The organism is Pseudomonas sp. GM17, from assembly GCF_000282175.2.
Lineage (GTDB): Bacteria > Pseudomonadota > Gammaproteobacteria > Pseudomonadales > Pseudomonadaceae > Aquipseudomonas > Aquipseudomonas chlororaphis.
Genome location: NZ_CP124732.1, coordinates 2,285,360 through 2,343,030, shown reverse-complemented (window position 1 = coordinate 2,343,030; position 57,671 = coordinate 2,285,360). Strand labels below are relative to the sequence as shown.

Genomic DNA, 57,671 nt, shown 5'->3' with positions numbered 1-57,671 from the left:
TGGAGCGAACAGGACGCCGGCCTGCTGCTGGGATTTCTCACCGCCATGGAAGTGGTCTCGGGCCTGGTGACACCGGCCATCGCCAACCGCAGCCAAGACCGCCGCCAGGTGCTGGTGGCCTTGCTGGTACTGATCATCGCCGGCTTCTGCGGGCTGATCCTCAGCCCCCGGCACCTGAGCCTGCTCTGGCCGTGCCTGCTCGGCCTGGGTATCGGCGGGTTGTTTCCCATGAGCCTGATCGCGTCCCTCGACCATCTGGACCATCCGCGGCGTGCCGGTGGCCTGACGGCCTTCGTGCAAGGCATCGGCTACCTGATCGCCAGCCTGTCGCCGCTGCTCGCCGGGATCATCCGCGACCGCCTGGGCAGTTTCGAGTGGGCCTGGTGGTCGCTGACCGCGGTCATGGCGCTGATGATCCTGATGGTCCTGCGCTTCGATCCGCGGCACTACCACCGCCACTTCCAATGACCCGGGGAGCGCACCGATGAAACCCGCCAGCTTGCTCAACGCCCATCTCGGCATGCTGCTGTGGGCGGTGCTGATCGCCGCCTCGTTTTTTGCCGCGGCCCGGGTCAGCCAGGCCGTCGACCCGCTGTTGCTGACAGGTCTGCGCCTGCTGCTGTCGGCCTTGATGTTCGTGCCGGCGCTGTGGCTCAACGGCGCGTTCCGGATCAACCGCGCCGGGCTGCGGGCGCATGGGATGCTGGGCCTGTTGCTGGCGATCTATTTCGCTTCGCTGTTCGAGGCGCTGCGGCATACCTCGGCGGTCAATACCGGCATCCTGTTCGCCCTGGTACCGCTGCTGACCCTGCTGTTCGAGGGCCTCCTGCTGAGCGACAACCCAGCAAAAAACCGCCTGTTGCCGGTGCTGCTGGCGGCCACCGGGGCCACGCTGCTGACCTTCAGGGGCTCGGGCCCCGAGGGCATGCCGTCGCTCTACGCGGTCGGCGTGTATGGGGTCGGTTGCCTGGCCATGGCCGGTTATTCGCCGCTGAGCCAACGGCTGAAAACCACCAGCCTGAAAGATCGCAGCCCGGCCGCCATGACCTTCTGGAACATGTTGTTCGGCGCGCTGTTCCTGTTCGCCTTCTGCCTGCCGGGCGGTGGTTGGCGCAGCGCCGTCCTGCTCACTCTCAACGACGGCCTGTGGCTGCTGTACCTGGCCTTGTTCGCCACCCTGGCGACTTTTTGGCTGCTGCACCGGGCCATCGGGGTGATCGCACCGGCCACGGTCATTTCCTACATCTACCTGAGCACCCTGTTCATCACCCTCTTCCACTGGTTCGTGCTGGGCCGGCCTCCCTTGCCGGGCGAGCTGCTCGGCGCGCTGCTGGTGGGCCTGGGCATGCTCGCCCTGATCCTCGGCAGCCGCCGGCCAGTCCCGGTGCCCGGTTGAAGGCTCAACACCAAGGGACAAGCCGCTACGCGCCGCGCCATACCGCACAGGTCGTGTTCTCGGAATTAATTGTCCCTTCGCTATCCGTGAAACCCCGGGGCAAGGATTCAATTAGGACGATCGTTCCGTTAGCATCAGGCAGGTTTGCGCACGACCGCGCGAGGTGCTCAACGAGACGGAACTGATGCTGAACAGTAACTTGCTTAGAAAGCTCGATATGCAGGACCTGATGGTGTTCGTCGCCGTGTACGAGCAAAGCAGCGTGACCGGGGTCTCGGAAACCCTGTGCGTGAGTCAGTCGACCGTCAGCTACTGCCTGAAAAAACTGCGCACCGGCTTCGAGGACGAACTGTTCATCAATACCCGCACCGGCATGCGTCCGACCTACAAAGCCAGCACCATGTACAGTCATGTGCTGAAGATTCTCGAGAGCATCAACCTGTGCCATTCCGGGGTCCAGGCTTTCGACCCGACCCGCCAGGCCGTCACCTTCAATGTCTGCGCGCCGGAATATTTCGAACTGCTGATCCTGCCGCGGCTGCTCAAGGGATTCGACTTCGCCGACCTGCCGGTGACGGTCAACGTGCACAAGCTGGAAACCGATATCCCCGCCGAGGAACTGCGCGACGGCAGCCTGGATCTGGTGGTCTGCTTCGGTCCGAACTTTCACCACAACCACCCCGACCTCAAGTCGCAGGTGCTGCTCGAGGATGACCTGGTGTGTGTCTTCGACAAGCGCGCGACGCCGCCGCTGGAGCCGCGCTTCAGCCTGCAGTCGTTCGTCGAGCGCCGGCACGTCTACCCCACGCCCTGGACCTCGACCACCAACATGGTCGATGGCTGGCTGGCCCGCCAGGCCCACCGGCGGCAGATCGTCGCGCGCTCCAACAGCTACAGCGCGGCGCTGAAAATGATCACCGGCACCGACTTCATCCTGACCCTGCCACGGCGCATCCAGGCGCTGCTGACCAACGACGCGGTGTTCAGCCATTGCGAAGCGCCCAACGGCTTGCCGGGCTTTACCCTGGACATGCAATGGAGCGCGCACACCGACCAGGACAGCGCCAACACCTGGTTCCGCGAGCAAGTGGTCAAGGTCTGCGCGCAACAGGGCCTATTGTAGGGCCAGGCCCTGTGGCATTCCGGCTCAGTGGCCGATGCTGAGCTTGCCGTAGGACTCGCGGTCGATATCCAGGATCTCCACCGCCAGTTGCAACTCGACGCCAGCCGGCCATTCACAGAGTTCCTGCAGCACCGCCAGCAGGCTTTGCGAAAGCTGCTTCTTGATCTCTGGCGAACGCCCGCTGAGCAACGACAGCTTCACATGCACGAACGCCCGCTCGCCGAGGCCGGTGCCGACGCGAAACGTCTCGACCTTGCGCGCGCGGCTCTTGATGTCGTATTCAGCGAACTGCCCGGACGCCACCAACGCGTTGTTGAACCGCAGCAAGGCCTTGTCGGCATCCAGTTGCGGCAGGTTGGCGGTGTATTCCATATGCAGATGAGGCATGGCGGATCTCCCTGAAAGGTGGGGGTGAAAAGGCGCTCCATACTACACGCCTCGCGACCGCCTGCCTGAGTCCTCTACAAAGGGATAAGAGATTCAACGCGCCTTGAGCGGCGCCAGGTCGCGGTCGCTCATGAACGCCTCCAGCCGCGAACGCAGCCAGCGTTCGGCCGGGTCGGTGTCGACATGGCTGAGCCAGACCATGGACAGGTCCAGGGTCGGGGTCTTGAACGGAAACGGCTCTTGGAACAACTGCCCCGACGCCGCCATGGCCGCCGCCGTGTAGTCCGGCAGGCTGGCGATCATGTCGGTCCCCGCCAGCAACGCCGGCAGCGAACTGTACTGCGGCACCGACAACACCACATGGCGCTGTCGACCGATCTCGGCCAGCCATTCATCGGCAAAGCCGCTGACATTGGCCGTGTGCGACACCAGCACATGCGGACGGGAACAGTATTCGTCGAGGGTCAGTGGCGTGTCGCTGGCATCGGCGCGCAGCACGCTGGGTTGGATATGCCGCAGCAGCTTGCGCTTGGCATTGGCCGGCAGCCCGCGGGTCTGGCTGATGCCCACGGTGATGTCGCCGGCGGCCAGCAGGTCCGGGATCCGCCAGTAGTCCGCGTGCTGCACCACGAACACCACCTTCGGCGCTTCCTGGCGCAAGGTCCGCAGCAGCGGCGGCAACAGGCCGAACTCGACGTCGTCGGACAAGCCGATGCGAAAGGTCATGGTGCTGCTGGCGGGATCGAAATCGTGGGTCAGGCTCAAGGCCGAGGACAAGGCATCCAGCGCCGGCGACAGGTGCTGGATCAGCTCCTCGGCGCGGGCGGTCGGCTCCATCCTGTGGCCCACACGAATGAACAGCGGATCGTTGAAGATCGCGCGCAAGCGATTGAGCGCCGAACTGATGGTCGGCTGGCCGAGAAACAGCTTCTCCGCCGCCCGGGTCACATTGCGCTCGAGCATCAGGGTTTCGAACACCACCATCAGGTTGATATCGGCCTTGCGCAGTTCGTTGCGATTCATCCGCGTGCTCCATCCCAAGGTCGGAGCCCAGTGTAGAAAGGCCCCGCAACGGCGTCTATCGCCATCGAAGGGGCTTGGTTCAACCCTGAATGACTCAGGGGAAGGTAAAGGTGAACTCCGCCGCGCCATCGGCGTCGCCGACCTTGACCTCGGCATCGCTGCCGGTGCGGATGTAGCCGGCCCGCAGCGGGATGATCGCGCTGTCGCCCACCCGTTGCATGTCGTAGCGGGTGCCGTCGTATTTGACCCGCTGCCCGTTCAGGTCGTTGATCATGATGATGCCGAAGCCCTTGGCGCTGTTGGGCGAAGCCGCCAGGTTGAGTACCGACGGGTCGGTGTGAGCGGCAACTTTGTCGGTGAAGGTGATCTGCGGCCTGGCATTCAATGCGCACTGGCTCAGCTCGATGCGAAACGGTACCGGCGACGAGGTCGAACCCACCTTGGGAAAATTGGCCAGGGAGAAACGCCCGAGCTTCACCGGGATGGTCCTGTACGACTCCACCACGCAGGTGTTGGGAACAGTGATCCCACCTCCCCCGCCCATATTGATGATGGCGGGGCCCATCAACGAGTAGGGCTTGCGGCAGATGCCGATGGGCATGTTGTCGCTCGGGATGGTGACCTCCCCTCCCAGGCTGGCCACCCCCTTGAGCAGGTCGACCGCATACAGCATCAGCCCCGAGCTGCCGGCGACACGGTCGATCACCAGCTCGCCGCTGGGCAACTGGCTGGGGGGCACCGTGAGGATCAGCGATTGCAGATAGTTGGTCACCATCAGCGAGCGCTGGTTCTGGCCTGCGCTGGGGTCATAGATAACCTGGTTCTTTTCCAGCGCTACGGGTTTGGACACCTGGGTGATATTCCTGAGGACGCCGTCGGAGGAGTTCACCGCGATCTTGAAACCGATGCCGTCGATGTTGGTCGGGGCGATGGCGTCGGGCAGCGGTGTACCCGCGGTCCAGTATCCGGCAGAGACCAGCTCATGGGCCTTGTTACCCGTAGCCCCGCCATATCGGTAGTTGGTGATCAGGGCCACCGGTCGTTGCCACAGGACGGAGCCTACCGGCGTGGTGCTGGTCAACGGCGTCACTTCCACCCAGGGCCGGCCGGCACCGTTACTGAACGAGCAGTCGATCGCCTGGCTTTCCACCAAGGCGGCCTGGGCCGTCGCGCCGATCAAGCCCGGGAGCAGACAAGCCAATACCTGGGCACTGCGGTAGAACCGACGTACGTGGCCGGCGGGCCTCAACGCCAATAGGTGGGTCATGGGGCCATTCTCCATGCTCTGCTTGAGCCCGGCCGTGTTGGCCGACCGGGTTTCGTTGCTCATGGAAGACCCGCATCGCGGGTCATCCTGAAAGAGGTGATGAATCCTGAAAAACCGATACGCCATGCCTCGGCATGACGTATCGGGAACCCGCGATACCTGGGTATCAGCGGGTGGTGCCGAGGGTTACTGGATGATTCCCAGGTTCATGCCGGAAAGCGGTACCTGGGCAGCCTCGCCCAGTGCCGAGTTGTATTTCATCTCGCCATAGTTGACGCCGACCAGGCCGCCGTAAGTCTGGTAGCTCGGGTAATTGGCGTTGATCTTGCCACTGGCCACCGATTGACGAACTTTGCCCATGTTCAGCCCCACCAGGCCGCCGAGCCTTGTGTAGTAACCGCCGCTCACCGAGCCCAGGGCCAGGGAGTTGGAGATCTGGCCATGGTTCTGCCCCACCAACCCACCGATGTTACTGTCCCGATCACCGTAGACAGTGCCCTTGGCCGTAGCGGTTTCGATAGTCGAGCCCAGGGTGCGACCGTTGGTACCCACCAGGCCACCCACGAAGCTGTTGCTCCCGGCCCGGACTTCACCACTGGCTTCGACCGAACTCAGGTCACCGTCGTTGTTGCCGATCAACCCGCCGACATTGCTGTTGCTGCCTGCCACGACCTTGCCGCGGGCCACGACGTGGCTGACGGTACCGCCGTAGTTGCTGCCGATCAGCCCGCCGGTATTGCTGTTGGCGCCCGCGGTGACATTGGCCAAGGCCTCGGCGGTGTCTATTTTGCCGTAGAAGTTCTGGCCGACCAGGCCACCGACATTGGTGCCCGAAGTGTCGTAGACCGTACCGCTGGTCTTGACGTCGTTCAGCGTGCTGTTCTGGTTGTAACCGATCAGCCCGCCTGCCGAGGCACTGCCGTAACCGTTGACCTTACCGCTGAAGCTGGACTCTCTGACCGCACTGTTGGTGTTGAACCCGATCAGGCCGCCAATGTTGCTGGCGCTGTGACCCTGCACCGTTGCCGAGGAGCTGGACCGCTCGACCGTGCCTGCCTGGTTGTAACCGATCAGCCCGCCTATATTCGTACCCACATAACTGTACGAGTAGTTACCGACTGAACCGCTGCTGGAAGAGTCGGCGATATAACCGCCCCTGTTGGTACCGACCAGGCCGCCCGCACCACCAGCGAAGTTGCGCGCCAGGTACCCGCCGATGGCGACATTCGCCAAACTGTTGGTAATACTCGCGGAACCCGCCCCCCCTGAAACGTTTTCACCGACCAGGCCACCCACCGACGTGGTATAGCTGTTGCCATTCACGTAGGAGTTGCCCCCCACCGATGCGCGATCGATCGCACCGCCAGCATTGAGCCCGACCAAACCACCCACGACGTTGGTGTTCGAGGCGTTGGCGTTGACGCGCAGGCCAGTGGCGCTGACGTTGGTCAGGGTCCCGGTGTTCACCCCCACCAGGCCGCCGATATAGCTGAAGCCCACTCCGGAGGTAGTGCCATTGACGGTCATGTTGGCCAGTTTCAGGTTACTGATACTGCCCGAGTTGCCGGCGAACAGACCAACCATAGGCCCGGTATTGGTCACCGTGAAACCGCTGACGGTATTGCCCAGGCCATCGAAGACGCCAGAGAAGGTGCCATTGCCACCAATGGACTTGAAGTTGCCGTACCCCTTGATGTCGGTCCCCAGGACATACAAGCCATTGAGGTTGTTATTGACCGCCTGCAACTGGGCGGTGTTTTGAATGACATCGTAAAGCGCGCCGTTCGAATCGAACGAGGCCCCGGTACCGGACAGAGTGACCTTCGCGTCCTGCCCCAGGGCATAGCCGCTGCCATGGTTCATCCCGAGGCTGGCATTGGCACCACTGAGGGTCACGTTGCCGTTGAGCCGGATGGCTTTATCAGCATTCATCTCGACCCGGGCCTTGATACCGGTGCTGGCCAGTCCGCCATTGACCTCAATGTCGCGCTTGGAAGACAGCTTCAGCTGATTGCCACTGTTCCAGGTGACGGGACCACCCACCACCACATCGCCGGCACTGCTGGCCAGTTCGATATTGGTGGTCGCCAGGTTGTTCGACAAGGTATCGGCGTAGGCGGTGTCGCTGCCCGATGCCGCTGTCGGATTGACCTTGACCTCGCGCGAGGTGATCTTCCAGCTGCCGGTCTGGCCGTTGCTGGCCTGGGTATTGACCCGGGTCGCCAGTTGCACCTCGGTATTCGCGCCTTTGGTCTCGATCACACCGCCGTTACCCACGGCGCCGATGGCACTGGCGGTCATCGCCCCGCCTACCAGCACCTTGCCCATATCGCCGCCATCGAGGGTGATCTTGCCGGCTGTGCCACGCAGGGTATTGGCCTCGATGGTGCCCTGGTTGTTGACCACGGTCCGCAACATGTCGCCGGCACTCTTGGCGGTCATCAGCACCTGGCCGCCGTCAGCCTTGAGCAGGCCACCGTTTTTCACCAGGGCATCCACTGCGGCACCATCGACTTGCAGGTTGAGCAGGTTGTTGCCGTCGAAGTTCACGGTGAACTTGTCCCCCGCCCCCAGTACCACCCGCCCCATTTGCGCCTGGATCACCCCATCGTTGCGAACGTTGGTCCCCAGCAGCGCCACGTTGCCGCCCTGGTCGGCAATGATGTCGCCGTTGTTGATGATCTCCGCCGACGAGTTGCCCGAGAAATTGTATTTGCCGGCCTTGAAGTCATCGTCGCTGATGCTTCGGGTCGAAGCCACCAGACCACCCACGTTGACCTGGGCGCCCTGGCCGAACACTACGCCGTTGGGGTTGACCAGAAACACCTGGCCATTGGCATTGATCCGGCCCTGGATGTTACTGGCATTGGTTCCGATGACGCGGTTCAGCGCAACCGAGCTTTTACCGGGCTGGTTGAAGGTAACCCTCTCGCCCTTTGCGACGCTGAAGTCGTTCCAGTTGGTGATCAGCTTGTCGGTATGCTGGTTGATCGACATTTCCTTGTTATTGTCGAAGACCAGAATATCGCCCGTACCGTGCACCACGGTTCCCCCCGTCGGCAGGGCGAATGCCGAGGACATGGCGCCCGCTCCCAGCAGGCTGACAGCCGCCACGACCATCCCCTTGCGCGCACCCGACTTGCGCCGGCGACGTGCCCCTTCATGAGCCACATTCCAGCATGCCAGGGCCTGGTTCCAAACCAGTGCATACATTTTGTTCACGGTAACGCCCTCTTCACTAAAGAACGTTCTGCAAACCATTTGCAGAACGACACCACTCCTGCTACGAGCAGGTACTAGAAATATTGCGTCGCGTTCATCCAGACCTGGGGGCGGCGCTCCGGCTTGTCCCGGGTCTTGCCGTTGTCATGCAGCGGCCAGGCGAGCGTCAGGTTGACTTGCTGCGAAGGCCCCGCCCAGCTGGCACCGATACCAGTCGCCGTGATCCGGCGGGTATTGTTTTCGGAGGTCCAGGGTTGGCGGTTGACCTTGACCGTGCCGGTGTCGGCGAAAGCGCTGAGCTGCCAGCGTGGGGCCAGGGCGTAGCGCAGTTCGGTACTGGCCTGCCAGCCCTGGTCGCCGCTGCCGGCACCCAATGGATAGCCACGCACACCGTAGGGACCGCCAAGGCCGAGCTTTTCCGAGCTGTCCAGGTTGCTGTTGGTCCATTGCGCACTCAGCCGGGTATAGAGCTGGAAGCGGTCGCTCAGGCGCTGCAGGCGCGCAGCATTGAGATTGAGCTTGGCGAACCCGCCCGAAGTACCCGCGGTACGCCTGTCCCCGACCTCTTTCTCGCGGTCGCCGAAACGCAGGCGTCCGCTGCCGTAGGACAGATCGAAGAAGTTCTGGCCTCCCCCGAAAACGCGATCCTGGCCGTTGCCATTGAGGCTCAGGGTCCACAGGCCGATCCGTTTGCGGTTGCTGTCCTCGTAGAGGTCGATGTCGTCGCGCAGTCGTTTGTCTTCGTATTGCAGTTGCGCAGTGAGGTCGAAGGTGCGGCTGCGCACTAGCGGCTGGGCGACAAAGAGACTGCGGAAGCTGGCGGTACCGTGGTAGTCGAGGACCTCGAAGTCCCGGCCCACGTGGTAGCTCATTTGCGAGTACGCACCGCCGACGCGGGTCGACCAGGGACCGACCGGTAACTGGTAGGCCGCACGGTAATAACGCTGCGACTCGTCGCTGCGCATCGCCCGCAGGCTGAGCTGGTCGCCGAGGCGCAAGGGGTTGTTGAGGTTGAGGCTGCCGCCCAGGCGGTATTCTCCGGTGTAGTAGCCACCGAAGTTGTCCGCCTCCAGGGTGCCGTTCAGCAGCGGCCCGGGCTCGGCGTCGATCACCAGGTCGGTGGTCCCGTACTCCTGGCCAGGACGCAAGGTGCCGCGGGCCTGGACCCCGGGCAGGTCGCTCAACAGCAAGAGGCTGCGCTCCAGGTCCGCGTCGTATACCGCCTCGCCGCTGTTCAGCGCCGACAACGGCGCATGCACCACCTGATCCAGGGCGCGCGAACGGTTCTGCACTTCGATGCGTCCGTAACGCCCCTCCACCACGGCGATCCGCACCAGGCCGTTTTCAATGTCCTGGGGCGGCAGGAAAGCGCGGGCCAGTACATAACCCCGCTTCTGGTAGTAGTCGGTAATACGCTGCGCGGCTGCGCGCAAACCGTTCAGGTCCAGCTCCTGGCCCTGCAGGTCGGCCAGCAGCGGCTGCAGGCGCTCGGTGGCGAAAACCTGGTTGCCCTCGATGGCAAACGCCTGGACCTGTACCCGGATCCCAGAGGTGTCCGGGGCTGCTGGCGCGGTGGGTGTCTCGGCCTTGGGCAGATCCAACTCCAGTTCCGAAGGGACTGGCTGGACCGGCTGGACCGACTCGATGTCACGCATCGCCTGACCGGCGTTAGGTACCTGCAAGGCCAAGGCGATATCGGGCACCGCCAGGGGCAGCAGCGTCGCCAGCACGAAACACGACCCACGCCGCCCCAGACTCATGCCCACCGGTCGCGCACCCTCGGGCGCTCGACCGCAACCGCATGACGATGCACTCGCCGCGAATCTGTCCATCGCAAAACTACTGTTGTAACCGCGCACTTCCACTCAGCGTCTCCCCGCTGTCTATCGCCACCTGGTAACGAACGACCGTCGCATTGGCGACGGCTGCCTTTTTTGTTGCGGGCAGGGCGATACGTGTCGTGCCGAAAGGCTCGAGCGTGATCCCCTGCCAACTGATCGATTGAGCCCCGCTGCCCAGTTCCAACTGCGGGATGGACACGTAGTAAGGCGCCCGGCTGGTGGCCAGCAACGCCATCTGCCCGTCCGCTCCGGGTGCCTTGTCGAGGCTCCAGACCACTTGCCCGATTGCCTCGTCCGCCTTGCCGGCAAGGCCCGAAGGGCGGTACAGCAGCTTCATGCGCATGCGATAGGCCAGGCGCAGCACATTGCTGTCGCTGGTCGTCACCGGTGGCACTTCAAGGAAGTTGATCCAGAACACCGACTCGCGATCGCCGGGCAAGGGTTCGCCGGTGTAACGCACCACCAGGGCGCTACGCTGTTGCGGGTCAAGCCGTGAAATAGGCGGCGACAGTACGAACGGCACCGTCAAACGACTCGGGTCGGCGCGCGTATCCCCCCGGTCCAGCCAGGCTTGCAGGAGGATCGGCGCATCGCCGGTGTTGCCGACCCTGACCGTCAACGCCGGGGTATTGCCCGGGTAAATGAAGCGTGTACCGGTAATGGCCAGCGCCGCCTGGACGTCGGCGCAAAGCGACATCAGCAGCCAGGCCGCCATCAGGCCCTCACAGATTCGCCGAGCCATGGCCGAGGGGCAGCACCAGCCGCCTGCCTGTCGCATCAGCCGTTCCTCGCCTGAGCGGGCGCGCCGGCAGTGTCGGGAGGCAGCGGTCGGCATGGCAGGTCGAACACCTCATAGCCCTTCGCCTCAGCCGCCTTGGCAGACGCTGCATCGCGTTTGGACAAGCGGTAGTCGATCAGGCATTGCTGCCCAGGCTGATCACCCCATTCGACGCGGATCGAGCCCTGGTCCTTTTCGCTGCGCAGCACCAGGCGACTGCCCTGGCCGACCGCGCCCATTTCCACCCCGCTCTCGGCGTCGGTCGCGCTCGCGGCAAACGGCAGGAGCGCGCCATTGGGTTGCAGGCTGTTGATCAGGAAAGAGCGCGCCTTGCGGGTCGGGTAAGACAGCATCACCACGGCTCCCGCCACCGGCGCGGTGTTGCGCGAACTGACCTGCAGCTCGACGTCGTCGGGCATGCCTTGCGGGTCGATATCCACGGTATTGAGCTGGAAAGGCGTGAGGCTGGGCACCACCGCGTAACCGCTGCCATTCACCCGCGCGCCGCTGTAGCCGACACCTGCGCCCTTGGCATGAGGCGCGTAGACCAGGCCGCTGGTCTCGCTCAGGGTCTGGGCAAACGTCAGGCCGCCGGGGTGCAGGATCATGCCGCCGGACGCACCGATGGAGCCCTGGCGGTAATCGCTGCCCTGGGAAAAACTGGAACTTAAGGCCACCTGGGGCAAGGAATAATTGAGACTAGCGTTGTGGCTGGTTTCCCGTTGCTTGTCATCACGGGAAACGGACACGGCATAGGATGCTTTGCCCGCGTCGTCCACTGTCCCGGAAACGCCGCTGGTCAGATGAGTTCCCGTGCTCTGGTCGTGACTGACGAAGTTATTGAGCACCGTTGCGCCCCGGGTCTCACGGCCCAGCGGGATCGTAAGGGTCAAACTCAAGGTCGTATTGCTACTGACTGCCCGACGCCCTGAATACCGGTTCTGACCCAGCGTGCGCTGTACGGCGAAGGAATAGCTATTGCCCCGCCACTGATTGCTGTAACCCGTGGAAAAGCTCAGGGCCTTGCCTTGTCTGTTCCAATAATTGAGCGCCGAACCACTGGCATAGAAATGCCCGCCAGTGGCCTTCAACTGCTGACTGATATTCACATCCAGCCGGTCACGCATTCGGGAGAAGGCTTCCACCCGTTCGCCGCTCTCGACGAAGTCCTGCAACGCGACCGCGTCATGCAGTCCCAAATAACCACGGGTCGAGTAGCGATAAGCCAGTAACGAGAAGTTGGTACCGCTATTGGGCAGGTTCTTGCTATAGGACAGACGCAGGCTCGTCCCCTTCAGACGGCCCCTTCTGGGCACGTTGGTTTTGGCCTGGGTCACATCGAAAGCAAAGCCCCCCACATCGGTATTGAGCGCACTCCCCATCAGCACCGACATATAACTGCCCGTGACAGCACTGCCGATGTACCCGGTAATGTCGTTATCCAGACCGTGCTGGGCTGTCCCTTGCAGCACATACTGGTTATTGCCACGCAGTCCAGGATCGATGATCTGGCCGGCGGTGAAGCCATATCGGGAGTTTCCAGGACGCAGTAACTGAACAGTCGTGGCAAAGGGCACGATGAAGCTGCTGCTCTTCCCGTTAGCCTCGGTCACGGTGACGCTCAGGTCGCCACCGAAGCTGGCGGCCTGCAGATCGCTGATCTCGAATGGCCCTGGCGCCACCGAGGTTTCGGAGATCAGATAACCGCGCTGATAGACCGACACCTTGGCGTTCGAACTGGCTGTACCGCGCACCACAGGTGCGTAATAACGATCAGTGTCAGGAAGCATCCGATCGTCACTGGACAACTGCACACCACGGAACGACACCGAGTCGAACAGATCCGCATCGGTGGCGCTCTCTCCCACCAGCAGCTGCGAGCGCCAGCCTGGCAGCTCGGTCTGGGCATAAACTTGCCCGCGCTGATAATGGCCACCCGTTTGCGGCGACCAGGTCAGGGTGCCGTTATGCCGCAAGCGCACCGAGCCGGCATTGACCCCCATGTTCAGCCCGGCATAACCATTGGTCATGGTGCGGCCGCTGTTTTGCACGCTGAACAGGTTAGTGTTGTAGTTGAGTAGCCCCGCGGAAACGCCATGATCCCAATTGGCCGGATCGACGTAGGTTTTCGACAGGTTCTTCTGCAGGAAATATTGTGGGACCGAAAGATCGATCGTCAGCTCCTTGAGATCGATTTTTGTGGTGAGACCCGGAATGTAGCGAGCCAGGTCGGCGCAATAGGTGCCCTCCGGCATGCTTTCTGCGGAAGGTTGCGCCGAAGCCGCCTTGTCCAGATCGATACCAGCGCGGACCAGCAACGAACGCTCATAACAAGGCTGGCCGCCTTGCGGCCCATGCGTGTCGCGAAACTCGATGTTCTGCGTGGCACGCCACTGACCATTTACCAGCAGGTCGATACGGTAATTGCCCGGAATGAGAAAGCCCTGGCGCTCAAAGCGGCTGGTATCGATGGGGGCACCTTCGGTCTGAAACAACATCTGCGAATCGAATACCACGCCCTGCCCCGCGGGCTCGGCAGTGGACGTTTCAGCCCATGTTTCAGTCGTCATGACAATAGCCGCCGTAGAAACAAGACATAGAAAAAACCGACCTGAGCTCAAACCGTACGAAACTAACGCACAAGCAAAAACAACCAGATAACTACGCTGGACGTTCAACATATTCGATACCGGCATGCAGCCAGGTCATAGAAATGACAGAACTGCAGGGTGAGAAAAGTTACAGGGACAACGGTTTTTCAAGTACGCGCCGCCCACCGAAGTCATTAATGACCTCGTAATAAACAGAGGCTTTTCGATAAGCCTGAGGAGCCTGTTCGGGCAATGAAAAAAAACCACTACTGAAAGGCGCGATCATTTCATCTTTAACTGCAATCCGTCGCCCATCCAGAGCAACTTCGACCTTGCCGAAAGAAACGTAATACGCCGTCGGGTTGCTTACCTGAATCCCCAGGCGATGCCCGACTTTGCCTTTTCCATCCGAAGGACTGGCTTGCTTGAATTGCCAATCGAGCTTGTTCGCCACCAAGTCCACATCCGACTTCAAGTTCTTGGGTCTAAAGAACACTTTGATTCGAGTTCTGAACGTAAATTGCAAGACATTTTCATCGACTTCCTTGCGCGGAGGCGTTTCCAGTACATTGAGCCAGAACAAGGACTCCCGATCTTCTGCAAGTTTTTCACCCGTATAGGAAACACGCAGTGAAGCCGAACTATCCGGATCCAGACGGATCACCGCAGGGGACAGCAAAAATGGAACCTTTATTTCCTCGGGGCCTTTAGTTGAATCGCCATCATCAATCCAACTTTGGGCCAATGCAGCAGAGGCACCGGTATTGTTCATTTTTATAGTAACTTCACGAGCATCCGACGGATAAACCAGCCGAGTGCCCTGGATGACTACCGACGCCTGCACGATTCCAGAACATACGCCCAAGAACATGACGCCGAGAACGAAAGAAGAAAAAATACGCGCTTTCGGCGTCATGACCCACTCCTCGGGCGCTGGCCTTTACTTATACGACAGGGTGTATCGAACGAAGGAGTTACCCGAACCCGCGCCAACGCTAGCAGCGGTCGCGACATAGTTCGCCTTGAACTTCAGGGTTGCCGTGTTGCCTGCAACGGTGGCGACCTGTGGCGTGGCCTCCGACATACCGAGTGGGACTTTCGTGCCAGCAGCGACATTGTCGTTGTACACCTGAATCTGCACGCCGGTAGCAGGCGCGGCGCCGATCAGCTTGAGGTTTCCGGTCGCCGCGTCGACGTTGCCCACCTGGTCAAAATCAACGACGACCTTGGTTCCATTGGAACAATCCGCGCCGGACAGCACCAATTGGAAGCCCTTGAACGGAGAAGCATCGCCAATGGCCTTGAAGATCGAAGGAGAGATGCGCCCCAGCTCCACGTTGGTGACGTTGTCTTCACCCGGGGCCTTGCCGTTGATATTGCAAGTCACGTCAGTAATGCTGCCAGAGAAGTTAACCACGCCATCAGTGGCATGAGATAACGAAGGAACAAGTGCGGCAAGCATCAAGCTGGAAGTTGCCAGGGATAGTAAAGATGTTCGTTTCATGTGATTTCCTTGTTCACGTTGATCGGCAAAAGAAGTGCAATCTATTTGATCGTCCTCCCGGTTCAGCCATGACCAAATCACGCCAGCCATAGCAGCCCTAGCCTCTCTCATTCAAAGTCTAAGTCGATTGGTCGACAACAATAGCAAGCCCCCTTGGCAGCCCACGAAGGACGCCCAAAGGAAGCCGTAGCTTACCGATCAACCTTCGAATTTGAATTGAGAGACGGCCGAAGCACCCATCAGAAATATCTTAATAAACCGTCCATTGATTTCGTCTTTACTTATGAGGCAAGACTGTGTACTTCTTCAACGCATTACGTTCAGCTGAACTCTGCCAAGTGCTCGCATCACAGTAGCCTGAGTCAGGCTAACTAACTAATCAATAAAAATGAAAGGAGTCTACCCCGCCGGCCTGCGCAGTGAGCGCCGACAAAAGGCCCAACCTCAATGAGAAGAATTGAATATAGAGAGTAAAAATATAAAACCTACACGCATAATCAATATAGAGAGAGCACACTATGGGATCCATAGTAATAGTCGACGACCACCCCCTGGTCAGAGTCGCATTGAAAGTCATTCTTGAGCGTAACGGTCACAATATCGCCGCCGAGGCAGACAATGGCGTCGATGCCATTCAAGTCGTTCGCATACATAAACCGGACCTGGTGATACTTGACCTCGATCTACCGCAACTGGACGGGTTATCGGTACTCACTCACTTCAAGGCAAATAACTTCCTGGTAAAAACGCTGATATTGACTTCCAGTGACTCAAAGAATTTTGCCGTACGTTGTTTGCATGGAGGCGCAGCAGGTTTCATTTGCAAGGACGAAGCGCTGGATGAGGTCGGAGATGCAGTAAAGGCACTGTTATCGGGGCATACCTATTTCCCTGAAAGTTCTCTGCTCCTGTTGCAGGAAAGCATTCACACCAACCAGATGCAAAGTATTGCCGCTTCCCAGCTGACCAACAGGGAAATCACCACATTAAGGTTATTGGCACAGGGTCTTAACAATAGGGAGATTGCAGCGACTCTGCTTATCAGTCATAAAACGGTCAGCACTTACAAAGTAAGACTCTTGAAGAAATTCAACACCACCAACCTTCTGTCCCTGATTGAAATAGCCAGGCAGAAAGGAATCATATAGGCCTCTTGCGAAACCCAGCAGCGCATGGACATCTGTCCGTTTCAGAATCGGCGTCTTATCGGTTTTGCGACGGGACATCGAGTACTACTCCCTTAGAGCAGCAGAGGAATCAGCGCTCACGAGGCAGTTCTCTCAGATTGATTGGCCCATCATCCTGTATGGCTACAAGACAGATGTCCTTGAGGTTGAGCAACGCCTGCTCGACCAACTGCACCCTTTCCAACAGCACCGGCCAACTCCCCGCGAGACTGACGTCCCTCAACTGCTGGCAGCTGGAAATCAGCGGCTGGTACTTCAACACACAAGCTGCACCCGCCATCTTGTGGCACAGCCTGGCAATGGCCTGCCGATCGTTTTGTGCGCAGTACGCCCGCAACAACTCGAGGTCTTTGATCTGGTAGGTCCTTACGTCGTCTATGAGCCGTCGTGCGATTTGTTCATTGTCGCCAGCAAGGTCCATGAGCCTGCCAAGCACCTCTAGCAACGACACGGCGGAACCGACCCGGATAGCCTGAAGCACCTCGTCATCCGCGCTCACGCCCGCGTTGAAATCTGCCGCCTCCGGCGTTGCACCGGCCTGTACATCCAGCCTATTCATATCCGCCTCCCTGCCTCACCTGAATATGCCACGGTGCATTCACCGAATACGGGTCAGGCTAGGCAAAACTCCTTGAAGCGAATATCAGACATTTCTCAAAGCGCGGGACAGGCAACTTTGTTCAGGGGCGCCACGCCCCAGGCATCGAAATCCGGACAGCCTGAAAAATCCCGACAGAAAAATGCTCTGGAGTTTTTTTAATAACTGACACTGCAGTTTGCCGCTGCCCAGCACTGGCAGACGCAGCCAGCCCTTGCCACATAAGGGTTTCAGCTCATTGAGCCGCATCAGTGCCGGGTGCTTGCGAGCATTTCGCCAAAAACACATCGACATAATATTGACACCAAAACATCCGCCCGTCGGAATATTGGCACTTCGTGCTGTTACTCCCGGTTAACACCTTTACAAGGCCTGACCCCACAACTAAACAACTATCAAACTGATATCAGGAAAGGCCGTATCCCTGAATCAGAACGACCCCAAGACACGGCTTCATCCAGCCATTACTTCAGGAGTCCCTTTCATATGGGTGCTCTCAGGCTATTGCGCACCATGCGCAGCGCAGCCCCGGGCTTGGGCCCATGTTCGCCCAACCGCGCCTGCGATTCGCTTCTCAAGCACGGCGAACTTCTTCACCTGCACGCCATCTGCGTCCCTCTTCCGGCAGGCCCAGGCGGCCGACGATGTCCGGGATCAGCTCGCACCGCTCCTTGACACCCTGAGCGGTACAAGCACGGGACTTCGTCCTGTCAACAGGACCTGGCAATTCTAAAAAAAGCATTTTCGGGAGAAAGACATGGCTACCACCACAACGACCAGCGGCGGCACCACAACCTCGTTTTCCAATACACCGCAGGCGCAGGACGACATTTTCACTACCGGCGTCATTGGCACGAGCAGCGCAAGCATCACTGAAGACCTGCTGGGAGTCGTGTATCTGGACATCATGTCCAATGACCTGGGCGGCAATGCAAAGACACTCTGGTCACTCGATAACGCAACCAGCCTTTCTACTGCCACCAAGGTTTATGCTCCGGCCGATCTCCTGGTCCAGGACACGGGCAGAGTCGAGGCGACGAGTTCCGACACCAGCTTCAATGGCGCAAAAATCTGGATTACGTCGGATGGAAAAGTCGGCTACGACGCCGCGACCTTATCGACTGCTTTCAAGGCGCAACTTCAGGCGCTTGCTGCCGGAGCATCCCTGACAGACAGCTTTACGTATGCGATTCGTCTCGGCAATGGCACGCTCAGCTGGGCCACCGCGCAGGTGCAGTTTGCAGGTGCGAATGACAGCGTGACGATGAGCCTTGGCGCCCAGGCCGGTACCGCAACCGAAGATGCGGCCACGACACCTAGCCCGACCGACTCGCACAGCGCGACGGGCACGATTGCGTTTAACGATGTCGATCTGAGCGACACGCATACCGCCTCTTTCGTGGCGGCGCCAGGCAATGCCACAGCGCTGGGCAACTTCGTCCTCGCTTCGGTGACTGAAGCCGCCAATGCGGCCAACGGCACCGTCAACTGGACTTATACCTTGAATAACGCGGCAGCCCAGTCCTTGGCCCAGGGGCAGACAGCCAGCGAAACTTATGTGGTCACCATCAGTGACGGGCATGGCTCGTCGACAACGCAGAATGTGATCATCACCATCACCGGCACCAACGACCAGGTGCAAATCACCAGCGACGTGCAGGCCGGAGATGCCAAGGAAGACAGCGGCGACTACGCTGCCAGCGGCAACATCACCTTTACCGACGCCGACCTGATCGACACCCACAGCGTTACCGTCACACCGGGCGCTTCGGGCTACCTGGGCAGCTTCACTACAGACCCGCTGAACGACAGCACCAGCACGGGCAGCGGCTCGCTGGGCTGGCACTTCGCGGTAGACAACGCCGCCCTGCAGTTCCTGGGTGAAGGCCAGACCCTCACCCAGACCTATAACGTGGCGATCGGCGACGGCGCGGTGCAAACCGTGACCATTACGATCACCGGCACCAACGACCGGCCGACGCTGACGATTGCCGACACTGCCGGCGCCATGAGCGAAGGCAACGCTGCGGCCACACTGAGCGACAGCAGCGCCCTGAGCTTTGCCGACCTGGACAACATCGACGCGGTGACGGTGTCGCACACCGCCAACGGCAACATCGCCTGGAGTGGCGGCACGCTCAACGCGGGCGTGGCTTCGGCGCTGGTGGCCGGCTTCTCGGTCGATCAGAACAGCTGGGACTACAGCAGCAACCAGAACCTCGACTTCCTCGGCGCGGGTGAAACCATCACCTTCTCGTACACGGTCGTCGCCACCGATGACAGCGGCGCGGCAAACGCGACCTCGGCGACGCAGACCGTCAGCATCACCATTACCGGCAGTAACGACGCCCCGGTGCTCAATTTCGCAACGGGCAATGATCTCGGCGCCGTGCAGGAAGACACCGCCCTCAGCGTCAGCGGCCAGTTCAGCTCGGCTGATATCGATCACGCTGCCACGGCCACCTGGAGCATCGTCGGAACAAACACCGGCACCTACGGTTCGATCGCCGTGGACAGCACCGGCCAGTGGACTTACACCCTGGCCAACGGCAGCGATGGCGTTGCCGGGGCAGTGCAATCGCTGAAGGCAGGCGAGAGTCACGACGAAGTCTTCAGCGTGCAGGTCAGTGATGGCCTAGGTGGCGTCGATACCCAGCAGGTGACCGTTACTGTCACCGGCAGCAACGACGCGCCAGTGATCAGCTTCGCCAGCGGCAATGATGTCGGCGCCGTGAAAGAAGACACCACACTCAGCGTCAGCGGCCAGTTCAGTTCGACCGATATCGACCACAATGCCACGGCCACCTGGAGCATTGCCGGGTCAAACACCGGCAGCTACGGTTCGATTGCCGTGGACGGCAGCGGCCAGTGGACCTACACCCTGGCCAACGGCAGCGATGGCGTTGCCGGGGCGGTGCAATCGCTGAAGGCAGGTGAGAGTCACGATGAGGTATTCAGCGTACAGGTCAGCGATGGCCTGGGCGGCGTCGACACCCAACTCGTGACCATTACTGTCACCGGTAGCAACGACGCGCCGGTACTCAGCTTTGCACCAGGTAATGATGTCGGTGCTGTGCAGGAAGACTCCACCCTCAGCGTCAGCGGCCAGTTCAGCTCGGCCGATATCGATCACGCTGCCACCGCCACCTGGAGCATTGCCGGGTCAAATACCGGCAGCTACGGTTCAATCGTCGTGGACGGCAGCGGCCAGTGGACTTACACCCTGGCCAACGGCACTGATGGCGTTGCCAGTGCGGTACAGTCACTGAAGGCGGGCGAAAGTCATGATGAGGTGTTCAGCGTGCAGGTCAGCGATGGCCTAGGTGGCGTCGATACCCAGCAGGTGACCGTTACTGTCACCGGCAGCAACGACGCACCCGTGCTCAGCTTTGCACCAGGTAATGATGTCGGTGCTGTGCAGGAAGACTCCACCCTCAGCGTCAGCGGCCAATTCAGTTCGACCGACATTGACCACGATGCCGCGGCCACCTGGAGCATCAATGGCTCGCCAACTGGCACCTACGGTTCAATCGCCGTGGACGGCAGCGGCCAGTGGACCTACACCCTGGCCAGCGGCACCGATGGCGTTGCCAGTGCCGTGCAATCGCTGAAGGCAGGCGAGAGTCACGACGAAGTGTTCAGTGTGCAAGTCAGTGATGGCCTCGGCGGTGTGGATACCCAACTGGTGACTGTCACTGTCACTGGCAGCAACGACGCACCGGTGCTCAATTTCGCGCTAGGCAATGATGTCGGCACCGCGCAGGAGGACACCACCCTCAGCGTCAGCGGTCAGTTCAGCTCGACCGACATCGACCACAATGCCACCGCCACCTGGAGCATCGTCGGAGCAAATACCGGCGCCTTCGGTTCGATCGCCGTCGACAGTACCGGCCAATGGACCTACACCCTGGCCAACGGTAGCGATGGTGTTGCCAGTGCGGTGCAATCGCTGAAGGCGGGCGAGAGCCATGACGAAGTGTTCAGCGTACAGGTCAGCGATGGCCTGGGTGGCATGGATACCCAGCAGGTGACCATTACCGTCACCGGCAGCAACGACCAGCCAACCCTGACCATTGCCGACACCGCCGGCGCGATGAACGAAGGCGATGGCACTGCCACACTGAGCGATAGCGGCGCCCTGAGCTTTGCCGATGTGGACAATACCGACACGGTGACCGTGTCGCACACCGCCAACGGTGACATCGCCTGGAGCGGCGGTACACTCAATCCGGGCGTGGCTTCGGCACTGGTGGCCGGCTTTTCGGTCGATCAGAACAGCTGGGACTACAGCAGCAGCCAGAACCTCGACTTCCTCGGCGCCGGTGAAACCATCACCTTCTCGTACAGGGTGGTCGCCACCGATGACAGCGGCACGGCTAACGCTGCCTCGGCGACACAGACCGTGACCATCACCCTCACCGGCACCAACGACCAGCCAACCCTGACGATTGTCGACACCACCGGAGCGATGAACGAAGGCGACGGCAGCGCTACATTAAGCGACAGCGGCGCCCTGAGCTTTGCCGATCTGGACAGCACCGACGTGGTGACGGTATCGCACACCGCCAACGGCGACATCGCCTGGAGTGGCGGCATACTCAATGCGAGCGTGGCTTCGGCACTGGTCGCCGGTTTTTCGGTCGATCAGAACAGTTGGGACTACAGCAGCAGCCAGAACCTCGACTTCCTCGGCGCCGGTGAAACCATCACCTTCTCGTACACGGTGGTTGCCACCGATGACAGCGGCGCGGCTAACGCGGCTTCGGCGACGCAGACGGTCAGCATCACCATTACCGGCAGCAATGACGCGCCGGTACTCAGCTTCGCCAGCGGCAATGATGCCGGTGCCGTGAAGGAAGACACCACCCTCAGCGTCAGCGGTCAGTTCAGCTCGACCGATATCGATCACGCTGCCACGGCCAGCTGGAGCATCGAAGGGTCAAACACCGGAGCCTACGGCTCGATCGCCGTCGATAGCAGCGGCCAATGGACCTACACCTTGGCCAACGGCACCGATGGAGTCGCCAGTGCCGTGCAGTCTCTGAAGGCGGGCGAGAGTCATAATGAGGTGTTCAGTGTTCAAGTCAGTGATGGTCTAGGTGGCGTCGACACCCAACTGGTGACCGTTACTGTCACCGGCAGCAACGATGCGCCGGTACTCAGCTTCGCCACCAGCAACGATGCCGGTGCCGTGAAGGAAGACACCACCCTCAGCGTCAGCGGTCAGTTCAGCTCGACCGATATTGACCACGATGCCACCGCTACCTGGACCATCAATGGCTCGCCAACTGGCAGCTACGGTTCGATTGCCGTGGACAGCAGCGGCCAGTGGACCTACACCCTGGCCAACGGCACCGATGGCGTTGCCAGTGCCGTGCAGTCTCTGAAGGCGGGCGAGAGTCATAATGAGGTGTTCAGTGTTCAAGTCAGTGATGGTCTAGGTGGCGTCGACACCCAACTGGTGACCGTTACTGTCACCGGCAGCAACGATGCGCCGGTACTCAGCTTCGCCACCGGCAACGATGCCGGCGCCGTGAAGGAAGACACCACCCTCAGCGTCAGCGGTCAGTTCAGCTCGACCGATATTGACCACGATGCCACCGCTACCTGGACCATCAATGGCTCGCCAAATGGCAGCTACGGTTCGATCGTCGTGGACAGCACCGGCCAATGGACATACACCTTGGCCAACGGCACCGATGGCGTTGTCAGTGCCGTGCAGTCTCTGAAGGCCGGCGAAAGTCATGACGAAGTGTTCAGTGTGCAAGTCAGTGATGGCCTGGGCGGCGTCGACACCCAACAGGTGACCGTTACCGTCACCGGCAGCAATGACGCACCGGTGCTCAATTTCACGCTAGGCAATGATGTCGGCACCGCGCAGGAAGACATCACCCTCAGCGTCAGCGGTCAGTTCAGCTCGACCGACATCGACCACGATGCCACGGCCACCTGGAGCATCGTCGGAACAAATACCGGCAGCTATGGCTCGATCGCCGTGGACAACAGCGGCCAGTGGACCTACACCCTGGCCAACGGCACCGATGGTGTTGCCAGTGCCGTGCAGTCGCTGAAGGCCGGCGAAAGTCATGACGAAGTGTTCAGTGTGCAGGTCAGTGATGGCCTCGGCGGCGTGGATACCCAACTGGTGACTGTCACTGTCACCGGTACCAATGACACTGCCGTGCTTTCCTCGGCCAGCGTCACGCTGAGCGAAACCAATGCTCCGCTGACCACCGGCGGCAGCCTGACCGTCAGCGATATCGACAGCCCGGAAAGCTTCCAGGCGCAAATCGACACTGCCGGCAACTATGGCCAATTCTCCATCGGCACCGGCGGTGCCTGGACCTACGCCGCCGACTCCGCCCACAACGAGTTCACCGCAGGTACCACCTACACCGACACCTTCGCGGTAAGCAGTGCCGACGGCACCCTGACTTCGGTCACGGTACATATCCTCGGCACCAACGATACCGCCGTGCTGTCCGCCGGCATCGCCAACCTCACCGAGACCAATGCAGCCACTGACATTTCCACCGCCGGCACCCTGACCATCAGCGACGTCGACAGCGCCGCGACCTTCGTCGCCCAGACCAACACCGTCGGCAGCTACGGCCAATTCTCCATCGGCACCGGCGGTGCCTGGACCTACGCCGCCGACTCCGCTCACAACGAGTTCGCCGCAGGCACCACCTACACCGACACCTTCGCGGTAAGCAGTGCCGACGGCACCCTGACTTCGGTCACGGTACATATCCTCGGCACCAACGATACCGCCGTGCTGTCCGCCGGCATCGCCAACCTCACCGAGACCAATGCCGCCGTCGACATCTCCACCGCCGGCACCCTGACCATCAGCGACGTCGACAGCGCCGCGACCTTCGTCGCCCAGACCAACACCGTCGGCAGCTACGGCCAATTCTCCATCGGCACCGGCGGTGCCTGGACCTACGCCGCCGACTCCGCTCACAACGAGTTCGCCGCAGGCACCACCTACACCGACACCTTCGCGGTAAGCAGTGCCGACGGCACCCTGACTTCGGTCACGGTACATATCCTCGGCACCAACGATACCGCCGTGCTGTCCGCCGGCATCGCCAACCTCACCGAGACCAATGCAGCCACTGACATTTCCACCGCCGGCACCCTGACCATCAGCGACGTCGACAGCGCCGCGACCTTCGTCGCCCAGACCAACACCGTCGGCAGCTACGGCCAATTCTCCATCGGCACCGGCGGTGCCTGGACCTACGCCGCCGACTCCGCTCACAACGAGTTCGCCGCAGGCACCACCTACACCGACACCTTCGCGGTAAGCAGTGCCGACGGCACCCTGACTTCGGTCACGGTACATATCCTCGGCACCAACGATACCGCCGTGCTGTCCGCCGGCATCGCCAACCTCACCGAGACCAATGCCGCCGTCGACATCTCCACCGCCGGCACCCTGACCATCAGCGACGTCGACAGCGCCGCGACCTTCGTCGCGCAAACCAACACCGCCGGCAACTACGGCCAATTCTCCATCGGCACCGGTGGCGCCTGGACCTACGTCGCCGACTCCGCCCACAACGAGTTCGCCGCAGGTACCACCTACACCGACACCTTCGCGGTGAGCAGTGCCGATGGCACCCTCACTTCAGTCACGGTGCATATCGCCGGCAGCAATGATTTGCCGACTATCACCTCCAACGGCGGTGGTACGACGGCTTCGATCAACGTCGCGGAGAACACCGCAGCGGTCACGACAGTGGCGGCAACCGATGTTGATCTACCCGCACAAACACTGAGCTACAGCATCGTCGGCGGAGCGGATGCCGCGAAGTTCTCGATCGTTTCAGGCACAGGTGCGCTGAGCTTTATTTCCGCACCCAACTTTGAAGCGCCGGCGGATTCGGGAACGAACAATGTCTATGACGTGATTGTGCGGGCGTCGGACGGCACGCTGTTTGACGACCAGGCGATCGCCGTAACCGTGACGGGCGTCAACGACAACAGCCCGGTGATCACCTCCAACGGCGGTGGTGCGACGGCTTCGGTCAGCGTGGCGGAAAACACCACAGCGGTCACGACGGTGGTGGCGACCGATGCCGATCTACCAGCGCAGACGCTGAGCTACTCGATCCTGAATACGGCCGGGACGGACTTCGGCAAATTCTCTATCAGTTCGAGCGGAGTGCTGACGTTCAATTCGGCGCCCGATTACGAGAATCCCCAGGATATCGGTGGTACCGACGGCGACAATGCCTACGTCGTGGACGTTCAGGTGGCCGACGGCAATGGCGGAACCGATACGCAGACCATTACGGTGAATGTGCAGAACGTCGTCGAGACGCCTGTCGATAGCGTGGCGCCAACGGTGACAGTGACAGGGACGGCCTTAGGCAGTTCGATCGGCTCGACGTCGACGGTCACATTCCAGTTCAGTGAGACAGTGAGCGGTTTCAACCTCTCGGATGTCTCGGTGACTACGACGAGCGGAGCGCCCCGCGGAACCTTCAGTAACTTTACCCAGGTCGATGGCGATACCTACACCGCGACGCTGACCAGAACGCTGGGCGGTAGCATAAAAGTCGACGTTGCCGCGAACAGCTACACCGACCTGGCAGGTAATCCCGGGGCTGCCGGGAGCAGTGCAAACCTTCCGGCAGGCGTTGCCGGCGAACCCATCAATCTGGCCCTCGACATTCCACTGGCCGAGATTAACGGCCCCGTAACGGTGGCCATCAGTGGCATTCCTTCGGGGTGGGTGTTCAATGCTGGAACCGACAACGGCGACGGCACCTGGACCGTGCAGACCAACGATCCCGGCGCCTTGACCGTGACAACCCCAAGCGACTTCGCAGGTGCGTTGGTACTTGATGTCAACATGTACTGGAGCAACAGTGACGGCAGCACCGCAAGCGCCTACGTGTTCAACAACGTCGAAGTCTATGCCCCAGGCTCGCCGATCTTTGCCTTGTCCGCTGATGACAACCTGACCGGTTCGTCCGGTGCCGACACGTTCGTCTTCGCCCAGCCAATCGGTAACAACCAGATCTACAATTTCGACGTCATGGCGGACAAGATCGACTTGATCGGCTTCACAGGCGTCACCACCTTCGCTGACTTGAGCATCAGCAACGACGTAAACGGCAATGCCCTGGTCAGCATCGGCTCCGGCCAGACGGTCACCTTGAGAGGTGTCGATGCAGCGGACCTGAGCGAAGCGAACTTCCAGTTCGATAGGGACCCGCTTACCAGCAATACCGGCACCCTCACCATTGCCGACGGCGCGATCATGCCGTTCGGTGGCAGCCTCGATAATAGCGGCACCATCGAACTCGGCTCCGCTGGCAACGAGACCCGTCTTGAGATTCTGTTCCGTGGCGCGACCTTGACCGGTGGCGGCCAGGTGCTGCTATCCGACAACGCGCAAAACGTGATTTTCGGCGGTAGCGCCGACACCGTGCTGACCAACGTCGACAACCGCATTTCCGGCGCCGGCCAGTTGGGCGCCGGGCAAATGATACTGGCCAATGCGGGGCTGATCCTCGCCAGCGGCTTGAACAGCCTGGTGCTCGACACCGGCACCCACACCATCACCAACAGTGGTGTGCTGGAGTCCACAGGCACAGGCGGCATGACGGTGGCGAGCACGGTCGAAAACACCGGCCATCTGTGGGCCAACGGTGGTGACCTGCACCTGCTGGCCGACGTGACCGGCAATGGCAGCGCAACCATCGACGGCAATGCCAGCCTGACCTTCGCTGGCGCCGCACACACCTCCGTCGCCTTTCACGGCGAAGGTGCGGGCTCGCTGGTGATCGCCCAGGCTGAAGCAGCGGGCTCGCTGGTCGGTATCCTCGGCCTCGAGAGCGATGACTTGCTGACGTTCGGCGATCTCGCTTTTGGCGCCAACACCCAGCTCGGCTACACCGCCAACGCCTCTGGCGCCGGTGGCCTGCTGACGGTGGACGATGGTACGCATCGAGCCGAGGTGAACCTGCTGGGGCACTACTCGGTAGAAGACTTCCAGGTCACCGACGGTGGCGAAGCCGGCACCCAAGTCAGCTTCCACGGCGAATCCAGCGGCACACTGGTGGGCAGCATGCTCGCGGATACGCTCAGTGGCGGCGACGGCAACGACATCATCGTGGGTCGTGGCGGCGAGGACACCCTCAGCGGCGGCGCGGGAGCCGACGTGTTCGCCTACCTCAACGCGAATGAAGGCGGCGACCATATCCTCGACTACAACTTTGCCGAAGGTGACACCGTCGACCTCTCCACGCTGCTCAACGCCAACTTCGTCAGCGGCACCAGCCAGGTAGCTGACTTTGTCCAACTGGCGCAGTCCGGCAGCGACATCACGGTGCAGGTGGATCCCGATGGCGCCAACAATGGCAAGCACTTCGTCGATGTGGCGGTGCTTGACCACGCTGGCACCCCCAGCCCCGATCTGGTACGCACCTGGTTCGGGGAGGCCGACCATACGCTGACCGCGTGATGCATTGGGCTGGAGCTGGCTGGGAGGGTCAGTATGCTCGATGTGAATCGAGTGGCCCCGCAGTCAGCTTTTCGAAATCCAGATGGGGGAACAAGCGGGGGAATAAAAACAGCCAGAAACGACAAAGCCCCTGAAAACGTTAACGTTTTCAGGGGCTTCGGCTACTTCAATAATGGCGGAGAGATAGGGATTCGAACCCTAGGTACCCGCGAAGGTACAACGGATTTCGAATCCGTCCCATTCGGCCACTCTGGCATCTCTCCAACGGCGCGCATCATAACAGCACCTTTGCCCGAAGCGAAGCCCCTCGAGCAAATTTTTTCCGTGCTATCAGTCGGTTGCGTCGATTACAGCGGTACGCCCAGACGGTTTGCGACTTCTTCGTAGGCTTCGATCACATCACCGAGCCCCTGACGGAAGCGGTCCTTGTCCATCTTCTTGCGGGTTTCCTTGTCCCACAGGCGGCAGCCATCCGGGCTGAACTCGTCGCCCAGGACGATCTGGCCGTGGAATACGCCGAACTCCAGCTTGAAGTCCACCAGCAGCAGGCCGGCATCGTCGAACAGCTTGCTCAGGACTTCGTTGACCTTGAGCGACAGTTCTTTCATGCGTGCCAGTTGCTCGGCGGTGCCCCAACCGAAGGCCACGACGTGGGATTCGTTGATGAACGGGTCGCCCTTGGCGTCGTCCTTCAGGAACAGTTCGAAGGTATAAGGGTTGAGCTTCAGGCCCTCTTCCACACCCAGGCGCTTGACCAGGCTACCGGCGGCGTAGTTACGCACGACGCACTCGACCGGAATCATGTCCAGCTTCTTCACCAGGCACTCGTTGTCGCCCAGCAGCTTGTCGAATTGGGTCGGCACGCCGGCCTCTTCGAGTTTCTGCATGATGAAGGCGTTGAACTTGTTGTTCACCATGCCTTTGCGATCGAGCTGCTCGATACGCTTGCCGTCGAACGCCGAGGTGTCGTTGCGAAACAGCAGGACCAGGCGGTCGGCGTCGTCGGTCTTGTAAACCGATTTGGCTTTGCCACGGTAGAGTTCTTCACGTTTTTCCATGATGGGCTCCGCTTGCTAAGTAGGTGGGCTAGGCGATGTGTCGCCAGTCGAGCCCTGAATCTTGATCGGCCAGTTGCAGCCAGTCCGGGTCGCACCCGAGGGTGTCGACAAAACATTGCCGGGCCAGCTGCGGCAGGTTGTTCTTGCTGCTGAGATGGGCCAGTACCAGATGCTGCAGGTCCTGCCAGCCCAACTCGGCCACCAGGCTTGCAGCCTGATGGTTGTTCAAATGTCCCATTTCCCCACCGACCCGCTGCTTGAGGAAATACGGGTAGTAACCTCGGGCCAGCATATCGCGGCAGTGATTGGCCTCGATCATCAAGGCATCCAGCCCGCGATAGCGGTCGATCACCGTGTCGCAATAGGAACCCAGGTCGGTCAGCAGGCCAAAACGCCGCCGGCCGTCACTGAACACGTACTGCACAGGTTCCAGCGCATCGTGGGCGACGCGGGTCACGTCGATGCTCAAGGCACCGACCTGAAGCGTCTCGCCCCCGGCGAGAAAACCCGCGGCGTCCACCGGTTTGCGCATCCCGCGCAACGTGCCGCGACTGAGGTAGACCGGTAAATTGTAGCGCCGAGACAGCAAACCCACGCCATGCACGTGGTCGGCATGTTCGTGGGTTACCAGAATCGCGCTCAGCTGCGCGGGGGCTACCCCCAGGCGCAGCAGGCGCCGCTCGGTTTCGCGCAAGGAGAAACCACAATCCACCAGGACGTAGGTGTCGTCACTGGCTATCAGCGTGCCATTCCCTTGACTACCACTGCCGAGAACGGCGAAACGCATCGGATCAGCCCAGGTTGTCCTGAATCACAGTCAAGACCTTACGCGCCACTTCAGGCGGAGCAACGGTGTTGATGTCTTTCTCGACGGTGACCTGGACGTTGTCGCCCACCTTGCTCAGGCGAACCTGATAACGCTCGGCGCGGGCCTCGATTTCTTCCTTGGCCGGTGCGCTGCCGAACAACTTGCCGAAGAAGCCCGGCTCGTCGTTTTTCTTCTCGGCTTTTTCCGCCAGGTTGATGTAGTACAGGCCCAGGCTGCGGTTGATGTCTTCAACGCGCCACTCGCCCTGTTCCAGGGCACGGCCGACGCTCGACCAGGCGCGGTCGAGGTCTTCGCCGAGGTTGAGCACCACGTTGCCGCTGCCGTCTTCGGTGAGGCTGACACGGCTAGGGGTATCGAAATCACGCGCGGCCAGCAGGGAGACCGAACCGCCCTTCTCGGCGCTGCGGCTCATGCTGGCGAGCATTTCGTCGACCAGCGCGGCATCCAGGCTGGTGTTGACCGAGCGGTTGGTGAAATCGACGTTGGAGGTGCTGCCGACAGGACGTTCGGCGCTGACCACGTAGACTTCACTGGTATTGCGCTGCACGCCTGGCTCGATACGCACCCGCACGCGGGTTTCGTTATCGGCCGAACCTACGCTGCCCAGGCGCTTGGCCATGGATGCGGAGAGTTCGTCGGAACGCTGCCAGGCGGTGGTGAACTCGCCGGTTTGCGGACGTTGCTCGTCAATACGGAAACCGTTGTCCTGGAAGAACTGCATGGCCACCGGCCAGACTTCGGCCGGGGCGTGCTGAGCCATGACCCAACGCGCATCGCCGCTCTTCTGCAGAGTGTAATCGCTGGCATCGGCCACCGAGCCCAACGGCTGCGGACGCGGCACGATGTATTCACCCTTGACGGTGTCGTCAGCCACGTTGCGCGGGATCGGCAGCAGCGGATCGAGGCGCTTGGAGGTGCTGACATCCGACGGCAGTTGCATCGGTGCGGTCTGTTGCGCTTGCAGGTAATCGCTGCCGCGGTCACGGAAGTAGCCTTCCGGCCCCCAAATCCAACCGCAGCCACTGGTGCTGGAGATAATCAAGGCAAGTGCGGAAAGTCCGGCCAATCGCTTCATGCGTAGTACTTCCTCAATTAAACCAATACGCCGGACTGGCGCATGGCCTGCCGCAGCGGTTCGTGACAGGCAGCACTGAGCCAGGTGAGCGGCAGACGGATACCGTTCGCCATCAAGCCCATCTCGCACAGGGCCCATTTCACGGGAATAGGGTTGGATTCGATAAACAGAGTCTTGTTGAGCGGCATCAGCTTCTCGTGGATCGCCCGGGCGGTGGCGGCATCGCCACGCATCGCGGCGGCGCACATCTCGCTCATGGCTTTTGGCGCCACGTTGGCGGTCACCGAAATATTGCCCTTGCCACCCAGCAGGATCAGTTCGACGGCGGTTGCGTCGTCGCCGGAGTACACCAGGAAGTCGCTGCTCACGCCAGCCAGGATGTCCTTGGCGCGCTGCAGGTCACCGGTGGCTTCCTTGATGCCGATGATGTTCGGCACGGTCGACAGGCGAATCACGGTCTCGGCCTGCATGTCGCAAGCGGTGCGGCCCGGCACGTTATAGAGGATCTGCGAGATATCGACGGCTTCGGCGATGGCACGGAAATGCTGATACAGGCCTTCTTGCGTCGGCTTGTTGTAATAAGGGGTCACCAGCAGGCAAGCGTCGGCACCGGCGATCTTCGCGTTGGTGGTCAGCTCGATCGCTTCGCGCGTCGAGTTCGCGCCGGTACCGGCGATCACCGGGATACGCCCTGCAACCTGAGCGACCACGCGACGAATCACTTCGATGTGTTCGTTCACATCGAGGGTAGCCGACTCACCTGTAGTGCCGACCGCCACAATGGCGTTGGTGCCCTCTTGCAGGTGGAAGTCCACCAGTTTGCTCAGGCTGTCCCAGTCGAGACGACCCTGTGCATCCATGGGTGTGACCAGTGCCACCATACTGCCCGCAATCATGCAACCGCTCCTGCCGGAAAAAGAGAGCGGTAATGGTACTGGCGCCAAGATGCTTGCACAAGCGAAGTACCGCGCTGCGAGCATTCCCCTGAGCGATGTATTTCGCTACCCTTCAGGCTTTGATCGGTACTGCTAAGCTTGTACGCCGGGTTCCAGCCTCCCTTTTCGGCATCCGAAGCCCCAATCCTGCGTTGCCGCCCTTCGCTCTCGCCTTTTATGGAGCTCGTCGCAACCTGGCGGTTCAGGGCTTCTGAAACCGCATCCGGATGTTTACCCAGTACTCGAGCCTGCAAAAGTATCGACCGCTCATCGCTTTAGGAATGCTGCATGTCCACCCCCACAGTCCGCGAACAATTCCTTGTCATCAGTGCCCTCGGCGCCAACCCCATGGAGCTGACCAACGTCCTGTGCCGCGCCAGCCATGAAAACCGCTGCGCCGTGGTGACCTCCCGCCTGACCCGCCATGGCGAGTGCAGCGCGCTGGTCCTGGAGGTTTCCGGCAGCTGGGATGCCCTGGCGCGCCTGGAGGCCGGCCTGCCGTCGCTGGCGAAGAAATACGCCTTCACTGTCAACGTGGTGCGCAGCGCGGCCCTGGAAAACCGCCCGCAGGCCCTGCCTTATGTGGCTTACGTCAGCGCCGCCTACCGCCCGGACATCGTCAATGAACTGTGCCAGTTCTTCATCGACCACCATGTCGAGCTGGAAAACCTGACCTGCGATACCTATCAGGCCCCGCAGACCGGCGGCACCATGCTCAACGCCACCTTTACCGTGACCTTGCCGGCCGGCACCCAGATCAGTTGGCTGCGCGATCAGTTCCTGGACTTCGCCGACGCAATGAATCTCGATGCGCTGATCGAACCCTGGCGCCCACAGAACCCAATGTAAGGAAGCCCCAATGGCCGTTGCCATCGACCAACCTGTTGCCCATTTCGAAGCCCCGGCCACCAGCGGTCAGACCGTCAGCCTGGCCGCGCTCAAGGGCAAGCAGGTGGTGATCTACTTCTACCCCAAGGACAGCACCCCGGGTTGCACCACCGAGGGCCAGGGCTTTCGCGATCAATACGCCGCGTTCAAGGCCGCCAACACCGAGGTGTTCGGCGTCTCCCGCGATGGCCTGAAGTCCCATGAGAACTTCAAGTGCAAGCAGGAATTCCCCTTCGAGCTGATCAGCGACAAGGACGAAGCCGTCTGCCAGCTGTTCGACGTGATCAAGCTGAAGAAGCTCTACGGCAAGGAATACATGGGCGTCGATCGCAGCACCTTCCTGATCGACAAAAATGGAGTGCTGCGCCAGGAATGGCGTGGCGTGAAAGTGCCAGGCCACGTGGATGCGGTACTGGCTGCTGCGCAGGCGCTGAACAAGGCCTGAGCGTGGTAGCCGACTAAAAGGTAACCGATTAAAAAAAGGGGGGCGGCTGATTCAGCCGCCCCCTTTTCATTTCCAGAGCAGGGCCGCTCTAGAGCAAGGGCGCCACGACCGGCTCCTTGCGCGGCCAGGCATCCAGTACCGCCTTGAACAGGGTGGCCAGGGGAATCGCGAAAAACACCCCCCAGAAGCCCCACAGCCCGCCAAACAACAGTACTGCACAGATGATCGCCACCGGATGCAGGTTCACCGCCTCGGAGAACAGCAGCGGCACCAGCACGTTGCCATCCAGGGTCTGAATGATCCCGTAGACCGCCATCAGATAGATGAACTGGTCGCTCCAGCCCCACTGGAACAAGGCAATCAGCGCCACCGGCACGGTCACCACCACCGCCCCGACGTAGGGCACCACCACCGAAATCCCCACCAGCAGCGCCAGCAGGGCCGCGTAGTTCAGCCCCAGGGCCACGAAGGCGATGTAGGTCACCCCGCCGCAAATGACGATCTCGATCACCTTGCCACGAATGTAATTGGCGATCTGCCGGTTCATCTCCTGGGCCACCCGGGTGATCAGGGCCCGCTCGCGCGGCAGGTAACCGCGCACCCACTGGCTGATCATCGCCCGGTCCTTGAGGAAGAAAAACACCAGGATCGGCACCAGCACCAGATAGATCATGATGTTGACCAGCAGCGGCAGGCTGGACAGCGAGAAGGTCAGCGCCCACTGGCCGAACTTGCCGATCTCGCCGCGTGCCACCTCGATCGCCTGCAGCACCTGTTCGTCGGACACCAGGTGCGGATAACGCTCCGGCAACAACAGAAGCAACGATTGCCACTTGGCGAGCATTCCCGGCAGCTCGTTGAACAAGGTAATCAACTGGTGCCACAACAGCGGCACGACGACCACGATGAACACCAGTAGCAGCCCCATGAACAGAGCGAAGACCAGACCCACCGCCGCCCCGCCAGGCAAACGCCAGCGTTCCAGCGTGAGCACCAGCCCCTGCATCAGATAGGCCAGCACCATCCCCGCCAACACCGGCGCGAGCATGCCGCCCAGGGTCAGCACCGCGGTGAAGGCCAGGAACAACAGAACGGCCAGTACCACGGCCTCTTCATCGGAGAAGTAGCGCTGAATCCAGTCGCGTAACACTTTGAACATCAATGATCCTTAGACAGAGGCGCGATGATTTCCGGGGCGGTTCAGGCCTTCTTCAGCCAGTAACGATAGACCCCGGCCTCGTCTTCCTCGCGAAGCAGGGTATGACCGGCCAAACGGGCAAAGGTGCGAAAGTCGCGCTGGGAGCCGGCATCCGTGGCGATCACCTTGAGCACCGCGCCGCTGGCCAGGCGATTGAGTTCCATCTTGGCCTTGAGCAGCGGCAGCGGGCAGTTCAGTCCGCTGGCATCGAGCTCGGCGTCGTGGGCTACAGCATCAGTCATTGCGTCACTCCGGGAGGGTCGTCGAGATGCCTAGAATATCTGGTCCAAGGCCTGGTGTCCGGCTACAGTAGACTCTTTGTCGACTAAGGCTTTGTGCATGACTTTTTTGCGCCCTACCCTGCTGACGCTCGCTTGCCTGCTCGCCTCACCAGGCTTCGCCGACGACCTGCCATCACTCGGTGACGCCAGCTCTGCCATTGTCTCGCCCCAACAGGAACACCAACTGGGCCGCGCCTGGCTGGCGTTGCTGCGCAGCCAGGTTTCGCAACTCAACGACCCGCAACTCAAGGACTACGTCGAAACCAGCGTCTACAAACTGGTCGAGACCAGCCAGGTCAACGACCGACGTCTCGAGTTCATCCTGATCAACAGCCCGCAGCTCAACGCGTTTGCCGCTCCTGGCGGGATTGTCGGGGTCAACGGTGGACTGTTCCTCAACGCCCAGACCGAAGGCGAATATGCCTCGGTGCTGGCTCACGAACTGGCGCACTTGTCGCAACGCCACTTCGCCCGTGGCGTCGAGGCTTCGCAACGCATGCAGGTGCCGATGATGGCCGCCCTGCTGGCCGGGATCGTGATCGCCGCGGCGGGCGGTGGCGACGCCGGGATCGCCGCCATTGCCGGCACCCAGGCCGCGGCCATCCAGGAACAACGGCGCTTCTCCCGGCAGAACGAGCAGGAAGCCGACCGCATCGGCATCCTCAACCTGGAAAAGGCCGGTTATGACCCGCGCTCCATGCCGACCATGTTCGAGCGCCTGATGCGCCAGTACCGTTTCGACGCCAAGCCGCCGGAGTTCCTGCTGACTCACCCGGTCACCGAATCGCGGATCGCCGACACCCGCAACCGCGCCGAACAGGCCAAGGCCGGCGGCAAGGAAGACAGCCTGCGTTACCAACTGATTCGCGCACGAGTACAGCTGATCTACGAAGAGTCCCCTGGCATGGGTGCCAAGCGTTTCCGCGCCCAGCTCGACGAAAACCCGAAAAACGACATCGCCCGCTACGGCCTCGCCATCGCCCAGATCAAGGGCAGCCAGTTCAACGATGCCCGGGAAAACCTCAAGCAGCTGCTAGCCAAGCAACCTAACGACATCACTTACAACCTGGCCCAGATCGATCTGGATACCGCCACCAGCCGCTTTTCCGACGCCCAGGCCCGGGTGGATAAAATGCTTGCGCAGTATCCGGGCAACTACCCACTGAACCAGGTCAGGGTCGACCTGCTGCTCAAGCAGAATCGCCCGGCAGACGCCGAAAAGGCCCTGGAAAGCCTGCTCAAGACCCGCTCCGACGATCCGGACGTCTGGTACTCGGTGGCGGAAACCCGTGGCCTGTCGGGCAATATCATCGGCCTGCATCAGGCGCGGGCCGAATACTTTGCCCTGGTCGGCGACTATCGCCAGGCGATCCAGCAGCTGGATTTCGCCAAACGTCGCGCCGGCAGCAACTTCCCCCTGTCTTCACGGATCGATGCACGTCAGCGTGAGCTGATGGACCAGGAGCAGATGGTCAAGGACATGATGCGCTGAGCCCAACCGGCGCCCACAAAAAAAGCCCGCCTCTTTCGAGGCGGGCTTTTTATTGCACGATCAATCCGCTACACGGATTACTCGGCCAGCTTGAAGGTAATGAAGCTGGCACGTCCCTGACGCAGAACCCGCATCGATACCGAACGGTTCTTCGGCAGCGCCTGGGCGATTTCAGTGAAGTTCTTGGTCGAAGTGATCGCCTGATTGTTCAGGTGAGTGATCACGTCGCCCGGCTGCAGGCCGATCAGCGCGGCTGGACCATCCTGAACTTCCTTGATCACCACACCGCCCTTGAGGTCGTAGGTTTTCTTCTGCTCATCGGTCAGCTCGACCACCGCCACGCCCAGACGGTTGCTGCTGCGCTCGGCACCGGACTTGCCAATGGCGTCCAGGGCCTTGTCTTCGTCCGGAATCGCACCAACGGTCAATTCGACGTTCTTGCGCTTGCCGTCACGAATCACTTCCAAATTGGCTTTCGCACCCGCCTTGAGGGCACCGACCAGATGCGGCAGGTCCGCCGACATGATGATCGGTTGACCGTTCATGCTCAGGATCACATCACCCACCTGCAGGCCGCCCTTGGCCGCCGGGCCGTCGTCCTGGATCTGGGCCACCAGCGCACCGGCCGGCTTCTCCAGGCCGAAGGACTCCGCCAGGTCTTTGTTCACTTCCTGGATAACCACGCCCAGCCAGCCGCGGCTGACTTTGCCACCGGCTTTCAGCTGGTTGGAAACGTCCATGGCGACATCGATCGGGATAGCGAAGGACACACCCATGAAACCTCCGGAACGGGTGTAGATCTGCGAGTTGATACCCACCACTTCACCGGCCAGGTTGAACAGCGGACCACCGGAGTTACCCGGGTTGATCGGCACGTCGGTCTGGATGAACGGCACATAGTTTTCGTTCGGCAGGCTACGACCGATGGCACTGACGATGCCCTGGGTGACGGTGTGATCGAAACCAAACGGCGAACCGATAGCCACTACCCACTGGCCGGCCTTCAGGTCCTGGGATTTGCCCAGCTTCAGCACCGGCAGGTCCTTGCCGTCGATCTTCAGCAACGCCACGTCGGAGCGTGGATCGGTGCCAATCAGCTTGGCTTTCAATTCGCTGCGGTCGGCCAGGCGGACAAGGATTTCATCCGCATCGGCAATCACATGATTGTTGGTCAGGATGTAACCGTCCGACGAAATGATGAAACCAGAACCCAGGGACTGGGCTTCACGCTGGCGATCACCCCGTGGCGAACGCGGCTGCGGCGGCATGCCACGCTCGAAAAACTCGCGCAGCATCGGCGGCAGACCTTCGAGGTCAGGCATCTGGGCGGAAACCTTGCGGTCCGGGAGCTTCTGCGTGGTACTGATGTTGACCACTGCAGGCGACGCCTGCTCGACCAGTTGTGTGAAGTCAGGCAAGTCCGCCGCCTGCGCGGTAACGGCCTGACCGAGCACCAGCACAGTAGCGAAAATGGAGAGATAGGATTTCAAACGTGGTATCGACATACGGCTCCCATTACAACGAGCGTGGTTAAGCGATAGGGACAAGAAATACCAGGCGACTCGCGCAGTACTTTTGTCCCGGAAACGACAAACAAGGCCAGAACCTAGTGGCTCTGACCTATAAGAAAAAACAGGGGGTTTTGCAAATGAAAATGTTCACCGAACATTTAGATATCTCGATTGCAGAGCTGGCATTGCAGACCTCTTACACAACCAACATTAACGCTCGATGAACACCTGGGGCTGTACTCTCACTGCGCCTTGGGCGCAGCGGCGTCGGTACGCATCGACAAGGCGATCCGTTCGGCGGTACCGATAGGTATCTCACCCACCACCGTTACCATCATTTCGCCTTCAGGCGTGGTCAGGCGTCGGGATACCGCCACGGTCGGACCCAGTTGAGTGCGGGTGTCGGTCACCGTCGCGCCATTGAGCGGTTCGAGGAACACCGAGAAGCGGGCCAGGCCATCGTCATACATCAGGCTGTTGACCATGGTCTTGGTGTCGGGATCTTTACGCGCACTGCTGCTGGTCAACTCGAAGCCTGGCGGCAGCCAGTCGGAATGCCAGGCCTGCGCAGCCTTCACCGCGGAGGCCTTGTCGCTGTCCAGGGCCACGGCCTTGCATTCGGCGCTGGCCTGCAGCTCGCTGTCCTTCGGCACATCCGCCGTATCCAGGCGAGTGAACTGGAAGCGCTCGAGCAACTGCCCCTTATCGTTCAACAGCAGCGATTTCAGCGGCAGGCCCGTCTCGCGGTCCAGATGCAATTCAAAACCATAACGGTGCTGGTCCCGCGGGGTCAGGGAAACAATGACCGCGGAGCGCCCAGCCACACGCGACTTGCCGATGACGGCAAGGTCGTACCAATTCTTGAGTTTTTCTGGATCGAGTGAGTGGGCCGAAGAGTTGGGGGCGTCCCCGAGTCCAGCCACCAGCGTACCGCTGACACATTGGGTACGCCCATCAACACGCACAACCTCTTGAGCGGAACCGTCGAGCTGAATCAGTCGCTCGCGGACCTGGCCATCCTGGACGCGATGCCAGATGTTATGGGTAGAAAAACTACCATTACGCTCGTAGACGAAAGTACCCTGAAAGCTTTGCTGCTGTTCGGCTTGCCCAAGACGTTTCAACCAATCCTGAGCTTCGTCGGCGTGGGCTGGAACAATGAACCAGCCACTGAGCAGAAGCGAGAGTAGAGGGATGGCGCGCATGATCCTCCTTAACGGTTTTCCAGGCTCGCCGCACGAGCATAAGGCAGAGCGCTTTCAGTGCCCTTCAGTGCAGCTTGTTGAGCATGCTGACGCAGGTAGCTTGGCAGACGCTGATCGTGCCAGCCTGGCTGACCTTGCAATACGCCGTTGGCCATAGGGCCAGGGGCTTCCGAACTCTCATTGTAGCCGGCCAATACAGCTGGGCCTTTTACTTGAGGAGCGGCCAGGGTTGGCTGGTTCGATTGCTGTGCCAGTTCGACACCAGCGATCTCATCCTGGTTGTACAGGCGAACACCCGCCAATACGGCAACGGTCACCGATGCGGCAACAGCCAGGCGACCCAGGCTACGCCATGGACCACGAGTGGCCTTGGCCGGTACGGCTTCGTCAGCCAGCGCAGCAGAAACAGCCGCGGCGATGTCCAGACGCGGAAGCAGCAATTCCTTGTGCATGGCCGCCCGGGCGATCTGGTAACGAGCCCAGGTCTCACGGGTTTCCACTTCGTCGACGGCATTCAATACCCGACGTAATTCCAGTTCGTCCGCTTCGTTATCCATCACCGCGGACAGCGATTCCTGCAGGGCTTCACGACTCATGGCGGTTCCTCTCTTGGCTGTCGCCGCTGTCTCAGGTTTCCTGCAACAACGGCTGCAGGGCTTTGTCGATGGCTTCCCGAGCGCGGAAAATCCGGGAGCGCACGGTACCCACCGGACACTGCATGACGCTGGCAATGTCCTCGTAACTCAGACCATCGAATTCACGTAAAGTTAAAGCCGTACGCAAATCTTCTGGCAGTTGCTGAATGGTTCGATGGACGGTGCCTTCGATCTCATCCCGCAGCAATGCGCGCTCCGGCGATTCGAGATCCTTGAGGCCATGATCGCCATCGTAGAACTCCGCATCCTCGGAACTGACATCGCTATCCGGCGGCCGGCGGCCGCGCGAAACCAGATAGTTTTTCGCCGTGTTGATGGCGATACGATACAGCCACGTATAAAACGCACTGTCACCGCGGAAATTACCAAGCGCACGGTAAGCCTTGATAAAGGCTTCTTGTGCAACATCCTGGGCTTCATGGGTGTCGTGCACAAAACGCACGATCAACCCGAGAATTTTGTGCTGGTATTTCAGCACTAGCAGATCGAAAGCTCGCTTGTCGCCGCGCTGAACGCGCTCGACCAGCTGCTGATCCTCTTCCTGGGTTAGCATGAACACTCCTCGATAAGCTCGGAGGAGGCTTGCATAACTAAACGATCAGGCTTGCAAACATAGACTCGGGCTTTTCGCAAAAGTTCTCCCCCTCCAAGCAAGTTTCCTGCGGGCTCTGATTTGGCACGCACGAAAAACGCAGCGCGGGCAAGGCCGGCTGCGCGAATAATCCTGTCGTCGAATTGAGCTGCATGACCACGACACAAGTCCTGCATAAAACCGACGCTGTCCCTTCTATCAGGCAACCTTCTATTGAGTTTGGGGCCGTGTCAAAAGTTCCCAATCTTTATAGCCGTACGGAGCGAACATTGTGTAACCATGAAGAGAAAAAGGTTGCTACATCTTCGATACAGTCGCCAGCTCCCCGATTTGACTGAAAAATCGAGCCACCCATCACTGCCTCGCAAGACCGCTTTTCTCGCCCTCATAATTTCATAATGCCACGAAGGCACCGCTATTGTGCCGATCCCCCCCTCTATATACTAGTGGGCTGCATGGCTGCTTTGACTCGCCGATCCAGGCGTCTTGCGCCAACCCCGACCCGGGTCGCTTTTGAGCGGAATCTTCCAATGAGCCAACAGTTTCAACACGATGTTCTGGTGATAGGCAGCGGCGCTGCCGGTTTAAGCCTTGCGCTGACCTTGCCTGGTCATCTGCGTATTGCCGTATTGAGCAAGGGCGATCTCGCCAATGGCTCGACCTATTGGGCTCAGGGTGGCGTCGCGGCAGTGCTGGACGACACCGATACCGTCGAATCCCACGTCGACGACACCCTCAATGCCGGCGGCGGCCTGTGCCATGAAGACGCCGTGCGGTTTACCGTCGAACACAGCCGCGAGGCGATCCAGTGGCTGATCGATCAGGGCGTGCCCTTCACCCGTGACGAGCAATCGGGCAATGAAGACGGCGGTTTCGAATTTCACCTGACCCGCGAAGGCGGTCACAGCCATCGCCGCATCATCCATGCCGCCGATGCCACCGGCGCGGCCATCTTCACTACATTGCTGGAGCAGGCCCGGCAACGCCCGAATATCGAACTGCTGGAACAGCGGGTCGCCGTCGATCTGATTACCGAAAAGCGCCTGGGACTGGAAGGCGATCGCTGCCTCGGCGCTTACGTACTCAACCGCGCCACTGGCGAGGTCGATACCTACGGTGCGCGTTTTGTCATCCTCGCTTCCGGCGGTGCCGCCAAGGTCTACCTCTATACCAGCAACCCCGATGGAGCCTGTGGCGATGGCATCGCCATGGCCTGGCGTTCGGGCTGCCGGGTGGCCAACCTGGAGTTCAACCAGTTCCACCCGACCTGCCTCTACCATCCGCAGGCCAAGAGTTTCCTGATCACCGAAGCTCTGCGCGGCGAGGGCGCGCACCTGAAGCTGCCCAACGGCGAACGCTTCATGCCGCGTTTCGACCCGCGTGCCGAACTGGCACCACGGGATATCGTCGCCCGGGCCATCGACCATGAAATGAAGCGCCTGGGTATCGATTGCGTGTACCTGGACATCAGCCACAAACCGGAAGCCTTTATCAAAAGCCACTTCCCGACCGTGTACGAGCGCTGCCTGGAATTCTCCATCGATATCACCAAACAGCCGATCCCGGTGGTACCAGCCGCGCATTACACCTGCGGCGGGGTGATGGTCGACCAGCAGGGCCGCACCGACGTTCCGGGCCTGTATGCCATTGGCGAAACCAGTTTTACCGGCCTGCACGGTGCCAACCGCATGGCCAGCAACTCACTGCTGGAATGCTTCGTCTATGCCCGTTCCGCGGCAGCCGACATTCTCGAACAACTGCCGCAGATCGCCATTCCGATCGCCCTGCCCGTCTGGGACGCTAGCCAGGTCACCGACTCCGACGAAGACGTGATCATTGCGCACAACTGGGACGAACTGCGGCGATTCATGTGGGACTATGTCGGCATCGTACGCACCAACAAGCGCCTGCAACGGGCTCAGCACCGGGTCCGTCTGCTGCTGGACGAAATCGATGAGTTCTACAGCAACTACAAGGTCAGCCGCGACCTGATCGAGTTGCGCAACCTGGCCCAGGTCGCCGAGCTGATGATTCGTTCAGCCATGGAGCGCAAGGAAAGCCGGGGCCTGCACTACACCCTCGATTACCCGAACCTGCTGCCCGAGGCACTGGACACTATTCTGGTGCCGCCCACCTACGGCGACTGAACTTGAGCCGCACGCGCAGGCGCCGATGCACATCGGCCGCCTGCGCGTCCCGTGGCACACAGACCGACCTCACCCAGCGCTCGCCCGGCAGGCGAAAACGCAACACCACCAGCAGCGGCAGCGCCAGGCTGTCAGGCTGCAGTTGCACCGGCCGCCAGCCCTGCCCGGCGCACCACAACTGCCAGCCATCGGCATTACGACGCAGACCGCTGAAGGCCGAGGGATGATTCAGCAAAATCCGCCGCGGCAACGCCCAGACTCCGTGGCCCAGGCACAGCAGAACCCCGAGCAGACGGGCCCAAAGTGGAATATCGAGCATCAGCAAGGCGCCCAGCGCGAACAGCTGGGCCAAGAGATAGGCCGCCAGCAATTGCCTGGAAGGCTGCCAGCGGCATTCGAAGGCGTTACTTGGGTTGGACACGATCCAGGATCATGCGGACCATGCGTTGCAGCTCGGGATCTTCGGATTCGGAGCGCTCCATGAACCAGCCGAACATGTCCTGATCTTCGCATTCGAGCAGCCTGACGTAGCAGGCACGATCAACATCGTTCAGATGCGGATAGACTTCTTTCACGAACGGCACCAGCAACACGTCCAGTTCCAGCATGCCGCGGCGGCTGTGCCAGTAGAGGCGGTTCAATTCAACATCTTCGACCATGGAGCGCTCCTCAAATAGAGCGCAAGTATACAGCCCGACGGACACCAGAACAGTCGGCTTTGGTCGGTCACCACCCATCCTTTGTGAACTACCCATTTCAAGGGCGCCCCCTTATGATGTTCGCCAGACTTTTTACCCTGCGATGACCCATGGCTGATTCCGCTTTTTTCTGCTCCCTGTCCCACGAGGGCGTTCTCGCCGTCCGCGGCCCCGATGCCAGCAAGTTCCTTCAGGGCCAGCTGACCTGCAATCTCAATTACCTCAGTGATAGCCAATCCAGCCTGGGCGCCCGTTGCACCCAGAAAGGCCGCATGCAATCGAGCTTTCGCATCCTGCTCGAAGGCGATGGCTGCCTGCTGGCCATGGCCACCGAGTTGCTGGAGCCGCAACTGGCGGACCTGAAAAAATACGCCGTGTTTTCCAAGGCCAAGCTCAGCGATGAAAGTGCCCTGTGGGCGCGCTTCGGCCTGGGCAACGCCGATACCCTGCTGGCCGGTCTCGGGCTGGAACTGCCGCCGGAAGACGGCGCGGTCGCCCGCAACGACGGCCTGATCGCCATTCGTGTTTCAGCGGACCGGACCGAGCTCTGGGCCCCCGCAGATAAAGCTGAGGTCCTGCGCGAACAGCTGGCCGCGCAACTGCCCGAAGGCGACCTCAATCAATGGTTGCTGGGCCAGATCCGCGCCGGCATCGGCCAGGTCATGCCGGCCACTCGTGAGCTGTTTATCCCGCAGATGCTCAATCTGCAGGCCATCGGCGGCGTCAGTTTCAAGAAAGGCTGCTATACCGGCCAGGAAATCGTCGCGCGCATGCAGTACCTGGGCAAACTCAAGCGCCGCCTCTACCGCCTGGCCTTGAACGCCGAAGAATTGCCGGAACCCGGCACTCCGCTGTTCTCCCCGACCCACGGCAGCGCCATCGGTGAGGTGGTGATTGCCGCGCGTGCCGAACAAAACATTGAACTCCTGGCCGTACTGCAAGCCGAAGCTGCAGAGGATGGCAATCTCCATCTTGGCGCGCTCGAAGGTCCCGGGCTGCACCTGCTGGACCTGCCTTACCAGCTGGATCGCGATCGAGAAATCCAGCGCTGATTGCCGCAACTTCCTGCAATACCCCTAGAGAACAGAAATGAGTGAGCTGGCGGAAAAGGTCCAACAGGATTTGGTTGAGGCCATCGACAACGATGACCTGGTTCTGCCAACGCTACCGGAAGTGGCCCTGCAGATTCGTCGGGCCGCTGAAGATCCGGAAATCAGCGTCAGTACCCTGAGCAAAGTGATTGGCCGTGATACGGCGCTGTCGGCGCGCCTGATCAAAGTGGTCAACAGCCCCCTGCTGCGCGCCACCCAGGAAGTCACCGACCTGCACACCGCGATTACCCGGCTGGGCGTGAACTACAGCAGCAACCTGGCCATCGGCCTGGTCATGGAGCAGATTTTCCATGCCCGCTCGGAGGTGATCGCGCAAAAGATGCATGACGTCTGGCGCAAAAGCCTGGAAGTGGCCGGAGTCAGTTATGCCCTGTGCCGCAGCCATACCCAGTTGAAGCCCGACCAGGCCGCCCTCGGCGGGCTGGTGCACCAGATCGGCGTGCTGCCGATCCTGACCTATGCGGAAGATCACTATGAGCTGCTGTCCGACCCGGTCAGCCTCAACCACGTGATCGAGCACATCCATCCGTTGCTGGGCGACAAGCTGCTGCAGGTCTGGGAGTTTCCGGAACAGCTGGCCAAGCTGCCGGGGCAGTACCTGGACTTCCAGCGCCAGTCCGCGCGCCTGGACTACGTCGACCTGGTGCAGATCGCCAGCCTCTATTGCCACAAAGACACCGACCACCCACTGGCGAAGATCGATATCCTCAGCGTGCCAGCCTTCAAAAAACTCGGGATCGACCCCGAGAACAAGGCAATGTGCAGCGATCTGGCCGAGTCGCAGTCAATGTTCTATTGAATCAATGCTCTACTGAACCTGCACCACAGCCTCTAGCCCGCGTTAAAACTCACCCGCACCTTCAGACCCGCCTGCGCGCCATCGTGCAGGCTGATCTGCGCCAGATGGGCACGACAGATTTCGCCGACGATCGCCAGGCCCAGGCCGGAACCGGCGACATGGGGTTGCGTCGGTAGAAGCGCTCGAATACCCGGTCGCGGTCCTCCAGGGGAATCCCCGGGCCGTCGTCCTCCACCTCCAGCACCGCCGGCGCGCTGACCCGCAGGATCACGTTTCCACCCGGCTTGGTGTGGGCCAGGGCATTGTCCACCAGGTTGCTCAGCAGTTCGTTCAAGAGGGTTGGTTCACCGCGCAGCCACACCGGCTCGTCGGCTTCCAGGGCCAGGGCGATACCCCGGGCGTGGGCCAAGGGCGCCATGGCCATGCCCAACTCGCGGGCCAACTGGCTGAGATCGAGCAATTGCGCGCCGCCCTCGGCAATCGCCCGGGCGCCGTTTTCGATCCGCGCCAGGGACAACAGTTGATTGGCCAGATGGGTCAGGCGATCGGTGCCCTGAGCGGCGCTTTCCAGGGTATTGCGCCAGGTCTCGGGCTCCGAGGCCCGCAGCCCCAATTCCAGGCGCGCCTTCAGCGCCGCCAGGGGGGTGCGTAATTCATGGGCGGCGTCGGCGATGAACTGCGCCTGACGCTCGAACTGGCCACGCAGTCGCTCGGTGAAGTGATTGAGCGCCCGCACCAAGGGCCACAACTCGCGTTGCACCTCGACCAGCGGTAAAGGCCGCAAGTCGTCGGGCTGGCGCTCCTCCACCGCGCTGCGCAAACGCTCCAGCGGACGCAACGCGGCGCTGACCGCGAACCACACCAGCAACAACGCACCGATGGCCAGCATGCCCAGGCGCAACAGGGTATCGGCCATCAGGCTGCGCGCCATGCGGACCCGCGCCTCGTCGGTCTCCGCCACGCGAATCTCCGCCATGCCGTTCATGTTCGGCTCGCTGACCGCCTTGAGCAGGCTCACCACGCGGACGTTCTGCCCTTGGTAAGTAGCATCGTAGAACCGCGCCAGCGCCGGATAATCGTCGGTGCGCGGCGTGCCCGGCGGCGGACCGGGCAGGTTTTCGTAACCAGAAATCAGCTTCTGATGGATATCGTTGACCTGGTAATAGATCCGCCCGGCACTGTCGTAGGCGAAGGTATCGAGGGCGACATAGGGCACATTGGCGCTCAGGCCACCGTCACGCTGGGACAAACCGGCAGCGATGGTCCGGGCCGAGGCCAGCAAAGTCCGATCGTAAGCCGTGTCCGCCGCCTCGCGGCCGTTCCAGTAGGCACTCAGGCCGCTGGCCAGCATCAGCACCACCAGCAGCAGCGCCAGGTTCCACAGCAGGCGCCAGCGCAGGCTGCTGGGCCTATGCATCGCGGCTTTCCAGCAGGTAGCCAAGCCCGCGGAAGGTGACGATGGCCACCGGCTGGCCGTCGAGTTTCTTGCGCAAGCGATGGACATAGATTTCGATGGCGTCCGGGCTGGCCTCTTCATCCAGGCCGAACACCTGGGACGCCAGTTGCTCCTTGCTCATGACCCGACCCGGCCGGGCGATCAGCGCCTCGAGTACCGCCTGCTCGCGGGAGGTCAGGGTCAGCAGCTCTTCACCCAGGGTAAAGCGCCGGGTATCGAGGTCGTAGGCCAGCACCCCGCAGCGCTGCACCCGCTCACCGCCGAGCACGCTGCGCCGCAGCAGGGCCTTGACCCGTGCTTCCAGCTCGGTCAGTTCGAAGGGCTTGGCCAGGTAGTCGTCCGCCCCCAGGTTGAGGCCGTGGACCCGGTCCTTGACATCGCTGCGCGCGGTCAGCATCAGCACCGGCAGGTTCTTGCCCCGGGCACGCAGGCGCGCCAGCACTTCGAAACCATCCATGCGCGGCAGACCCACATCAAGGATCGCCATGGCGTAATCCTCGCTGCCCAGGGCCAGGTCCGCGGCGACTCCGTCGTGCAGCACATCCACGGTCAAACCCGTGCTCTTGAGCGCCTGGGCGACACTTTCAGCCAGCTGCAGGTGGTCTTCGACGAGAAGCACACGCATGGATTTCCTACCTCGTTCAGGGGATCGACGGCACTTTTTATTGCCGCGGAGTTTACAGCCGGGACCGCTGCTGTGAAGCCCGAAAACCGTGAAAGCCTGCTGAAAGGTTAGCGAAAGGTTGGCCCTTTAGAGTCCTGTCACGGATTGTTTCGACTTCCGTGGCTACCCCCGGTGGCATCCCGAAAAACGCCTCGAAGCGTTTTCGCCAATAAGAACAATAACGGAGTACAACACGATGCTGTCCATGCAGCCTCAGGCTTGCCAGCCTGTTCGTTTTTCCCGTCTCAGCCACACCGCCCTCGCCAGCGCCGCCGCCCTTGCCGGTTTCTCACCGATCAGCCAGGCCGCCTTCTTCGAAGACAGCAGCGCCACCCTCGAAACCCGCAACATGTACTTCAACCGCGATTTCCGCAGCGGTACCAGTGCCCAGCAATCCAAGCGCGACGAATGGGCCCAGGGCTTCATGCTCAACCTGCAATCGGGCTACACCGACGGCACCGTGGGCTTTGGCGTCGACGCGCTGGGCATGCTCGGCATCAAGCTCGACTCCAGCCCCGACCGCACCGGCACCGGCCTGCTGCCGACCCACGACGACGGGCGCGCCGCCGACGAGTACTCCAAGGTCGGCCTGACCGGCAAAGTGAAAGTCTCCGCCACAGAACTGAAGATCGGCAGCCTGATCCCGGAACTGCCGACCATCAAGCCCAACGACGGGCGCATCCTGCCGCAGACCTTCGAGGGCGGCCTGCTGACCTCCAGGGAAATCAAGAACCTGACCTTCACCGGCGGCCGCCTGGAGAAAGCCAAGGATCGCGACAGCACCGACTTCGAAGACATCGCCCTCAACAACAAGAACAGCCGCTTCGCCGGCACCGTCGCCGGCAAGCACTTCGACTTCGGCGGCCTGGACTACAAGTTCACCGACAAGATCACCGGCAGCTACCACTTTGCCCAGCTCGCCGAGGTCTACAACCAGCACTTCTTCGGCCTGCTCGCCTCGCAGCCGATGGGCCCGGGCACCTTCGCCACGGACCTGCGCTTCGCCGTCAGTGACGACCAGGGCCAGGCCCGCGGCGGCAAGATCGACAACAAATCCCTCAACGGCCTGGTGAGCTACGCCCTGAACGGGCATAAACTCAGCGCCGGCTACCAGCACATGTCCGGCGACAGCGCCTTCCCCTACCTCGACGGGGCCGACCCGTACCTGGTCAACTTCGTGCAGATCAATGACTTCGCCGGCGCCAAAGAACGCTCCTGGCAAGCCCGCTACGACTACGACTTCGGCAAGCTCGGCATCCCGGCCTGACCTTCATGACCCGCTACCTGAGCGGTGACAACATCGCCCTGAAAAACGGCGATACCGGCAAGGAATGGGAACGCAACACCGAGATCAAGTACGTGGTGCAAAGCGGCACCTTCAAGGACGTCGCGGTGCGCCTGCGCAACGCCACCTACCGCTCCAACTATTCGGCCCGCGATGCGGATGAAGTGCGCCTGCTGGTGAGCTACAGCCTGGCGCTCTGGTAATCGACCGACCTTGAGCAGGCGCCACGCCTGCCAAGGCCCCTGGCATGCAACACACAACAACAACTCCTGTGGAGACAAGCATGAACCCATCACTGCGTAAATTGGCCCTCGCCGCCGGCTGTATGCTGTTCGCCGGTCAACTGCTCGCCGCCGCCAGCGCCGAACCCAAGCGCCCGGAATGCATCGCCCCGGCCTCCCCCGGCGGCGGTTTCGACCTGACCTGCAAACTGGCGCAGAGCGCGCTGGTCAACGAAAAGCTGCTGACCAAGCCGATGCGCGTGACCTACATGCCCGGCGGTGTCGGCGCGGTGGCCTACAACGCGGTGGTGGCCCAGCGCCCTGCCGACGCCGGCACGCTGGTGGCCTGGTCCAGCGGTTCGCTGCTGAACCTGGCCCAGGGCAAGTTCGGCCGCTTCGATGAAAGCGCGGTGCGCTGGCTGGCCGCGGTCGGCACCAGCTATGGCGCCATCGCGGTGAAGAGCGACTCGCCGTACAAGACCCTCGACGACCTGGTCAAGGCGCTGAAGAAAGACCCGAGTTCGGTGGTGATCGGCTCCGGCGGCACCGTCGGCAGCCAGGACTGGATGCAGACCGCGCTGATCGCCAAGGCCGCCGGGATCAACCCGCGCGACCTGCGCTACGTGGCCCTGGAAGGCGGCGGCGAAATCGCCACCGCGCTGCTGGGCGGGCACATCCAGGTCGGCAGTACCGACATTTCCGACTCCATGCCGCACATCCAGAGCGGCGACATGCGCCTGCTCGCGGTGTTCTCCGACAAGCGCCTGGACGAGCCGGAAATGAAGGACATCCCGACCGCCAAGGAGCAGGGCTACGACATCGTCTGGCCAGTGGTGCGCGGCTTCTACCTCGGGCCGAAGGTCAGCGACGAAGACTACGCCTGGTGGAAAAACGCCTTCGACAAGCTGCTGGCTTCCGAAGAGTTCGCCAAGCTGCGCGACCAGCGCGAACTCTTCCCGTTCGCCATGACCGGGCCGGAACTGGACGCCTACGTGAAGAAACAGGTGGCCGACTACAAGACCCTGGCCAAAGAGTTCGGCCTGATCCAGTAATCGCCTCTGTCTAGCGGTCCTGCCCCTTTCTCGGGGGCGGGGCCCAGGAGTTTCCCATGCTCTTACAACGCCTTTTCGCCTCGCTGCTGCTCCTGGTCTGCCTGGGCCTGGCACTGATGGCCTGGCCCTACCAGGCCGCCTTTTCCTACGAACCGGTCGGCCCGCGCGCCTTTCCCCTGCTGATGCTCGGCCTGATGGGCCTGGCGCTGCTGTACATGGTGTTTCGCCCGGCGCCGATCAAGCACAGCGAAGACGAGCCGCCACTGGACCGTGAAACCCTGACCAAAATCAGCATCTGTGTGCTCCTGCTGCTGATCTTCGCCGGTCTGTTCGAACCCCTGGGTTTCATTCTCAGCAGCATCCTGATCGGCATTCCGATGGCGCGCCTGTACGGCGGTCGCTGGGTGCCCAGCGCCGTGGTCACCACGCTGATGGCCATTGGTCTGTACGTGCTCTTCGACCGGGTGATGGACGTGCCACTGCCCCTGGGCCTGCTCGACGTTCTGGAGAACTGATATGGATACGCTTGGCTATTTGGGCCAGGGTTTCGGCGTCGCGCTGAGCCCCTACAACCTGGTCACCGCCCTGACCGGCACCCTGATCGGCACCGTGGTCGGCCTGCTCCCGGGCCTGGGCCCGATCAACGGCGTGGCACTGCTGATCCCGATCGCCTTCGCCCTCGGCCTGCCACCGGAGTCGGCGCTGATCCTGCTGGCGGCGGTTTACCTGGGTTGCGAATACGGTGGCCGGATCAGTTCGATCCTGCTGAACATCCCGGGCGAAGCCTCCACCGTGATGACCACCCTCGACGGCTACCCGATGGCGCGCCAGGGCCTGGCCGGGGTGGCTCTGTCGCTGTCGGCCTGGAGCTCGTTCATCGGCGCCTTCATCGCCACCTGCGGCATGGTGATGTTCGCCCCGCTGCTGGCGAAATGGGCGATCGCCTTCGGCCCGGCGGAGTACTTCGTGCTGATGGTGTTCGCCATAGTCTGCCTCGGCGGCATGGCCGGCGATCGTCCGATCAAGACCTTTATCGCCGCGCTGATCGGGCTGTTCCTGTCGTCGGTCGGCATCGACGCCAACAGCGGCGTGTACCGCTTCACCGGCGATAACATCCACCTCACCGACGGTATCCAGTTCGTGGTGCTGGTACTGGGCCTGTTCTCCATCAGCGAAATCCTGTTGCTGCTGGAAAAAACCCATCGCGGCCAGGAAGCGGTGAAAGCCACCGGGCGCATGATGTTCAACTTCAAGGAAGCGGCGTCGGTGTTCGTGGTGAACATCCGTTGCGGCCTGCTGGGCTTCATCATGGGCGTCTTGCCGGGTGCCGGCGCGACCCTGGCCAGCGCCGTGGCCTACATGACCGAAAAACGCATCGCCGGCGCCAGCGGCAAGTTCGGCCAGGGCGACAAGCGCGGCCTGGCGGCACCGGAAACCGCGATCGGCGCCTCGGCCTGCGGCGCCCTGGTACCGATGCTGACCCTTGGCGTCCCGGGTTCGGGCACCACCGCGGTGATGATCGGCGCCCTGTCGCTGTACAACATCACCCCGGGTCCGCTGCTGTTCCAGCAGCAGCCGGACATCGTCTGGGGCCTGATCGCCTCGTTGTTCATCGCCAACATCATGCTGGTGATCCTCAACATTCCGATGATCCGCGTCTTCACCCGCATCCTTGCCGTGCCGAACTGGGCCTTGGTGCCGGTGATCGCAATCATCACCGGGATCGGCGTCTACGCGGTGCACGCCACCACCTTCGACCTGTTCCTGATGGTTGGCATCGGCATCTTCGGCTACATCCTGCGCAAGCTGGATTTCCCGCTGTCGCCAGTATTGCTGGGCTTTATCCTCGGCGGGTTGATGGAACAGAACCTGCGTCGCGCACTGTCGATCTCCAACGGCGCGATGGAAATCCTCTGGTCCAGCCCGATCACCGTCGGCGTCTGGGTGCTGACCGTGATCATGCTGCTGATGCCGATGATCCGCATCTGGCGCAAGCGCTCGGCCCTGCAACGCGCCGTGGCCGATGTCTGAGGTCAGCTTCAAACAGTGGTGGGGTACGCCCCTGGTCGGTCTGGCCGGCGGTTACCTCGCCAGCCAGATCGGCTGGCCGCTACCGTGGATGGTCGGCTCGTTGCTGGCGATCATCCTGGTGCGCTGCCTGACGCCCTGGCAATTGGGGGAAATTCCCGGCGGCCGCAAATGCGGGCAATGGGTGGTGGGGATCGGCATCGGCCTGCACTTCACACCGGTGGTGATGGAACAGGTCATGAGCCACTTCGGCCTGATCTTCTTCGGTGCCCTGGTCACCAGCCTGTCCAGCGTGGTCGGGGTCTGGCTGCTACGGCGCACCGGTGAGGACCGGGCCACCGCCTTCTTCTCCAGCATGCCGGGCGGCTCCGGCGAGATGGTCAACCTCGGCGCGCGCAACGGCGCGGTACTCAGCCGCGTGGCGGCCGGGCAGAGCCTGCGGGTGCTGGTGGTGGTCTTGTGTGTACCGGCGGCCTTCAAGTACCTGCTCGGTGAAGGCGTGCCCCAACTGCATCCGGCCAGCGTCGATTGGCGCTGGCTGGCCATATTGTTTCCGGCGGGCGCCCTGCTCGCCTGGCTCTGGCAACGCCTGCGCCAGCCCAACCCCTGGTTGTTCGGGCCGCTGCTGGTCAGCGCCGCGGTCAGTATCGGCTGGGACCTGCATATCGGCCTGCCGGACGGCGGCAGCCAGATTGGCCAGTGGCTGATCGGCAGCGGCCTGGGTTGTCACTTCAATCGCCAGTTCTTCCGTCGCGCGCCCTCATTCATGGGCCGCACCCTGATCGGCACGGCGCTGACCATGCTGATCGCCAGCCTCGCGGCCGTGGCCCTGAGCGCCTTGACTCATCTGGACTTGCGTTCGCTGACGTTGGGCATGATGCCCGGCGGCATCGCGGAAATGAGCCTGACGGCCGAGACCCTGCAACTGTCGGTGCCGCTGGTGACGGCGATGCAGGTGATGCGCTTGCTGTTCGTGCTGTTTCTGGCCGAGCCGCTGTTCCGGCATTGGGACAAGAAACCGGACTGAAGCCGGTCCCCTGTAGCCGCTGCCGCAGGCTGCGATCGACCCCGAAGGGGGCGCGATGTTCAGCGTCGCCGAGGTCCTTCGGACCTATCGCAGCCTGCGGCAGCGGCTACAGGGTTTTGCGTTGATTCTGTAGGAGCGAGGCTTGCCCGCGATGACGGCCTTCACCCCCCCATCAAACCGCCGGCAACCGCCATTCGATCGGCGTCTCGCCATTCTGCTCGAGGTACTTGTTGGTCCGGCTGAAATGCCCGCAACCGATAAAGCCGCGGTAGGCCGACAGGGGCGACGGGTGCACCGAGGTCAGCACCAGGTGCTTGGTGGCATCGATCAGCTTCTGCTTGCTCTGGGCATGGGCCCCCCACAGCAGGAACACCAGGTGCGGCTGGTGCTCGCTCACCACTTCGATGATCCGGTCGGTGAAGTGCTGCCAGCCCCTGCCCGCGTGAGAAGCGGCGTTGGCCCGTTGCACGGTCATGGTGGTGTTGAGCATCAGCACGCCCTGGTCGGCCCAGCTCTGCAGGTAGCCGTGGTTGGGCATGTCGATGTTCAGGTCGCGCTTGAGCTCTTTATAGATATTCACCAGGGACGGCGGCGCCGGTACGCCCGGCTGCACCGAGAAGCACAGGCCGTGGGCCTGGCCCGGGCCGTGGTAAGGATCCTGGCCGAGGATCACCACCTTGACCTTGTCCAGCGGGGTCGAATTCAGCGCATTGAAAATCAGCGGGCCCGGCGGGTAGATCTCCTTGCCAGCGGCATGTTCCTGACGCAGGAACTCGCGCAACTCCGCCATATAAGGCTGGTCGAATTCGGCACGCAGCGCCTGCTTCCAGCTGGGTTCGAGTTTGATACGGTCGTCATCGGTCATGGTTGCACCCGGTAAAATCAATGGGCGCACCCTAGGAAAGCCCACCACGCTTGTCAATTGATCTGACGCAGAACCGCCACTTTCGCCTATAGCGATCATACTGAACGCTCAAATTCCCGATCGAGGTCACGATGAATCTGCACTTCGAAGAACTCACCGGCACCGACGGCGCGCGCATCGCAATTGCCAGCCTGGATGCCGAACACTCCCTCAACGCCTTGTCCCTGCCAATGATCCATCTGTTGAGCGACCGCCTGGAAGCCTGGGCCAAGGACCCGCAAGTGGTCTGTGTGCTGTTGCGCGGCAACGGCGCCAAGGCCTTTTGCGCCGGCGGCGAAGTGCGCAGCCTGGTCCAGGCCTGCCTGGCCCACCCCGGCGAAGTACCGCCGCTGGCCGCGCAGTTCTTCGCCGCGGAATACCGTCTCGACTACCGCCTGCACACCTACCCGAAACCGCTGATCTGCTGGGGCCACGGCTATGTGCTCGGTGGCGGCATGGGCCTGCTGCAAGGCGCCAGCATTCGTATCGTCACACCGAGCAGCCGCCTGGCGATGCCGGAAATCAGCATCGGCCTATACCCGGATGTCGGCGCCAGTTGGTTCCTCTCGCGCCTGCCAGGCAAGCTCGGGCTGTTCCTCGGCCTGACCGGCGCGCACATCAACGGCCGCGACGCCATCGACCTGGACCTGGCCGACCGCTTCCTGCGAGACGACCAGCAAGAAGCGCTGATCGACGGGCTGCTACAGCTCAACTGGCAGGAACAGACGCCGATGCAGCTCAACAGTCTGCTCAAGGCCCTGCAACAGGAGGCCGTCGAACAAATGCCCGCAGCCCAGTGGCTACCACGGCGCCAGCAGATCGACGAGTGGCTGGACGTCAGCGATGTACGCTGTGCCTGGCGAGCCATCAGCCAGTTGCACAATCACTCCGATGCCCTGCTGGCGCGGGCGGCGAAAACCCTCAGCGAAGGCTGCCCGCTGACCGCCTGTCTGGTCTGGGAACAGATCCAGCAGGCCCGGCACCTGTCCCTGGCCCAGGTGTTCCAGATGGAATACACCCTGAGCCTGAACTGCTGCCGGCATCCCGAATTCAGCGAAGGGGTGCGGGCGCGCCTGATCGACAAGGACCACAAGCCCCGCTGGCACTGGCCGGACATCAACAGCATCCCCGACGCCGTGGTCGAGGCGCATTTCCACAAGGCCTGGGAAGGCCGTCACCCCTTGGCGGATCTGTCGGATTTCTGAAAACCAGCCATGAAAAAGCGGCGCTCCAGGCGCCGCTTGTTTGTTATAGGCAGATCAGCGGTTGTGATGGCGGTCACGGCGGTGATCGTCGCGACCGCGATCGCTCCAGTCTCGACCACCCCGCCGGCCGTCAAAGTCACGGCGGCCGTCATGGCGCCGATAGTCGTTGTTCCAGCCCTGGCGGTGGCCATCCCAGCCACGGTTCGGGTAGGCGCGATAAACGGCCCGCGGCGCCGACTGGTAGTAACGCGGTGCCGGTTGGTAATACCGGGGCTGGTAGTACCGTGGCGCTGGTTGGTAATAACGCGGCGCGTAATAGCCGCGACCGGAAGAATAATAGGAACCGCCGTAGTAGACCGGCGCCGGCGTCGTATAGACCTCAGAGCGGTAGTAAGTGGAACCTCCGTCGTAGTCGTAATAGGGAACGCAGGCAGAAAGAGCCAAACCCAGGAACGCAGTGAGAAGAATTCGACGATACATGGCGGCCTCCTGGACCGCTGATGGGCCATGCCAGCGACGCTGGCCGGCGGCAGCCAAGGATGTTCTGGCTGACGGAATATCTGACCGCGAAAACCGGGTCTGGTGCAATTTCGGTTACACCTTGATACAAGTCGCCAGGCAAGGATTTTGGATCCGAAAACGCCCGGTTTTCGCGGGCTGTGTGCCATTGCTGGCGAGCGATCAAATGGCGCAGCTACCCGTCGGCGCGGCCACTAGAATGCTTGCATCGGGTCACTGCCACGGAGTCGCCCATGCCGCTTAGCTCCCCGCTGTATTCGCAACGCTGGCTGATCATCACGCTCATCGCGCTGCTGGGCGGCGGTTTTATGGCCACGTCCTTGCTCAGCTATTACGCCTCGCGAACCTCGATCCGCGACAACATCGTCAACACCGAGCTGCCGCTGACCTCCGACACCGTGTATTCGGAGATCCAGAAAGACCTGGTACGACCGATCCTGATTTCTTCGATGATGTCCCGCGACACCTTCATGCGCGACTGGGTGATGGCTGGCGAACGCGATCCCGAGCAGATGACCCGCTACCTCAATGAGGTGATGACCCACTACGGCACCTACACCGCCTTCTTCGTCTCCAACAGCAGCCTGACCTACTACCACGCCAAGGGCGTGCTGAAGAAAATCGCTCCTGATACCCCCCGCGACGCCTGGTATTTCCGGGTCCGCGACATGGCCACCCCGTATGAAATCAACGTCGATCCGGACCAGGCCAACCAGAACAACCTGACGTTTTTCATCAACTACAAGGTCTACGACTACCAGGACAACTTCATCGGCGCCGCCGGTGTCGGCCTCAAGGTCGATGCAGTGATCAAGCTGATCGACCGCTACCAGCAGCGTTATCAGCGCAGCGTGTATTTCGTCGATACCCAGGGCCGGATCGTCCTCACCGGGGCCGAAGGCGGCCCGCAGGGCGCTCGGGCCGGACAGTTGCTGTTCGAACTGGAAAACCTGCGCGACCTGCAGGCCAGGCTGCCCAAGCCCCACAGCGGCAACTACGAGTACAGCGCCCCAGACCAGCGGCACTTCCTCAATGTGCGGTTCATTCCCGAGCTGAACTGGTACCTGTTCGTCGACAAGCGCGAGGACAGCGCCCTGGGCGATATCCGCCGCTCGCTGTACCTCAACCTGCTGATCTGCCTGGCGATCACCCTGATCGTGCTGACCCTGCTCAACCGCGTGGTCAGACGTTTCCAGCGCAAGATCGAAACCCAGGCCACCCTCGACAGCCTCACCGGCCTGCCCAACCGCCGCGGCTTCGACTTGCTGGCCGCCCAGGCCATGCTCGAAGCCCAGCGTGAGCCCAAGCCGCTGGCCGCCCTGCTGCTCGACCTGGACCACTTCAAACGCCTCAACGACACCTACGGCCACCTCGCCGGCGACCAGGTGTTGAGCGGCTTCGCCCGGCACCTGGCAAGCTGCCTGCGCCAGTCCGATATCGTTTGCCGTTGGGGCGGCGAAGAGTTCATCGTGCTGCTCAAGGACACCGACAGCGCCACGGCGCTGAAGATCGCCGAGAAAATCCGCCTGCTGATCGAGCAACAGCGCTACGCCTACGAGGGCAAGAATATGCGGCTGACCGTCAGCATCGGCGTGACCACGCTGCAGGCGGACGATACCCTGCACAGCCTGCTATCGCGCGCCGACCATGCGATGTACCGTGCCAAGCAGACCGGCCGTAACCGAACCTGCGTGGAAATGCCTCACTCCCGTTATGAATGAACCGACCCTGAACAGCCCCAGCCTCTGCCCGGCCTGCGGCGCCCGCAACGACTGCAGCCTGGCCGACCCGCGTACCGCCGACCAGGCCTGCTGGTGCTACAGCGTGAGCATCGACCCGGCGGTGCTCGAAGCCCTGCCGCCGGAGCTGCGCGATCGCGCCTGCCTATGCCCGCGCTGTGCCCGGGTCGATGCGCAACTGCAAGCGGCCGCCCGGCCGATCCCGTAAGATGCGCAGCCTTTTGCCAGCCTGCCGATAGCCATGCGCGTTGACCGTTTCCTCAGTAACCTGCCCCGCTTCAACCGCCAGCAGGTGCGCCTGCTGCTGGTGGCAAAGCGCATCCGTATCGACGGCCAGGTGGTCAGCGATCCCCATGCCGAGGTGCGCGAGTTCAGCCGGGTCGAGCTCGACGACGAAGTGCTGCAGGCCGGCAAGCCGCCGCGCTATTTCATGCTGCACAAACCCATGGGCTGCGTCAGCGCCACCCGCGATCCCGAACACCGCACCGTGCTCGACCTGCTGGACGAACCGGACAAGCACGAGCTGCACATCGCCGGTCGCCTGGACTACAACACCACCGGTTTGCTGATCCTCACCAACGATGGCAACTGGTCGCGGCGCCTGACCCAGCCGCAGACCAAACTGCCGAAGCGCTACTACGTCGAGACCGAACAGGACATAGGCCCGGAGTACGCCGAGACCTTCGCCCGGGGCCTGCACTTCGCTTTCGAGGACCTCACCACCCTGCCCGCCGAGCTGCAGATCCTCGGCCCCCGATGTGCGCGGCTGAGCATCGTTGAAGGCCGCTACCACCAGGTCAAACGCATGTTCGGCCATTTCGACAACAAGGTCTTGCGCCTGCACCGCGAGCGCATGGGACCGCTGGCCCTCGACGAAAACCTGGCGCCCGGCGAGTACCGGCTGCTGACCGATGAAGAAATCCGCCTGGTCTGAGCGCCTACAATTTCCGTAGCCGCTGTAAGCCATCAACGATGCCATGACCATTCAGCCGAAGTTGTCGAACAATTTACCAACGGCACTTGCGAGACGGCGTTCTCCCTGCTTGAATCAGTCCGTCGGCCGAAATGTGACCGATTAGTCACGAACATACTTCTAAGAAATCCTTTGCCGTCCGAGCCGCCTGTGCTCATTCCTGTTGTCCGGCAAATTGCCCGCCTATAACAACACCCGTCGACCATCTGTGCGGATCGACATGGGCTAAAAAATTCCAGGCGTATGCCTACCTGTCACAAATCTCGTGCACCCTCGG

Annotated in this window: 44 protein-coding genes, 1 tRNA gene and 2 pseudogenes (1 of these 47 cut by a window edge); 20 read left to right on the top strand and 27 right to left on the bottom strand. The window is 61.6% G+C overall.

The features are described from left to right. The 3 genes from PMI20_RS10565 to PMI20_RS10555 form a co-directional block, all read left to right on the top strand. Nucleotides 1-468: the end of a cyanate transporter gene (locus PMI20_RS10565; RefSeq protein ID WP_007928855.1), read on the top strand. The gene continues 717 nt to the left of window position 1, outside the view; 468 of the gene's 1,185 nt are visible here — the last part of the coding sequence; its start codon lies beyond the left edge, outside the window; the stop codon is at nucleotides 466-468. A 16-nt stretch (nucleotides 469-484) separates the two neighbouring features. Continuing rightward, entirely contained in the window at nucleotides 485-1,396 is a 912-nt protein-coding gene (locus PMI20_RS10560) for a DMT family transporter (RefSeq protein WP_007928854.1), read from the top strand. A 184-nt stretch (nucleotides 1,397-1,580) separates the two neighbouring features. Beyond that, complete coding sequence (locus PMI20_RS10555) at nucleotides 1,581-2,519, top strand: LysR family transcriptional regulator (protein ID WP_007928853.1); 939 nt, start codon at nucleotides 1,581-1,583, stop codon at nucleotides 2,517-2,519. Between the two features lie 24 nt (nucleotides 2,520-2,543). Here PMI20_RS10555 and PMI20_RS10550 read toward each other — a convergent pair whose 3' ends face one another. The 9 genes from PMI20_RS10550 to PMI20_RS10510 form a co-directional block, all read right to left on the bottom strand. Then, nucleotides 2,544-2,906 carry a 5-carboxymethyl-2-hydroxymuconate Delta-isomerase gene (locus tag PMI20_RS10550; protein WP_007928850.1) on the bottom strand — a complete coding sequence of 121 codons (363 nt, stop codon included), beginning with the start codon at nucleotides 2,904-2,906 and terminating at the stop codon, nucleotides 2,544-2,546. Between the two features lie 93 nt (nucleotides 2,907-2,999). Next, nucleotides 3,000-3,929 carry a LysR substrate-binding domain-containing protein gene (locus PMI20_RS10545; protein ID WP_007928849.1) on the bottom strand — a complete coding sequence of 310 codons (930 nt, stop codon included), beginning with the start codon at nucleotides 3,927-3,929 and terminating at the stop codon, nucleotides 3,000-3,002. A gap of 94 nt (nucleotides 3,930-4,023) precedes the next feature. Beyond that, nucleotides 4,024-5,259: a fimbrial protein gene (locus tag PMI20_RS10540; RefSeq protein WP_007928847.1), complete on the bottom strand. Its 1,236-nt coding sequence runs from the start codon at nucleotides 5,257-5,259 to the stop codon at nucleotides 4,024-4,026. Nucleotides 5,260-5,382: 123 nt separating this feature from the next. Next, nucleotides 5,383-8,418, bottom strand: a complete 3,036-nt coding sequence (locus PMI20_RS10535) for a two-partner secretion domain-containing protein (RefSeq protein WP_007928845.1) — start codon at nucleotides 8,416-8,418, stop codon at nucleotides 5,383-5,385. A 74-nt stretch (nucleotides 8,419-8,492) separates the two neighbouring features. Next, a complete protein-coding gene (locus tag PMI20_RS10530) occupies nucleotides 8,493-10,178 on the bottom strand; it encodes a ShlB/FhaC/HecB family hemolysin secretion/activation protein (protein ID WP_007928844.1) in 1,686 nt (561 codons plus the stop codon). A gap of 79 nt (nucleotides 10,179-10,257) precedes the next feature. Beyond that, on the bottom strand, nucleotides 10,258-11,037 hold the full coding sequence (locus PMI20_RS10525) for a fimbrial biogenesis chaperone (RefSeq protein WP_052034493.1): 780 nt from the start codon (nucleotides 11,035-11,037) through the stop codon (nucleotides 10,258-10,260). After that, nucleotides 11,037-13,607: a fimbria/pilus outer membrane usher protein gene (locus PMI20_RS10520; RefSeq protein WP_007928842.1), complete on the bottom strand. Its 2,571-nt coding sequence runs from the start codon at nucleotides 13,605-13,607 to the stop codon at nucleotides 11,037-11,039. Before PMI20_RS10520 ends, PMI20_RS10525 begins: the two co-directional genes overlap by 1 nt. A 169-nt stretch (nucleotides 13,608-13,776) precedes the next feature. Beyond that, a complete protein-coding gene (locus PMI20_RS10515; RefSeq protein WP_007928841.1) occupies nucleotides 13,777-14,544 on the bottom strand; it encodes a fimbrial biogenesis chaperone in 768 nt (255 codons plus the stop codon). Between the two features lie 24 nt (nucleotides 14,545-14,568). Next, nucleotides 14,569-15,132 (bottom strand): fimbrial protein, encoded by a 564-nt coding sequence (locus PMI20_RS10510; protein WP_007928840.1) that lies wholly within the window; start codon nucleotides 15,130-15,132, stop codon nucleotides 14,569-14,571. 518 nt (nucleotides 15,133-15,650) lie between these two features. On the opposite strand from PMI20_RS10510, the gene PMI20_RS10505 reads away from it, so the two are divergent. Beyond that, on the top strand, nucleotides 15,651-16,280 hold the full coding sequence (locus PMI20_RS10505) for a response regulator transcription factor (protein WP_007928839.1): 630 nt from the start codon (nucleotides 15,651-15,653) through the stop codon (nucleotides 16,278-16,280). Between the two features lie 109 nt (nucleotides 16,281-16,389). On the opposite strand, the gene PMI20_RS10500 is transcribed toward PMI20_RS10505, so the two are convergent. Next, nucleotides 16,390-16,878, bottom strand: coding sequence for an Hpt domain-containing protein (locus tag PMI20_RS10500; RefSeq protein ID WP_007928838.1), 489 nt, complete (start codon nucleotides 16,876-16,878; stop codon nucleotides 16,390-16,392). Nucleotides 16,879-17,674: 796 nt separating this feature from the next. Between PMI20_RS10500 and PMI20_RS10495 the strand changes: the two genes are divergently transcribed. After that, a complete protein-coding gene (locus PMI20_RS10495; protein WP_284172444.1) occupies nucleotides 17,675-27,400 on the top strand; it encodes a VCBS domain-containing protein in 9,726 nt (3,241 codons plus the stop codon). Nucleotides 27,401-27,573: 173 nt separating this feature from the next. Here the strand turns inward: PMI20_RS10495 and PMI20_RS10490 are convergent. From PMI20_RS10490 to dapA, 5 genes are all read right to left on the bottom strand, one after another. Further along, a tRNA-Ser gene (locus PMI20_RS10490) sits at nucleotides 27,574-27,663 on the bottom strand. 84 nt (nucleotides 27,664-27,747) lie between these two features. Beyond that, the gene (gene purC / locus PMI20_RS10485) at nucleotides 27,748-28,458 is read right to left on the bottom strand and encodes a phosphoribosylaminoimidazolesuccinocarboxamide synthase (protein WP_007930242.1); all 711 of its coding nucleotides are present in this window, start codon (nucleotides 28,456-28,458) and stop codon (nucleotides 27,748-27,750) included. 28 nt (nucleotides 28,459-28,486) lie between these two features. After that, a complete protein-coding gene (locus tag PMI20_RS10480) occupies nucleotides 28,487-29,245 on the bottom strand; it encodes an MBL fold metallo-hydrolase (protein WP_007930241.1) in 759 nt (252 codons plus the stop codon). 4 nt (nucleotides 29,246-29,249) lie between these two features. Then, nucleotides 29,250-30,362 (bottom strand): NlpB/DapX family lipoprotein, encoded by a 1,113-nt coding sequence (gene bamC, locus PMI20_RS10475; RefSeq protein WP_007930240.1) that lies wholly within the window; start codon nucleotides 30,360-30,362, stop codon nucleotides 29,250-29,252. 17 nt (nucleotides 30,363-30,379) lie between these two features. Beyond that, nucleotides 30,380-31,258 (bottom strand): 4-hydroxy-tetrahydrodipicolinate synthase, encoded by an 879-nt coding sequence (dapA, locus tag PMI20_RS10470; RefSeq protein ID WP_007930239.1) that lies wholly within the window; start codon nucleotides 31,256-31,258, stop codon nucleotides 30,380-30,382. A 327-nt stretch (nucleotides 31,259-31,585) separates the two neighbouring features. Here dapA and PMI20_RS10465 point away from each other — a divergent pair, with 327 nt between their 5' ends. Both PMI20_RS10465 and PMI20_RS10460 read left to right on the top strand, forming a co-directional pair. After that, a complete protein-coding gene (locus PMI20_RS10465) occupies nucleotides 31,586-32,146 on the top strand; it encodes a glycine cleavage system transcriptional repressor (RefSeq protein ID WP_007930238.1) in 561 nt (186 codons plus the stop codon). A 10-nt stretch (nucleotides 32,147-32,156) separates the two neighbouring features. Continuing rightward, on the top strand, nucleotides 32,157-32,630 hold the full coding sequence (locus tag PMI20_RS10460) for a peroxiredoxin (RefSeq protein WP_007930237.1): 474 nt from the start codon (nucleotides 32,157-32,159) through the stop codon (nucleotides 32,628-32,630). 88 nt (nucleotides 32,631-32,718) lie between these two features. Here the strand turns inward: PMI20_RS10460 and PMI20_RS10455 are convergent, their stop codons facing one another. After that, entirely contained in the window at nucleotides 32,719-33,789 is a 1,071-nt protein-coding gene (locus tag PMI20_RS10455; RefSeq protein WP_007930236.1) for an AI-2E family transporter, read from the bottom strand. A gap of 41 nt (nucleotides 33,790-33,830) precedes the next feature. Then, entirely contained in the window at nucleotides 33,831-34,070 is a 240-nt protein-coding gene (locus tag PMI20_RS10450) for a sulfurtransferase TusA family protein (protein ID WP_007930235.1), read from the bottom strand. 97 nt (nucleotides 34,071-34,167) lie between these two features. Between PMI20_RS10450 and PMI20_RS10445 the strand changes: the two genes are divergently transcribed. Next, entirely contained in the window at nucleotides 34,168-35,601 is a 1,434-nt protein-coding gene (locus PMI20_RS10445; protein WP_007930234.1) for a M48 family metalloprotease, read from the top strand. A gap of 77 nt (nucleotides 35,602-35,678) precedes the next feature. On the opposite strand, the gene PMI20_RS10440 is transcribed toward PMI20_RS10445, so the two are convergent. From PMI20_RS10440 to rpoE, 4 genes are all read right to left on the bottom strand, one after another. Beyond that, the gene (locus tag PMI20_RS10440) at nucleotides 35,679-37,106 is read right to left on the bottom strand and encodes a DegQ family serine endoprotease (RefSeq protein WP_007930233.1); all 1,428 of its coding nucleotides are present in this window, start codon (nucleotides 37,104-37,106) and stop codon (nucleotides 35,679-35,681) included. Between the two features lie 248 nt (nucleotides 37,107-37,354). After that, nucleotides 37,355-38,317 carry a MucB/RseB C-terminal domain-containing protein gene (locus tag PMI20_RS10435; RefSeq protein ID WP_007930232.1) on the bottom strand — a complete coding sequence of 321 codons (963 nt, stop codon included), beginning with the start codon at nucleotides 38,315-38,317 and terminating at the stop codon, nucleotides 37,355-37,357. 8 nt (nucleotides 38,318-38,325) lie between these two features. After that, nucleotides 38,326-38,913, bottom strand: coding sequence for a sigma-E factor negative regulatory protein (locus tag PMI20_RS10430; protein WP_007930231.1), 588 nt, complete (start codon nucleotides 38,911-38,913; stop codon nucleotides 38,326-38,328). Nucleotides 38,914-38,944: 31 nt separating this feature from the next. Beyond that, nucleotides 38,945-39,526, bottom strand: a complete 582-nt coding sequence (gene rpoE, locus PMI20_RS10425; RefSeq protein WP_007930230.1) for an RNA polymerase sigma factor RpoE/AlgU — start codon at nucleotides 39,524-39,526, stop codon at nucleotides 38,945-38,947. Between the two features lie 569 nt (nucleotides 39,527-40,095). Between rpoE and nadB the strand changes: the two genes are divergently transcribed. Continuing rightward, nucleotides 40,096-41,712, top strand: a complete 1,617-nt coding sequence (gene nadB, locus PMI20_RS10420; RefSeq protein ID WP_007930229.1) for an L-aspartate oxidase — start codon at nucleotides 40,096-40,098, stop codon at nucleotides 41,710-41,712. Here nadB and PMI20_RS10415 read toward each other — a convergent pair. Next, nucleotides 41,681-42,133 carry a protein YgfX gene (locus tag PMI20_RS10415; protein WP_007930228.1) on the bottom strand — a complete coding sequence of 151 codons (453 nt, stop codon included), beginning with the start codon at nucleotides 42,131-42,133 and terminating at the stop codon, nucleotides 41,681-41,683. The genes nadB and PMI20_RS10415 overlap by 32 nt on opposite strands. Continuing rightward, a complete protein-coding gene (locus PMI20_RS10410) occupies nucleotides 42,117-42,371 on the bottom strand; it encodes an FAD assembly factor SdhE (RefSeq protein WP_007930227.1) in 255 nt (84 codons plus the stop codon). The genes PMI20_RS10415 and PMI20_RS10410 overlap by 17 nt, the downstream gene beginning before the upstream one ends. A gap of 149 nt (nucleotides 42,372-42,520) precedes the next feature. On the opposite strand from PMI20_RS10410, the gene ygfZ reads away from it, so the two are divergent. Together ygfZ and PMI20_RS10400 are read left to right on the top strand one after the other, a co-directional pair. Beyond that, nucleotides 42,521-43,462 (top strand): CAF17-like 4Fe-4S cluster assembly/insertion protein YgfZ, encoded by a 942-nt coding sequence (gene ygfZ / locus PMI20_RS10405; protein WP_007930226.1) that lies wholly within the window; start codon nucleotides 42,521-42,523, stop codon nucleotides 43,460-43,462. A 37-nt stretch (nucleotides 43,463-43,499) separates the two neighbouring features. Then, on the top strand, nucleotides 43,500-44,321 hold the full coding sequence (locus tag PMI20_RS10400; protein ID WP_007930224.1) for an HDOD domain-containing protein: 822 nt from the start codon (nucleotides 43,500-43,502) through the stop codon (nucleotides 44,319-44,321). Between the two features lie 32 nt (nucleotides 44,322-44,353). Here the strand turns inward: PMI20_RS10400 and tctE are convergent. Continuing rightward, a pseudogene (gene tctE, locus PMI20_RS10395) lies at nucleotides 44,354-45,738 on the bottom strand (two-component system sensor histidine kinase TctE). After that, nucleotides 45,731-46,402, bottom strand: coding sequence for a two-component system response regulator TctD (gene tctD, locus PMI20_RS10390; RefSeq protein ID WP_007930220.1), 672 nt, complete (start codon nucleotides 46,400-46,402; stop codon nucleotides 45,731-45,733). The pseudogene tctE and the gene tctD overlap by 8 nt, the downstream one beginning before the upstream one ends. A gap of 235 nt (nucleotides 46,403-46,637) precedes the next feature. Between tctD and PMI20_RS10385 the strand changes: the two are divergent. The 5 genes and pseudogenes from PMI20_RS10385 to PMI20_RS10365 all read left to right on the top strand — a co-directional run bounded on the left by PMI20_RS10385 (nucleotide 46,638) and on the right by PMI20_RS10365 (nucleotide 52,054). Next, nucleotides 46,638-47,929, top strand: a pseudogene (locus tag PMI20_RS10385) (OprD family porin). 80 nt (nucleotides 47,930-48,009) lie between these two features. Next, on the top strand, nucleotides 48,010-48,999 hold the full coding sequence (locus PMI20_RS10380; protein ID WP_007930216.1) for a Bug family tripartite tricarboxylate transporter substrate binding protein: 990 nt from the start codon (nucleotides 48,010-48,012) through the stop codon (nucleotides 48,997-48,999). Nucleotides 49,000-49,055: 56 nt separating this feature from the next. Beyond that, on the top strand, nucleotides 49,056-49,514 hold the full coding sequence (locus tag PMI20_RS10375; RefSeq protein WP_007930215.1) for a tripartite tricarboxylate transporter TctB family protein: 459 nt from the start codon (nucleotides 49,056-49,058) through the stop codon (nucleotides 49,512-49,514). A gap of 1 nt (nucleotide 49,515) precedes the next feature. Next, entirely contained in the window at nucleotides 49,516-51,030 is a 1,515-nt protein-coding gene (locus PMI20_RS10370) for a tripartite tricarboxylate transporter permease (RefSeq protein ID WP_007930213.1), read from the top strand. Then, nucleotides 51,023-52,054, top strand: coding sequence for an AbrB family transcriptional regulator (locus PMI20_RS10365; protein ID WP_007930211.1), 1,032 nt, complete (start codon nucleotides 51,023-51,025; stop codon nucleotides 52,052-52,054). The genes PMI20_RS10370 and PMI20_RS10365 overlap by 8 nt, the downstream gene beginning before the upstream one ends. Before the next feature lie 172 nt (nucleotides 52,055-52,226). Here PMI20_RS10365 and ung read toward each other — a convergent pair whose 3' ends face one another. After that, nucleotides 52,227-52,919 carry a uracil-DNA glycosylase gene (gene ung / locus PMI20_RS10360; protein WP_007929398.1) on the bottom strand — a complete coding sequence of 231 codons (693 nt, stop codon included), beginning with the start codon at nucleotides 52,917-52,919 and terminating at the stop codon, nucleotides 52,227-52,229. Between the two features lie 131 nt (nucleotides 52,920-53,050). Between ung and dspII the strand changes: the two genes are divergently transcribed. Next, complete coding sequence (gene dspII / locus PMI20_RS10355; protein WP_007929399.1) at nucleotides 53,051-54,163, top strand: enoyl-CoA hydratase/isomerase DspII; 1,113 nt, start codon at nucleotides 53,051-53,053, stop codon at nucleotides 54,161-54,163. Nucleotides 54,164-54,217: 54 nt separating this feature from the next. On the opposite strand, the gene PMI20_RS10350 is transcribed toward dspII, so the two are convergent. Beyond that, nucleotides 54,218-54,643 (bottom strand): hypothetical protein, encoded by a 426-nt coding sequence (locus tag PMI20_RS10350; protein WP_007929400.1) that lies wholly within the window; start codon nucleotides 54,641-54,643, stop codon nucleotides 54,218-54,220. A gap of 272 nt (nucleotides 54,644-54,915) precedes the next feature. Between PMI20_RS10350 and PMI20_RS10345 the strand changes: the two genes are divergently transcribed. From PMI20_RS10345 to PMI20_RS10335, 3 genes are read left to right on the top strand one after another with little or no spacing between them, the layout of a single operon-like run. Continuing rightward, the gene (locus tag PMI20_RS10345; RefSeq protein ID WP_007929401.1) at nucleotides 54,916-56,403 is read left to right on the top strand and encodes a sensor domain-containing diguanylate cyclase; all 1,488 of its coding nucleotides are present in this window, start codon (nucleotides 54,916-54,918) and stop codon (nucleotides 56,401-56,403) included. 7 nt (nucleotides 56,404-56,410) lie between these two features. Further along, nucleotides 56,411-56,629, top strand: a complete 219-nt coding sequence (locus PMI20_RS10340; protein WP_274517825.1) for a cysteine-rich CWC family protein — start codon at nucleotides 56,411-56,413, stop codon at nucleotides 56,627-56,629. 33 nt (nucleotides 56,630-56,662) lie between these two features. Beyond that, a complete protein-coding gene (locus PMI20_RS10335; protein ID WP_007929410.1) occupies nucleotides 56,663-57,355 on the top strand; it encodes a pseudouridine synthase in 693 nt (230 codons plus the stop codon). Nucleotides 57,356-57,671 lie beyond the last annotated feature (316 nt).

Coding starts and splice junctions, on each gene's coding strand:
- PMI20_RS10560 (WP_007928854.1), top strand. CDS start 485: ATGAAACCCGCCAGCTTGCTCAACGCCCATCTCGGCATGCTGCTGTGG.
- PMI20_RS10555 (WP_007928853.1), top strand. CDS start 1,581: ATGCTGAACAGTAACTTGCTTAGAAAGCTCGATATGCAGGACCTGATG.
- PMI20_RS10550 (WP_007928850.1), bottom strand. CDS start 2,906: ATGCCTCATCTGCATATGGAATACACCGCCAACCTGCCGCAACTGGAT.
- PMI20_RS10545 (WP_007928849.1), bottom strand. CDS start 3,929: ATGAATCGCAACGAACTGCGCAAGGCCGATATCAACCTGATGGTGGTG.
- PMI20_RS10540 (WP_007928847.1), bottom strand. CDS start 5,259: ATGAGCAACGAAACCCGGTCGGCCAACACGGCCGGGCTCAAGCAGAGC.
- PMI20_RS10530 (WP_007928844.1), bottom strand. CDS start 10,178: ATGAGTCTGGGGCGGCGTGGGTCGTGTTTCGTGCTGGCGACGCTGCTG.
- PMI20_RS10525 (WP_052034493.1), bottom strand. CDS start 11,037: ATGCGACAGGCAGGCGGCTGGTGCTGCCCCTCGGCCATGGCTCGGCGA.
- PMI20_RS10520 (WP_007928842.1), bottom strand. CDS start 13,607: ATGACGACTGAAACATGGGCTGAAACGTCCACTGCCGAGCCCGCGGGG.
- PMI20_RS10515 (WP_007928841.1), bottom strand. CDS start 14,544: ATGACGCCGAAAGCGCGTATTTTTTCTTCTTTCGTTCTCGGCGTCATG.
- PMI20_RS10510 (WP_007928840.1), bottom strand. CDS start 15,132: ATGAAACGAACATCTTTACTATCCCTGGCAACTTCCAGCTTGATGCTT.
- PMI20_RS10505 (WP_007928839.1), top strand. CDS start 15,651: ATGGGATCCATAGTAATAGTCGACGACCACCCCCTGGTCAGAGTCGCA.
- PMI20_RS10500 (WP_007928838.1), bottom strand. CDS start 16,878: ATGAATAGGCTGGATGTACAGGCCGGTGCAACGCCGGAGGCGGCAGAT.
- PMI20_RS10495 (WP_284172444.1), top strand. CDS start 17,675: ATGGCTACCACCACAACGACCAGCGGCGGCACCACAACCTCGTTTTCC.
- purC (WP_007930242.1), bottom strand. CDS start 28,458: ATGGAAAAACGTGAAGAACTCTACCGTGGCAAAGCCAAATCGGTTTAC.
- PMI20_RS10480 (WP_007930241.1), bottom strand. CDS start 29,245: ATGCGTTTCGCCGTTCTCGGCAGTGGTAGTCAAGGGAATGGCACGCTG.
- bamC (WP_007930240.1), bottom strand. CDS start 30,362: ATGAAGCGATTGGCCGGACTTTCCGCACTTGCCTTGATTATCTCCAGC.
- dapA (WP_007930239.1), bottom strand. CDS start 31,258: ATGATTGCGGGCAGTATGGTGGCACTGGTCACACCCATGGATGCACAG.
- PMI20_RS10465 (WP_007930238.1), top strand. CDS start 31,586: ATGTCCACCCCCACAGTCCGCGAACAATTCCTTGTCATCAGTGCCCTC.
- PMI20_RS10460 (WP_007930237.1), top strand. CDS start 32,157: ATGGCCGTTGCCATCGACCAACCTGTTGCCCATTTCGAAGCCCCGGCC.
- PMI20_RS10455 (WP_007930236.1), bottom strand. CDS start 33,789: ATGTTCAAAGTGTTACGCGACTGGATTCAGCGCTACTTCTCCGATGAA.
- PMI20_RS10450 (WP_007930235.1), bottom strand. CDS start 34,070: ATGACTGATGCTGTAGCCCACGACGCCGAGCTCGATGCCAGCGGACTG.
- PMI20_RS10445 (WP_007930234.1), top strand. CDS start 34,168: ATGACTTTTTTGCGCCCTACCCTGCTGACGCTCGCTTGCCTGCTCGCC.
- PMI20_RS10440 (WP_007930233.1), bottom strand. CDS start 37,106: ATGTCGATACCACGTTTGAAATCCTATCTCTCCATTTTCGCTACTGTG.
- PMI20_RS10435 (WP_007930232.1), bottom strand. CDS start 38,317: ATGCGCGCCATCCCTCTACTCTCGCTTCTGCTCAGTGGCTGGTTCATT.
- PMI20_RS10430 (WP_007930231.1), bottom strand. CDS start 38,913: ATGAGTCGTGAAGCCCTGCAGGAATCGCTGTCCGCGGTGATGGATAAC.
- rpoE (WP_007930230.1), bottom strand. CDS start 39,526: ATGCTAACCCAGGAAGAGGATCAGCAGCTGGTCGAGCGCGTTCAGCGC.
- nadB (WP_007930229.1), top strand. CDS start 40,096: ATGAGCCAACAGTTTCAACACGATGTTCTGGTGATAGGCAGCGGCGCT.
- PMI20_RS10410 (WP_007930227.1), bottom strand. CDS start 42,371: ATGGTCGAAGATGTTGAATTGAACCGCCTCTACTGGCACAGCCGCCGC.
- ygfZ (WP_007930226.1), top strand. CDS start 42,521: ATGGCTGATTCCGCTTTTTTCTGCTCCCTGTCCCACGAGGGCGTTCTC.
- PMI20_RS10400 (WP_007930224.1), top strand. CDS start 43,500: ATGAGTGAGCTGGCGGAAAAGGTCCAACAGGATTTGGTTGAGGCCATC.
- tctD (WP_007930220.1), bottom strand. CDS start 46,402: ATGCGTGTGCTTCTCGTCGAAGACCACCTGCAGCTGGCTGAAAGTGTC.
- PMI20_RS10380 (WP_007930216.1), top strand. CDS start 48,010: ATGAACCCATCACTGCGTAAATTGGCCCTCGCCGCCGGCTGTATGCTG.
- PMI20_RS10375 (WP_007930215.1), top strand. CDS start 49,056: ATGCTCTTACAACGCCTTTTCGCCTCGCTGCTGCTCCTGGTCTGCCTG.
- PMI20_RS10370 (WP_007930213.1), top strand. CDS start 49,516: ATGGATACGCTTGGCTATTTGGGCCAGGGTTTCGGCGTCGCGCTGAGC.
- PMI20_RS10365 (WP_007930211.1), top strand. CDS start 51,023: ATGTCTGAGGTCAGCTTCAAACAGTGGTGGGGTACGCCCCTGGTCGGT.
- ung (WP_007929398.1), bottom strand. CDS start 52,919: ATGACCGATGACGACCGTATCAAACTCGAACCCAGCTGGAAGCAGGCG.
- dspII (WP_007929399.1), top strand. CDS start 53,051: ATGAATCTGCACTTCGAAGAACTCACCGGCACCGACGGCGCGCGCATC.
- PMI20_RS10350 (WP_007929400.1), bottom strand. CDS start 54,643: ATGTATCGTCGAATTCTTCTCACTGCGTTCCTGGGTTTGGCTCTTTCT.
- PMI20_RS10345 (WP_007929401.1), top strand. CDS start 54,916: ATGCCGCTTAGCTCCCCGCTGTATTCGCAACGCTGGCTGATCATCACG.
- PMI20_RS10335 (WP_007929410.1), top strand. CDS start 56,663: ATGCGCGTTGACCGTTTCCTCAGTAACCTGCCCCGCTTCAACCGCCAG.